This window comes from Ferdinandcohnia sp. GQ5, assembly GCF_059759275.1.
The window spans coordinates 1-57,671 of the sequence record NZ_JCAXEW010000014.1; the positions used below are offsets into that span (position 1 = coordinate 1).

The window sequence follows — 57,671 nt, forward strand, 5'->3', positions numbered from 1 at the left end:
CCAAACCTGGTGTTTAGACGCCCCGTAGCCCCCTGAGGTTGAATAGTATCGTGCATCTACTAAACTGCCATCTTCACCTAACATAATGATTCCCGCTGTTTCATCTACAGCCTGTGTTGTAGCAGCATTTTCTGGAGTATTGTTATAAACCTGACTCATGACACTATCTAATACAAAGAATCCATCCTTTGCAAAACGGTCGCTTAAGTAGTCGCCTAACGCATAGGTTCTAGCGGCAACTGCTTGTGCCTTTAGTGCATTTACTCCAAAGTAGGCTGGCATTTCACTCGGAACAACTTGATATAAGTATTGCTCGAAATCAACTTCATTGATTAAATTCAATTGATCTCCTGCTTGTGATGTTGTTATTTCAAAGAACCCACGGTAGGATGGGTCTCCACTTGCCCGTGTAATATTTTCAACCTTTATTTTACTTCCCTCTTCAGTAAAAGCATAAAGTCGATTCTGTGTTGTGTATAAAACCTCTCCAGTAGCATTCGTTAATGTGATTTCACTTTCAGAAGATGTAAAGGTTACTTTCTCATTTGCTGGAATTGTGAATGTTTCCTCTGCCACTTTATCCACAATTTCAAGTCCCGCTTGAGAACTTAACACAATTGTATCGTGGTCAATAGATGCGAAGTTTGTTGTCATGATTCCAACCCTCATTGTTTCAATCGGAGTCGGCCCATCGATAAAAATTTTCGTAATCTCGTTTTTGTGATTCACGCGAACAGTTACATTTTCCGCACCAACTCTTACATCAGCAAGAGATTTTTGGTACACTCTGTTTTCCCCTTTTAGGGTCACATCATAAATTTTCGCAAGCTTAAAGGTGCCCTGAAGCTCTAGCTCTACGGTTCCAACATCTTTATCCTTCGCCATAATTTTTTCTGTGTATTCTTTCCACGATCTGTTTTCTTCAGCTGCCGAAGCTTGTCCAACCTGCGAAAAAAGACTTGTTACAAGAACAATCATGACCATAACTCCCAAAAACTTACGTGCCTTTCTAATCAGCATATACTTCCCCACTCCCCTTTTGTTTTTAAACCTGCCCCTTTGTGCATTGAAAAGAAATTTTTGGTATAGACTCTATTTCTTTACATTATTAAAATTTACCTTCATACTTTTGTATCATTTTATGAAATTATATTTTAGTGCTTTTGTTTTAGTTATTAAAATTCTAAATTATTTCCCTATTCATTTAATTGATGTAAAATAATGTAATAGAGTTGTTTATTGCACATCAAAAAAGGAGGAGACAACTTTGAACAAAAACATCCAAACCTATCTAAAAGAAAACAGAGATTCTCATTTAGAGGAACTTTCCAAATTCCTTTCAATCCCTAGTATCAGTGCACTGCCTGATCACAAAGAAGATGTAAACGCAACTGCAGAATGGGTTGCTCAAAGCCTACGAAATATTGGTATAGACAATGTCAGCATTCATCCTACTGAAGGACATCCAGTCGTATATGGGGACTGGCTTCACGCAGAAGGAAAGCCAACTGTTTTAATTTATGGACACTATGATGTTCAACCAGTGGACCCACTTCATTTATGGGACAGCCCTCCGTTCGAGCCAGAAATTCGCGACGATAAAATCTTTGCACGTGGGGCTAGTGATGACAAAGGCCAAACGTTTATGCATTTTAAGGCTTTGGAAACGATTTTAAAAACGGAAGGAAACCTGCCACTAAACTTCAAGTTTCTTATTGAAGGTGAAGAGGAAATCGGTAGTCCGAGTCTTCCAGCATTTGTTGAGGAAAACAAAGAACTTCTTGCAGCAGATGTTATCGTAGTTTCTGATACTAGTATGAATGAACGCGGAAAACCGACCATTAGCTATGGAGTACGAGGACTTGCAGGCCTTCAAATTGATATAAAAGGTGCAAAAAGTGACCTACATTCTGGCCTCTATGGTGGTGGCGTACATAATCCGATTAATGCACTTGTGCAATTACTAGATTCTTTCCATAATGAAGACGGAAAAGTGACTGTTGAAGGGTTCTATGATGATGTTCTTCCAATAACTGAGGAGGAAAGACAAGCATTTAAAGATTTAAATTTCGATGAGGAGAAGCAACGTCAAGAGCTTGGTGTCCCTGCTCTTTTTGGAGAGAAGGGCTATAGTTATCTTGAGCGCACTTGGGTCCGACCAACTCTCGATATTAACGGAATCTACGGAGGGTTCCAAGGTGAGGGTATTAAAACAGTAATTCCTTCTGAGGCACATGCAAAAATCACATGTCGACTTGTTCCGAATCAAGATCCTGATGTAATCGTCGAACAACTTAAACAACATATTGAGAAAAATAAACCGGTTGGAATTGAAGTGAGCTTGCAGCTTTTTGACAAAGGTGCACCATATGTAACTCCATTTGACCACCCTGCCATTCAAGCAGCAAGTCGTGCTTATGAGCAAGTATATAAGGTGCCTACCTCATTTACACGCGGTGGCGGTACATTGCCAATTATCTCAACCCTAGATCAAGTCCTACATGCGCCAATTGTGTTAATGGGATTCGGACTACCAACTGAAAATTTCCATGCACCAAACGAGCATTTCCACCTCGAGAATTTTGACAAAGGGTTGGAAACGCTATGCACATATTGGTTTGAATTAGAAAAGTCATTGTAAGAGAAAAGGTGGATTCCCTCGTTGGGATCCACCTTTTTTTGGTTTGAACACACTACTATATCACAATTAAATGGCGGACTCTCAATTGATCCACCTCATTTTTTAGCTAAAAATGCCTGAACTTGCTCAAGTGTCGGCAATGCAGACATGGCTCCTTTTTGTGATACTGCAAGTGCACCGGATACACTAGCAAACGTAGCAATCTCCTTGATTTCGTCAAGCGAATATTCTACTATCTCTTTATCTCTACGGCTGAACTGGTACAACAATCCAGACACAAACGCATCTCCTGCACCTGTTGTATCCACGCTTTTTACCTTTCTCGCTTCCACAAAAATGGACTCTCCCTTAAAGAAAGCATGCACTCCATCCTTACCAAGCGTGATGAAAAATAGTGGAATATTGTATTGTGCTAGTTTTGTAACACCACGTTCAATATCTTTCTCACCTGTAATAAACTCTAACTCAACCTCTGATAATTTCACGACATCTGCCTCACGAAGCATAGAAGTGATTTTCTGTTTCGCTATGTCTAAATCCTTCCATAGCATTGGCCTTAGGTTTGGATCATAGGAAACGACTAAACCTTTTTCCTTCGCCAGCTGGAGCGCCCTCTTCGTCGCTGACTCCGCCGGGTCATCAATGAGAGAGATTGAACCAAAGTGGAACACATTATGCTCATCAAAAAGAGACACTGGAATCTCTTCAGGAGTTAAATAGCGGTCCGCGGTTTTTTCGATATAAAACGAAAACTCTCGCTCACCATCTTCTCCCAATGTAACAAACGTAATAGCTGTACGAACTTCATTTGAAAGGTACATCGTTTCCGTTTGAACATTATAATTCTCCAAAGTCACTTTTAAAAAATTGCCAAGAACATCATCCCCAACTTTCCCGATGAATGACGACTTTGCACCAAGTCTTGCTGCACCTACCGCAACATTCGCCGGTGCACCTCCAGGACTCTTGAGAAACTGCATATTGTCTTGGTCAAGTGGAATGAAATCGATTAATGCTTCACCTAAACAAATAACACCCTGTTTCATCGCATCACTTTCTTTCGTTTAAACTTATTTTTAGGGGCTAAAAGTACATGCTTAGGATTTTAGGTGTCGAGCATGTACCGCGAAACACTTCTTGCGGGACACGCTTGAGCCTTTTGACGTTGAGCATGTACGCGAGGCCCTTCTTGTGGGACACGCTTGAGCCTTTAGGCGTTGAGCATGTACCGCGAGGCCCTTCTTGCGGGACACGCTTGTGCCTTTTGACGTTGAGCATGTACGCGAGGCCCTTCTTGCAGGTCACGCTCGAGCCTTTAGGCGTTGAGCATGTACCGCGAAACCATTCTAAAGAACAAGCTCAAGTCTTTTAACTCCGAGCGTGTACCTTAGCCCAAATCCCATTTCTTCAAATCAAACTGTACCCTTCCAAGGGCTGAGAATGTTATGGTTTGATCCGCAACATCTGTATAATACCTTGCTGTAAACACTTCTTCTCCATCATTCACGAAAATCTCAATCGAAGAAGTATCTATAAACACGTGTAGTTTTTTCACCGCATCAATCTTACAATGGCGTGATTCTATGCTTCCATCCTTAAAGTTTTTGCGCTGGAGCCTCATTTTTCCTAGTTTCGAAGAATATTCGAACCTTGCTCCACCTCTAAAATTGATTTCAAAGGAGTCCCCTTCGTAAATTATTTCATCAAAAAGGAGTTCAAGCGCCTCTCCTTTTATCCCTTCAAGAGTAACATTAGATGTTATGATTTGAACCTCATTATAGGACACTTCATTTTTACGTAACAGCTGCAACTCTTCCACTGGCTGCTGCACAATTTTTTCCCCTTTACGTGTAAGAACACGTGGCAGGGTCATCGCATGGATCCAACCTTTTTCAATAGTCGGTTGATATTTTTCATTATCATCCGTAATTCCCATCCATGCAAAAAGGAGTCTTCTTCCTTTTTCATCAACGGTTGTTTGCGGAGCATAGAAGTCAAACCCGCGATCTAATTCAGTAAAAGAGCCATGCTGATAAGAAGCTTTTTGATAATCTAACTCGCCAACAAAATAACCTGCTTGGAATAAATTATGATATACGTCTCCCTCTGGCTCAAGCCCTTGAGGTGAAACAAGCAGAACATCCTTCCCGTCTAACTCGAACAAATCCGGGCATTCCCACATGTAACCGAATGGCCCAAGTTGATTCATCGCCGAGCCCGTTAGTGGACCGAGCAAATTCCAATTCATAAGGTCTGTAGAGGAATAAAGAACAACCTTCCCCTGCTTGTCTTCGTCTTGTGCTCCTAGCACCATATACCACGTATCTTCTTTTTTCCAAACCTTTGGGTCACGAAAATGAGCGGTATAGCCTTCTGGAAGATAAATGACGGGTCCCTTTTTCTCAAACGTAATTCCATCCTGTGAAACTGCCATACATTGATACGTCTCACGGTCCCCATTTTCATCCTTCACATTTCCTGTATAAAATAACACCATTTTTCCTTCATGCTCGATGGCACTTCCTGAATAACAGCCATTTTTCTCATACCATTCGCTTGGAGCTAGAGCAATTGGTTGGTGCTCCCAGTTTATGAAATCCTTTGAGGTATAATGTCCCCAAAACTTCGCACCGTGTGTTGTTTCAAAAGGGTTCCACTGATAAAACAAGTGGTATACCCCCTTAAATTGAATGAAGCCATTTGGATCATTTAACAAACCAACTGGGGGCATTAGGTGAAATCGCAAACGATACGGATCACTTTCTACCATTTCCCTATTTCGCTCAACTTCTTGATTTGCCTTTTCTATTAATTCATGTTGATTCATGATGAACTCCTTACGTAAAGAAGGCAAGTCATTACTTGCCTTCTAGCATTTTATCTGAATAACCGAACATCCAAGTTAGTATGAATGCTACCGCTACTGCGATTACGTTCACGAGAATATAGAGCAAAATTTGTCCATTTAGATAAAGCAGTGTTCCAGGAATTACGGTGATTGCCATCCCTGTTGCTTTTAGTCCAAAGATTGAGGCAAAGAAACCACCAACACCACCACCGATAATACCCATAATAAACGGTTTTCCATAACGAAGGTTAACCCCGAAAATAGCTGGTTCTGTTATTCCTAAAAATGCCGATAATGATGATGGTAGTGCTAAAGCTTTTAATTTTTTTGATTTTGTTTTTAATCCTACAGCTAAAGCAGCTCCACCTTGTGCTGCAGTTGCACAAGTAACAATCGCGTTATATGGATTATTGCCGAAGTTTTCAAGTAGTTGTATTTCTAATAAGTTAAAGACGTGATGGACACCTGTAATAACGATGATTTGGTTTAAGGCTCCAATGACAATACCCGCTAATCCAAATGGCCACTCAAGTACCGCTACTGTTGCGTCTAAAATCAGGTTTTCAACTGTGTGGAATACCGGTCCAATTGCAAAGAGTGCTAAAGCAATCATGATTAGTAATGTTAAAAACGGCGTTACAATTAGATCCAATGCTTCTGGTACACGTTTACGAATCCATTTTTCAAGCTTGGCACCAACAATACCTGTGATAAATGCTGGGATCACGGAACCTTGATAACCAACCACTGGGATAAATCCAAAGAATTTCAGTGGTTCAACATCACCGCCTGCAACTCCCCATGCATTTGGCAATGATGGACTAACTAACATTAATCCTAGTATGAGTCCGATAGTTGGGTTTCCTCCAAACACGCGGAAAGTTGACCATGCTACTAGGGCCGGTAAGAAAATAAAGGCTGTATCCGTTAAAATTTGTGTGAATAAAATGAAGTTTTCAGGGATACTAGCAGGAGTTAAGCCAAACCATGCAAGGATTTGTTCCTGCATCACTAAGCCTCGTACACCCATGAAAAGACCTGTTGCAACTAAAGCTGGAATGATTGGAACGAACACGTCACCGAATGCTCTGATAGCACGTTGAAAGGCATTTCCACTTTTCGCTGCCTCTTTTGATTGGTCGGCCTTCGTTGATGTTTCAATTCCAAGTTTCTCGACTTCTTCATAAATACGATTTACTGTTCCTGTACCAAGGATGACTTGGAATTGACCGGAGTTAAAGAATGCCCCCTTAACCTTATCTACATTCTCAATCTTTTCTAGGTTGATTTTTTCTTTATCTTGTACCATAATTCGTAATCTTGTCGCACAGTGTGCGGCAGAAAGGATGTTTTCTTTACCACCAACCGCTGCAATAATTTCTTCAGCAATTCGACGATTTTCTGACATTACTATCACCTCTATTAAATAGTGTTTGTGTGTAATCGATTACACATTCGTTAAAAATCAAATACGCCTTGAGGTATTTGCGCCCAGATTTTTTAGGCCCACACGATGAGGGTCACAAAGACGTTGCCACAGGAAGTGGCGTACTTAGTCTTTGATCTTAAGCTCGAAAAGTTTCCATTGAAAATCTGTGGCATCCGCCGGAGGCCTTAACATAATTCAGCAGTGTTTCTGCTGAATTATGTTAATAGGTAATCGATTACACATCACTCAAAAAAATTAATGTCCTGTGTGTAATCGATTACACATTCATTACAAAACCGATTATATACTATCTCTAATTATTAGTCTATAGTCGATTTGTTTTTTTTCTAAGGAAATCCCTTCCTGCAACATCTGTAATAATGTCTTGGCTGCTTCCGCTCCAGTATGCTCACTTAATAGATCAACTGTAGTTAATTTAGGGGTGATATATTTTGATAAATCGGACGCGCCCATACCTGTTAGAGCAATATCCTTTGGAACATGTAAACCTTGTTCTTTCAGGTATTCCATGGTGCCTATTGCTAAACGATCTGTAACCGCGACAATTGCAGTTGGTTTTTCAGAAGAAGATTCAATGATCTCTTTTGCCATCATATAGCCTGACTCAATCGTGAACTCCCCTTTTTGGATCCACTGATCTATAACCGGTAATTGGCTTTCCTTCAGCGCCGCTAAGTATCCCGCTTTACGCTTGAATCCTACCTCATAATCTGACTCGTCTACACCGATAAAAGCAATTTTAGTATGGCCTTTATTGATTAGGAGATTGGTGATGTCTTTTGCAGCCCCGTAGTTATTGTTAATAACAGAAGGTATCCCCTCAAATTCCTGTCCAGTCGCCACAAAAGGGATGCGAAGTTTTTCGATTTCCTTAAGTAGTGTCTCACTTCGGTTTGTGGCAAGAAGAATGATACCATCAACCTGTTTGCTTTTTAAAAGTTTTACATACTCGATTTCTTTTTTCGGATCAAGATTTGTATTGGTTAATAGTATTTGATAGCCGTGTTTGGCTAGTTCTTCACTGATTCCACTTACAATTCTACTAGCTGTCTCAGTACTTAATTTTGGTAAAATGACACCAATGACATTGGATTGCTTTGTCCGTAATGCCTTCGCATGCTCACTTGGTATATAACCAGTTTCATCAATGATTTTTAAAATCCGTTTGCGAACGTCATCACTCACATATCCTGAATTGTTCAGCACACGCGAAACAGTTGCACTAGAGACATTAGCCAGCTTCGCAATTTCTTTCATCGTAATCATGTCACTTTCCTCCATTACATTCATCCTCTTTATTTTACACAAAAGTTCCAGAGACTAAAGGAAATTTTACTCGATTTGGAGAATAATTGTTGTAACAGGATTCAAGAAGACACCTGAATCGATAAAAGGTCGTGAAGAAAATGATTATGAAGCTCGATGCTGTTAAGTTTAAAATTGTGAAACCACTCCTCACTGGATTAGAAAACCATCCAGTTATGCATGGAGTGATTGATGGTAATAATCTCGGTGAGATTTACGTAGATAACGAGAGAAATCCTAAAACCGCCTTTATTTGGGCAAAAAATGAGATGTTCTATCTTTGCGGTAGGATTGATAATGAGAAGTTTAACTCAGAACTTGAGGAATATATCGCATCTGAAATCCGCCTTGAGGCACTCCCAGAGGAGGATACTTTAAATCTCGAAATTTACCCAAACCATGAATGGAATGGATCTGTTGAATCCATTTTTACGAGAGTTTCCCTTTTGAAGGGGGAGCGTGTGCCGTTTGTTTTTCATAAAGAATGGTTTAATTCTAGTGATTCTAAAGATGTGCCTGAAGGATATGAGGTACAACCCATAAGTCAGGAGCTAATTGAAAGAGATAGAGATGATATTGTTAAAAACGAAATCATAAAATTTTGGGGAGAATCCCTTGGTCCATTTTTCCAAAAGGGCTTCGGCTACGCTGTTGTTCAAGGATCAAACGTGATTGGAACTTGTCTCTCTGTCTTTGTATCTGAAAATGAATATGAAATTGGAATTAATACATATGACACAAACCACCGGGGCAAAGGACTTGCTACCGCAATGGCCAGGGCATTTATCGAAGATTGTATAAGACGGGATGTAACCCCTCACTGGACAACGGAGTCGTTTCGCAAAGACTCGATTGCAATTGCAAAGAAACTAGGCTTTGAACAGCTTGAACATTACCCCGTTTATTACTTGCCGTTTGAGGAATTTATGATCAAATAAGGAGTTCACCATTTGGTGAACCCCTTATATACTTTCTTCTATAGTAAACTCTTGAATCGAACAGTTTCTTTCATCAATTCGTTCCTCAAAGTTTCCCGTCGTACATTTTGAAATGATATTTCTCCAAAACACCCGGGCACGTTCATTCTTTTCCGACTGTCGTACATGCCACCTTCCAGGAAACATTGAAAAGATTTCCTCGGCAACACGGGAGCCAATACCTTTGCCTTCATAACCTCTCATGATAAAAAATTCTTCTATTGAATTGGGTTCTTTCTCTGATTGACTTTGAAGTAACACAAATCCTGCAAGTAAACCATCCACTTTTACAAAATATGCATGATGATTACGCTCAGACCAATAGACATCCAGATTAAATCTATCAAAACAGCCATTTTCTTTTATCGTTATACTACTCATATACTTCGTAAATTCATAGATATAAAATTGCATGAGATTATGTAAAACGTCTTCTTCCTCTTTTGAAACGGCTTGAATTTGTATCTCCATATTTGCATAAAGCCCCTTTATAATTTCGTCCGCATATTCCACAACTCTGGGAAAAAGCGATGGTTAATTACCTGCTTTAAGTATTCAACTCCCGCCGAGCCACCAGTCCCTCTCTTATATCCGATAATTCTTTCAACCGTAATCATGTGGTTATAGCGCCATTTCTGCTGGTGAGATTCAATATCAACTAACTTCTCCGCGAGTTCGTAAAAATCCCAATACTTTTCTACGTTTTGATAGACTTCTAGCCAGGCCTGTTCAACACTATCATTTGCCTGATAATCCTCCGTCCAATCCCTTTTAAGGTACGATTCATCAATGTGAAAGCCTCTTTTTGAAAGAGCTAAGATAGCAGCATCATAGATACTTCTTTCTTGAAGCGCATTTTCAACCTGTTTGTAAATTTCAGGTTGATGCTTATATACCCCTAGCACATTGGGCTTCTTATGGCCCAGTGCAAACTCGATTAACCGATTTTGATAGGATTGGAAGCCTGATGACTTTCCAAGTTGCCCCCTAAATTCTATATACTCAGAAGGTGTTAATGTTGAAAGGACATCCCAGGATTGAATTAATTGCTGCTGAATTTTTGATACCCTTGATAGCATCTTAAAAGCAGGTTCGAGGTCGTTTTTTAAGATAGACGCTTTTGCAGCTTTAATTTCATGTAAAATAAGCTTCATCCAAAGCTCACTTGTTTGGTGGATAATAATAAAAAGCATTTCATCATGATGCTCGGAAAGGCGATGCTGGCTCGAGAGTAATGTATCTAATTGAAGATAGTCACCATATGTCATGTCCTTCGATAAATCATTATAAATGCCATCGTTTTTGCTCATAGACGTCTCCCTTCGGTTTGAGGCTGGTGTTTGTGTGACCAAATATTATACACCCTTACTTTCTATGAATATGCCGAGATTCCTTTATATTTCATGAACTTTTTATTCGGACCAAAGGCTCTAGCCATACACCTATCCAAAATAAAAAGCCTCCAGGAATATGATATTCCGGAAGCTTCAACTAAACTCTCTTCTTTCTCCTAAAAATCAACTGGTTTAGTACCTCGGATAAGACAAGTCCGAAGGCAATCGCGCCAGAAATCATAAATGCCCTTGCTGCTAGTGGGAGTGCTGTTGAATAGTCATTTTCAACAAAATTCCTCATTGCGTCGTATGAGATTCCACCAGGTACTAAGGGGATGATTCCAACGATGCTGTAGATAATCACTGGGTTTTTATAGACCTTTGCAAAGATATGGCTGATGACTGCAACTAAAAAAGAGGCAGCAAGTGTCGCATATACAGCATCAATCCCTTGTAGAAATAAAAAGATATATAACATCCAGCCAATCATTCCGACAAACCCACATTTAATAAGCGACTTTTTCGGAACGTTGAAGATGATTCCAAATGTACTTGAAGCAATTAAGCTTGTAATCAGATGGGAAAGCATTTTAAACTCCTTTCAACTTAGAAAATAGCGAGAACTACCGCTACTCCCGTTCCAATGGCAAAAGCAGTTAGAAATGCTTCCGCCCCCTTTGAAATCCCCGAAACAAGGTGTCCTGCAATTAAATCACGAACGGCATTTGTAATCAATAAACCAGGTACAAGTGGCATGACAGAACCGATAATAATTTTATCGAGTTCAGCCCCAAGTCCAGTTACAATAAACAGATAGGCAATCATTCCAATTAAAAATGACGCCATAAATTCCGCAAAGAACTTTATTCGAACCAGCTGATGAAGGAAGAAAAAAAAGGCAAAGCCCACTCCTCCCGCGATACAAGCTGGTAAAAAGTCGGTCCAACTCCCAAGGAACATAATCGTAAAGCAACCGCTAGCTATGGCTGCTGAAAGAACCTGAATCCAAATCGGAAAAGAAAGGTTCTTTTTTGAAAGCTCCTCTAACTCCCGCTTTGCTTCTTGAAGCGTTAATTCCCCGCTGCTAATTTTTCGCGAAATGTTATTTACTAGGGTTACTTTTTCTAAATCAGTAGACCTCTCATTTATTCGTACTATATTTGTAGGTTCTGTACCACTTGTCGAGAACATAATTCCCGTTGGTGTTACATAGCTTTGAGACGTTACGTTCCCAAAAGCGGCAGCCATACGATTCATTGTGTCCTCTACTCGATAGGTTTCTGCCCCACTCTCGAGCATAATCTTTCCCGCTAACAGGCAGATCTCAATAATTTCAATCTTATTTTCCATAAAACCTCGCTCCAATAAATTCAAATGCGCCTTGGCGTATTTGCGCCCAGATTTAGGCCCACAGGAAGTGGGTCATAAAGACGTTGCCACAGGAAGTGGCGCTTTTAGTCTTTGATCTTACTGATTGAAAAACTTCCTTTAAAAATCGCATGTCTCCGCCGGAGGCTTTAACTTTATTCAGTGGGGTTTAACCCCCACTGAATAAAGTTGATAATTTCAGATAAAGTAAAGCTTATATGAAAGACAGCCTAATAATCAACTTAATCTTTGGTAAACATGAGAATAATGGTAATTATTCTGGTTTTATGATATATTCATCCATTATAGACGATGTTCAAAAAGAAGCAATGCAATTAATAGTACCAAGACTTTTTGAGCGTCCAGTACAGGATAACGAAAGAGGTTATGGCCGTGGAAAATAATAATGTTTCAAATTTTATTAGAAATATCATAATCGACGATTTAGAAACTGGAAAGCGTGACCACGTTGTCACCCGCTTCCCACCAGAACCAAATGGGTATTTACACATCGGACATGCTAAATCAATCATTCTAAATTTTGACCTTGCAGATGAATTTAAAGGTAAAACGAACCTACGATTTGACGATACAAACCCTTTAAAAGAGGACATTGAGTTTGTGAACTCGATTAAAGAAGATGTGAAATGGCTTGGTTATGATTGGGACGGTTTATTTTTTGCATCGAATTACTTTGAGGAAATGTACGACCGTGCTGTTTTACTCATTAAAAAGGGCCTTGCTTATGTCGACGATTTAAGCGCAGATGAAATCCGTGAATATCGTGGAACCCTAACAGAACCTGGAAAAGAAAGCCCATATCGTGATCGTTCAATTGAAGAAAACCTTGAGTTGTTCGAAAACATGCGTGCTGGTAAGTACGGAAATGGTGAAAAAGTTTTACGTGCAAAAATTGATATGAAATCACCGAACATCAATTTGCGTGACCCTGTCATTTACCGAATTTCACATACAACTCACCACAATACTGGTGATAAATGGTGCATTTATCCGTTGTATGCTTTTGCTCATCCTATTGAGGATGCAATTGAAGGTGTGACTCATTCTATATGTACGATTGAGTTCGAAGATCAACGTCCTTTTTATAATTGGGTTGTTGAGCAATGTGAAATGGAAAGTAAGCCACAACAAATTGAATTTGGCCGTATCAATTTAACAAATACGGTGATGAGTAAGCGTAAGCTAAAGCTGCTTGTAGACGAAGGCTTTGTGGATGGATGGGATGACCCACGCATGCCAACCATTTCAGGGCTTAGAAGAAAAGGGTATACACCTGAAGCCATCCGTACATTCTTGCGTGAGCTAGGGGTTGCGAAAAACAACGGAACCGTTGATACACAAATGCTTGAGCATTTCGTTCGTGAAGATTTAAAGCTTAAAGCACCACGTACAATGGGGGTTATTAATCCTCTTAAGGTGGTCATCACCAACTATCCAGAAGGACAAGTGGAAATGCTGGATGCAGAAATTAACCCTGAAAATCCAGAAATGGGTACAAGACAAATTCCATTTTCTCGTGAAATTTACATCGAGCAAGAGGATTTCATGGAAAATCCGCCGAAAAAGTATTTCCGTCTCTTCCCTGGCAATGAGGTTCGTCTAAAGCACGCGTATTTCATTAAATGTGAAGAAGTCATTAAGGATGAGGAAGGAAATGTGGTGGAGCTTCATTGTACGTATGATCCTGAAACAAAGAGTGGTACAGGCTTTACAGGTCGCAAGGTAAAAGGTACCATTCACTGGGTTGAGGCAACACAAGCGATTCCTGCTGAATTCCGTTTGTATGAGCCACTTATTTTAGATGCTGAAGAAAAAGAGGAAGAAGAGGATAAAACATTCCTCGATTACGTCAATCCAAACTCTCTTGAGATATTAAATGGATTCGTAGAGCCGAACATGAAAGATGTGAAGCCGCATGACAAATTCCAATTCTTTAGACATGGTTACTTTAACGTGGATCCAACACACTCTACAACTAACAAACCGGTCTTTAACCGAACTGTTTCATTGAAAAGTTCATTTAAATTATAAGAAAAAGACTCGTGCCCATGCACGAGTCTTCTTTATTAGTATCTATCCTCTATGTCGATTCCTTGGTAATAATGCTTGAGGATTTCCTCAAAGGTTGCCCCTTTTTCAGCCATTCCGACTGCACCCGTTTGCGACAAGCCAACACCATGACCCCAGCCGCCACCGTATACTTTAAATCCAGTTACTTCTTTATTACTATCCTTCACAGGCTCAATATGGAACAACGTGCTTAGGAGGGAAGCTTGGTTACCGCTTGCATTAATATATTTTAAAGTTGTTCGAATGCGATCCTTGGTTTCATAAAATGTACCATTCTCCGTAACAAACTCAATTTCGAGCACACGACCTGAACTTGAGCGCTCTAAAACATTAATTTCATAAACCTTACCAACCTCAGTGTTAAAGGATGTACTCAATACATCGCTCATTTCTTCGGCTGTCCATTCAAAATTCCAGCGATGGTATTTAGACCAATCTGCCTCAAAATCTCCCTCACTTGCTGCACGCAGGGATTTGGAGTTGCTATTGTTTTTGAAGACCTCAAGAGAGGGTACGTGCTCAAACGCCTTACCTCTTTGTGCATCTGGAACTCCTCTTAAGTATGGAACAGGGTCTGAATTCCACACATCTTCATTATTGGCCGAAAAACCGCCACTAGTAGAATTAAAGACAGCCGTAATTAATTTTCCTTCGTAAGTTGCAACAATCCCTCGTGTACCATCAACTGCATCGTTCGAAATGGGGTGTTCAGCCTCAAAACCACCATACACTTGGTCAGACGTTGTTGGAAGAAGATCATACCCGTCATTACCTCTTTTACCCATATTTGATAAGGCATATGTTCTTGCAGCAATGGCTTGTGACTTTTGCGCCTCTAATTCCCCGTATGGTACAGGAGGTAATTCGCGTGGGACAACACCATATAAATACTCCTCTATTGGCAGTTCGTTGATTCCCGCAAGTGCCCCCGAACTATTAAAACCAACCTCAGCGATTCCACGATACTGATTCCCGTTAATCGTCACTAAATCCTCTGAAACAATCTGAATCGGATTTGTTGTGGTGATGGCTGTTTCCCCTTTTGAGACTTTGATTGTTGATTCGCCTTCAACAGTTGTAATTAATCTCCAGTAGGCATCACTAGCACCTAATCCTCTTGCCACAATTTCATCTTTAAAAGCAGTTCTTACCGCAAAAGATGCATCTGACGGAAATTCTCCGATTAATAAACGCCAACCATTATTGTATTCTTCAAGATAAGTTGAATATCCAAACGTTTCAGCACGCTGTAACCAATCCTGAATATAAGCATTGCTTGTGGAATATGCAACCTGTAATCGATAATTTGTTTTTACAACAGATGAGCCTGCAAGCTCAACTTGAACCTCCTCATTATCACCTGTTAAAAGGACCTCACCTGTTTCTTTGTTAATCACATCAAACTTACTTACCGCACCGACTGCCAAAGACTCTACAGAAGGCACAACCCCAATCCGAATATTTGGCTCCTCTCCCTCACTTGCCTCTGCCGGGTTGCCCCAGATTCCCTGGAGTGAAAAAATACTGACAAAGGTAAACACAAATAATAGCTTACACACCTTTTTCACGCACGATTCCCCCTACAATTTTTCGTCATACTCTTTAGTTCGTTAAGGAGAATAAAACATCCTTTCGTACAAATTTACCATTTTTTGAAATAAAATTTCACAAATAAATTTTACTTGTTCCCTACCATCCGATTGAAACTGACAAGATTCATTGTTCTTCTACCCTTTTCCGTGCGTTTGGCCGCCATCTATCTGAAATTTTTATATGACCTTTGGCCCAATTTGGCACAAAAAAATAACCAGGGTTTCCTGGTTATTATGATTGATATTGGACCTGATGTAGATTTGCGAAGATCCCGCCTTTTTCTAGTAGTTCATCATGTCCACCTTGTTCCGCAATACCTTCTTCTGTCACCACGATGATGCGATCTGCATTTCGGATTGTAGCCAAACGGTGTGCGATAACAAGTGTTGTGCGATTTTTTGAAAGCTCTGTTAAGGCTTTTTGGATAATCTGCTCTGTTTCCGTATCTAAAGCAGAAGTGGCTTCATCCAATATTAAGATTGGTGGATTCTTTAAAAACATTCGAGCGATGGCAATCCGTTGTTTTTGACCACCTGAAAGCTTAAGACCACGTTCTCCAACCTGTGTTTCATAGCCATCTGGTAGTCCAGCAATAAACTCCTCCAGGTGAGCACGCCTTGCAGCCTCTTCAATTTGTTCATCCGATGCCCCAAGCAATCCGTATGCAATATTTTCACGCAGCGTTCCTGTAAAAAGGAAAACATCCTGCTGAACAATTCCAATCTGGGAACGCAACGATTCCTTTGTCATTATTCGAATATCCATTCCGTCAATCGAAATGGAACCTCCATCAACATCGTAGAAACGAGGAATTAAAGAACAAATAGTCGTTTTCCCGGCTCCAGAAGGGCCGACAAAGGCCACTGTCTCTCCAGCATGAACCTTAAGATTTATATCTTTTAAGACCGGTCCCTGCTTTTCATCATAGCCAAAGGTTACTTGATCAAACGCAATATCTCCACGAAGGGATGGTACTGCAATTGCATCTTTCGCATTTTTCACTTCAGGCTCCATATCGAGTAGCTCTGTAAAACGTTTGAAACCAGCCATCCCTTTTGGGTACAGTTCCAATAGGGCACTAATTTTATCAATCGGTTTAAACAGGACATTGGCATATAAGACGAATCCAACTAATTCTCCGTAAGTAAGCTCCCCGCTAAAGCTTAACCACGCACCGACTACTAACACGATAAGGACAAACAGACGTGTCATGAGGTAGATACCAGCAGATGCTGATCCCATTACTTTATAAGCACTAAGCTTTGAACGACGAAACTTACGGTTATCAACTCTAAATCTAGAAATTTCAAATTCTTCATTTGTGAAGGATTGGACAACACGTGCCCCCGCCACACTATCTTCGACCCTAGCATTTACATCCGCAATATTGCTATACATCGCCTTCCATGCACGATTCATACGGACATTTGAAAATGCAATCAACCATACTAAAAATGGCACAACAATAATCGCAATTAGAGCAAGCTTCACATTGATCGTTAACATAATCCAAAATGCCCCAACAAATGTCATAATGGCAATGAACAAATCCTCAGGACCATGATGAGCAAGCTCACCAATATCAAACAAATCATTCGTAATGCGGCTCATAATATGACCTGTTTTCGTATTATCAAAAAAGCGAAAAGACTGCCGCTGCACATGTTGGAATAACTGCTGCCTCATATCTGTTTCAATGTTAATCCCAAGCTTATGGCCCCAATAGCCTACAATAAAGTGAAGACCTGTGCTAACTGAATATAATACTAACAATCCAATGCTCACCCATATGATTGCAGACCAGTTATTAGTTGGCAAAAGTTTATCAATAAACCACTGCACGGCTAGCGGAAAGGCCAGCTCTAGAATCGCAACAATCACCGCACAACTAAAATCTATTAAAAACAAAGTGCGATGGGGCTTATAATATGTAAAAAAACGTCGAATCATTTTGCTCTCTCCTTGTGATTTTCCTACTGCTATAACGAATTATAAGCCGTTACACCTAAATTTGACAAACTATTTTGTTACTCGAAGTTTTTTTGTTTGGCTTTTCTCACTTATGCACTTTCTTCTCCACTTGTACAAGGAACTCAATCTTGCGGGACACGCTCACTCTCTTTTTACTCCAGCTTGTATCGCAAAACCACTCTTGCGGGACACGCTCGCTCTCTTTTTACCCCAGCTTGTACTGAGAAACCCCAGTACACCCTTACTCTCCCTTCTCACTCCAGCTTGCATCGCGAACTCTCAATCAAAACACCCAATCTCCCGTTCCAACACATTTCTGTTACATACCTGAAATGAACGGCCACTAGAACCCTGAATAGGATATAAAAAAATGGGATGGTGAACAAAATGGATATACCGACAATTTTATCGGGGCCAATCCTACGCCGAGTTGAGCCTTCTCACATTTATATTTGGATTGCGTTAAGAAAAAGATACAGACTTGGTGCAAAGCTGTATCAAATTGAAAAAATAGATGATACCAATTTTGCGTACCATGAAATAGATTGTGATACTGAAACAACCACTTTCCGTGCTGGAAAACAACTTTATATTAGCCTAATCAAACTAACACCACCGTATCAAGCACAGTTCCCTGTAAACACACTCCTAGCCTATAATCTCCTTTTCCAAAAGAATTCTGACATTTATGACCTTCAAGACTTCGGACTCCTAGGAAAAGAGCAACCAAACTCCATCACATATGGAGACCTCGATTTTCCTAGCTTTTTTATTCGAGATCTAACTCAACAAAAAACCAATCTCCTATATGGCTCATGTCGAAAACTTCATGGAAAAGGTGAGGATGCCCTTAGCCAAGGAGACGAAACAATCAAAATGAACTTTTTAGACCTCGAAAAGCGCCCAGACGCTTTATTTTTATTAGGTGACCAAATTTATGCAGATGATGTGCCAGATCCAGTATTTCACATCATGACGGAAGCAGGTAAAAAACTAATTGGTAGAGGAGAAAACCTTACTGAAATAGAGCCTCGCCTAGAAAATAAACCTTTCAAAAAATCAATAAACCAAACCCGAGGAAGACAATTTATCATGGAGCATTTTTGCAAATTCACCTCCGCAAATGCCCGGAACCATGCAATGACATTTGGTGAATATGCCGCTCTATATTTACTAGCATGGTCACCAGAACTTTGGGGTGCTTACACAGATGATGGTGATTTTCCTTCATTTAAAGACCAAACTAGGAAAAACCAACTTTATTATATTTACAAAAAAGGGAAGAGAAAGAAGGAAAAGAAAGTATATGAAAAAGAGTATAACGAACAAGTGGAAGATGTGAAGGAAACCTACCAAACACTTACAAAGGTAAGAAGATTACTTGCTAACATTCCGACCTATATGATCTTTGATGACCATGATATTACAGATGATTGGAACATCAGTCACAATTGGAAAAATAGCGTCTATTCATCAAAACTTGGAAGACATGTCGTTGCCAATGGACTTATGGCGTATTGGCTGTTTCAAGGATGGGGTAATGACCCAGACCGATTTGACCCTGTATTTCTCCGTAAGATGTGGGGATATAGTAAAACTTATGATACTCGTTCACATTCACATGAAGCATGGGAAGAAATACTTTGGAAATTCAAGCAGTGGAATTTTGTTGCACCGACAAGCCCAGCATCCATTTTCCTTGATACAAGAACACAACGAAAGTACGATCACACCCCTCTCCCAGTTTCCCTTGGTCGTACGATCGAAGAAAAGGACCGTCCTCCGCAGCTCATTGGTGAACGCGGTTGGCGGAACTTAACAGATTGTTTAGATGGTAGTGGATGGAAAAGCGGTGAACCACTCCTTGTAATCTCCCCAGCACCGGTCTATGGAATTGGCTTAATTGAGTCCTTTCTCAATCAATATATGTATCCATTAAAAACAATTGGAGTTCCCGCAACAACAGCATTTGACTTTGAATCCTGGAAGTATAACGGAGAGGGCTTTAGTGAACTCCTTCACCAAATCAAAGAATGGAACCCGAGTCACTGCTTTATTTTATCAGGAGATGTTCATTACGCTTCTGCTGTTTCAACCAATATCGAATTTCCCGATGGAGAAGGTTTATGCATCTACCAATTTACGAGTAGTCCAATGAACAATATGAGTTTTTCAGGGATACAAGGCGGATTGATGAAGGCAATCGTTACAATAAATGCAGCGAAAAGAAGGAATAAAGAAATCAACAGATACTGTGATGCGACCTACGATATCATTAAACAAAAAGGAAATACCCCTTGTCCCACAAACTTTACGTGGAAAGAAAAGATCCGTTACCTGTCAATGGATCAAGGACCCATCATTGAAACTGGAAATAATCTTGGCCACCTTGTACTCACCTCGACTCAAGCAAACAATGCGCTACTTCAAAACAATAACACCATCACTTATAAACCCATTACATTATCATTAAAAATACCCCGTGCCTAAGTAGCACGGGGTAATACCCTTATTTTATCGGTTTTTTCAAGAACCCAACTAATAGCGCCGTTATTATTGTACCGATGATTATCGCAAGTACGTATAACGCCCAACTACCATTTACAAAAGGAATAACAAATATTCCTCCATGTGGAGCAGGTAAGCCAATACCAAACAACATGGTTAGTGCACCCGTAACTGCTGAACCAATGACCGCGGAAGGAATAACACGCCCAGGATCGGCAGCAGCAAATGGAATTGCACCTTCTGTAATAAACGATGCACCCATGAAATAAGCCGTTTTTCCAGCTTCACGCTCTTGCTTTGTAAATTTATTTTTAAAGAGGGTTGTTGCTAAAGCTAGTCCAAGCGGCGGTGTCATTCCACCCGCCATAATAGCTGCATGTGGTGCGTAATTTCCAGCATCAATCATGGCAATTCCAAAGGTAAATGCGGCCTTATTAATTGGGCCACCCATATCAATTGACATCATTCCCCCTAGAATTAAACCAAGTACAATCAAGTTCCCTGTACCTAGTCCTTCTAACCAACCGGTCAATCCGTCCATTACAAATTTTAACGGACCAACAAGTACATACATAATCGCACCTGTAATCAAAATTCCAAAGAACGGATAAATCAGCACTGGTTTTAGACCTTCAAATGATGATGGTAAACCTGAGAAGAATTTTTTCAATAATAAGACCACATATCCTGCAAGGAAACCAGCTATTAATCCGCCTAAAAAACCAGCTCCTCCTGTTGTCGCCATTAGACCACCAATCATACCTGGTGCTAATCCGGGACGGTCAGCAATACTCATGGCGATAAATCCCGCTAAAACAGGAATCATTAATTGAAACGCATTAGCACTTCCGATTGTCATCAACGCGCCAGCAATCGGACTATAGGATGGATCATTCGGGTCTGAAGCATTGATTCCAAAAATAAATGAAATGGCAATTAAGAGTCCGCCACCTACAACAAACGGAAGCATGTTAGAAACACCATTCATTAAATGCTTATAAAAACCGCTTCTTTCTCCGCCTTCTGTTTTTTTCTTTTCGTTTTTTTCAGCTTGGTAAATTGGGGCATCCTGATTAACTGCTCTTGTTAATAATTCCTCAGGTATGCGAATACCTTGAGCAACCGGCACCTGAATTACTTTTTTACCATTAAAACGAGTCATTTCTACTTGCTTGTCTGCAGCCACAATGATTGCGACTGCCTCATCAATGTCTGCTTGAGTCAGTTCATTTTTCACACCTGTTGAACCATTTGTTTCAACCTTTAAATCAATGTTCATTTCTTTTGCTTTTGCCTTTAATGAGTCTGCAGCCATATACGTATGTGCAATTCCAGTTGGACATGCCGTTACCGCAAGAACTTTTTGCTGTCCTTCTTTTTTCTCTACCGGCGCTTCTACTTCCTCTGATTCATTTTCCTTTTCATTAATAACATCGATTAACTCGTCTGGTGTTTTAACTTGCATAAGCTGTTCACGAAAACCAACGTCCATTAATAATGAAGATAATCTTGATAGGGTTTCAAGATGTGCATTATTTGCCCCTTCACTTGCCGCGATCATGAAAAATAAATGGCTTGGTTGTCCATCCAATGATTCATAATCTACTCCCTTTATGGAGCGTCCAAACGCAATCGCTGGTGTCTTCACCGCAGCTGTCTTCGCGTGTGGTATCGCTATACCTTCACCAATCCCTGTTGTACTTTGGCTTTCTCTTGTTAAGATTGCCTGTTTGTATTGTTCTTTGTCCTGTAGACGGCCAGCTTTATCAAGTTTTGAGACCAATTCATCAATGACCTCAAGTTTTGATGAAGAAACAAGGTCAATAATGACTGTATCTTTTTTCAACAGATCCGTAATTCTCATCCTGCATGTTCCTTTCTATATTTTTTTCACTTGTACTTGTGAAATCAATTCATTTATTTTCTCTTCCGTTGCTAATCCTTCAGAATAGGCTGTGGCACTGCCGGCTGCTGCTCCAAAATGAAATGCTTCTGTCGCTACCCGTTTTTTTGAATAAGATGCAATAAAGCCTGCCACGACTGAGTCCCCAGCGCCTACAGAGTTAACAAGTGTCCCTTTAGGAATGTTCGCAAAATAGACTTCATCATTCACAAATAGCAAACTACCTTTGTCCGCCATCGAAACAATAACATGCTGCGCTCCCATTTCGATGAGCTTTTTCCCATAAGGAATTGCTTCTTCGGCATTTTTAATCTCAACACCGAAAATTTCACCTAACTCATGATGGTTTGGTTTAATTAAAAACGGCTGATATGGAAGTACTTCGACTAATAAGTCTTTTGTAGCATCAACAACAACTTTAACATCCTTGTCTTGTAATGTCTCAGTGACTTGTTGATACAGTGTCGACGGTAACGATGCCGGGATACTCCCTGCAAGTACCACCATATCTCCTTTTTGCATTTGATCAAACTTCTCTAAAAGCTGTTCGAGCTCCGAAGATGTAATTTTCGGACCCGCTCCATTTATTTCAGTCTCCACATCAGAATGAAGTTTCACATTAATTCTTGTATCTCCTTCTACAGTTACAAAGTCTGTTTTGATATTCTTAGCTGTTAAGCTATCAATAAGGTATTTACCAGTAAAACCGCCTACAAACCCTAAGGCAACACTCTCTATTCCAACATTTTGTAAAACTGTAGAAACATTAATCCCTTTTCCCCCCGGGCTTTTTCGATCACTTTTAATACGATTCAGTTCACCAACCAAAAATTCATCCAAGTCGATAAAATAATCAATGGAGGGATTTAATGTAACTGTGTAAATCATGTTGTCACAACCTTTATGTTGATATGTTCTTGATAGGATGAAAGCTCACTCTTTGTTAATCCATTATCTGTTATTAAAGTGACATCCTTTAATGAGGAAATCTTTGAAAAAGAAACCTCATTAAACTTCGTGTGATCAGCCAATATATAAGTTTCCTTTGCTAAGCTCATTGCCGTTTGTTTGATCAGTGCTTCTTCAGGATCAGGAGTCGTAAAACCATACTTCAAATCAATTCCATTCACTCCTAAAAAGCACTTATCAAATCGGTAAAGGTTCAAACTTGATAATGCCCGACTTCCGATTAAGGCTTTTGTACTCGGTTTCAAAACACCACCTATTAGATATGTAGTAATCCCTTTTTCAAGTATGGGCTCAATCAAGTTTACTCCATTGGTCACCACTGTCAGTCCCTTGTGGTCAAGATATGGGATCAATTCCTGTGTTGTTGTCCCTGCATCCAAATAAATGGAGTCACCATCTTGAATAAGCTCAGATGCATATTTAGCAATTGCTTGTTTTTCTTTTATATTCTTAGCTGTTTTTTCTATATAACTCGGTTCCAATTGATTTCCGTGAACGAATGCCGCTCCACCATGGACCCTTCTTAATTTGTTTTCATTTTCAAGTTGTACTAAATCACGACGAATCGTTGATTCCGATGAATTTGTTCTTTCAATCAGCTCTTGAAGTTTCACAACCCCGTGTTCTTTTAGTAGCGATAAAATAAGCTGATGTCTTTCTGGAGTTAACATCATGTCACATCCTTCATGGATTGTACTCTCATTATAGTGAAATCATTTTTAGAAATCAATCAAAAACATCCACATTCATTCAAAAACACCCACAAGTAACTTTTCCCTCTTTCTTCAAAAAGGTTTCTATTGTATAATGAAAAAAGTTAAATAAAAAGGTTTTCTAGGGTTCCGTAGCCTTTGCTAGTCTGGTCCGAGAGAAAACTCATAGCAATAATGGATGTTCAAAAAGTCCGGTGAAAATGACACATCGAATTTCTGCGTACATCGCTCCGAGAGCACTGTGAATAACTTGGTTATGCGCTTGCGTCTACTAGTTTATTCATGAAGTCAATTCCTCAGCGCAAGGCTGCAAGGGAGTTAACTCAAGCCGTTGCCTCGCTCCGGTACTCAAAGCTAAACGGCCTCGAACTTTCGACGCACAGGATGTGCTAGTGTCGACAATACATGAGGACGTGGCGTTCTTGTCGACGTAGTCCTTTTCATCATTCTTTTTAAATATTTTCTAATTTTGCTATGCCACGGAGGGACAAAAGCCTGGGAGATTATACATTTGTTATAATCTCTCAGGCTTTTTCTTTTTAATCGAAACGATAAGGGGGAATTATAGATGAATTTAGAATGGATAAAAGTCTTTTTTGCGGCTTTTTTTGAAGTATTTTGGGTGATTGGATTAAAGCATGCAGATAGTTTTTGGACATGGACTGGAACTGTCATTGCAATCTATATCAGCTTTCATGCACTTATTGCAGCAGGAAAAAAATTACCGGTTGGTACGGCTTATGCTGTCTTTGTTGGACTAGGTACTGCCGGAACCGTTATATCAGAAATCCTGTTTTTTAATGAACCAGTTAAACTGGCAAAGCTTCTATTAATAGGAGTGCTTTTAGTTGGTGTAATTGGTCTGAAACTTGTTACAAAAGAGAAGGACACAGAAGGAGCTGAAGGTTAATGGCATGGTTCTCACTCATTATTGCAGGTGTTTTTGAAATGTTAGGGGTCGTGCTCATTAATCGACTTCATCAAAAGAAAAATTGGCAATCACTAGTCTTACTGCTTGCCTCTTTTGGCGGAAGCTTCCTATTTCTAAGCATAGCGATGGAAACTCTACCTATGGGCACTGCATATGCTGTTTGGACAGGAATTGGAGCATCTGGGGGAGCCATTCTTGGTATGATCCTATATGGAGAGCCAAAAGACTGGAAACGATTCTTGTTTATTGGGATCATCATTAGTGCTGCTGTAGGCTTGAAATTAGTAGGGTAATTGAAAGGGGAGCCTTCAAAAAACTCCCCTTTAATCGACAAAATCTGTCTATTTCCACGGAAATAGAACAAATCTTAATATTGAAATTTGTCTAAAAATGAAAAATAGTCCTTTAAAAAGTCATAAAAAAGCTGTTCAGTAGGAAGTAGTTTTCGCTCTTTTGGAATAATAACACCTACCGAACGGGTTACCTCAGGTTGGAGAACCGAAACTTTCACGGTAGAACGTGGAATATTTTCAATTAAAGTCACCTCAGGAATGATTGTTATTCCTAGTCCAGCTGAAACAAGACCTTTAATAGCGTCAATATCTTCTCCTTCAAAGGAAACCGTCGGCTGAAAGCCCAACTGATTACATGCCTTTACAATGATATCTCGTAAGATAAATCCATTCGGGAATAATACAAACTGTTCGTCTTTTAACTGACTAAGACTTAATGACTTATTCTCTGCCAATGGATGCGCGCGTGGTAAAAGAGCTACCATCTTATCCGTAAATAGAGTCGTGCCTGTAATCTTCTTTTCCTGATTTGGTACGGGTCCTAACAGCGCCATGTCGATTTCGCCTGTTTTTACTCGTTCAATTAGAGAATAATAATTGCCCTGTGACAATGAAAACTTAACTTGTGGATGACGTTCTCGAAATGCAGATATCATTGTTGGTAGGGTATAAGCAGCCAAACTGCTTGGAAATCCAATTCGAATCGTTCCTCGTTCCGGATCTAAATATTCTTCAATCTCACGTTTTGCATTATCTAATACATTTAATGCCTGCTCGACATGATCTAAAAAAACTCTTCCGATTGGCGTTAATTTCACATTTCGTCCATCTCGAATAAACAAGTCTACACCTAATTCGGATTCAAGGTTGAACAATTGCCTGCTAACTGCCGATTGAGCAATATGCATTGAATTCGCCGCTTCCGTTACATGTTCTCGTTTTGCAACCTCAATAAAATAAGTTAACTGTCTAAGTTCCACAAGGTGTCCTCCTTAATCCATCTCATTACGGCATTGCTTATATCTTTTATTAATATTGTTTAGATTAATTATTCATTATAAAATAGTAAATATCAAGAATTTACAGATAAAACGTCGGTTTTATTTTTTTTGACTAAAAAGGGAGTTCAAAAAAGATGATTAAAGGACCACGTCGACAAAAACACCAAGCCTCATGTCTTGTCGACACTAGCACATCCTGTGCGTCGAAATTTCAAGGCGGCGCAGCTTTGAGTACCGGATCGTATGCAGTTAATACGTGAGGAACGGAGAAGCAAGACAACGCAGAAATTCGATGCGTCATTTTCATCTAACTTTTTGAACATCCCCTAAAATATATAGCAAAGAAAGGGTGAATGTACACGATGGCTATGATCGAAAAGTCTATTCCTGTACCAGAGTTAAAACAAGCAACCGATTATATGAACAAAGTATATGAGGAGGTTAAGAAGAGAAATCCTCATGAACCAGAGTTCCACCAAGCAGTGAAAGAAATTTTCCTTTCTCTTGTACCTGTGTTTGCTAAAAATCCAAAATACATGAAACACGCGATTTTGGAAAGACTCGTTGAACCGGAAAGAATGATTACATTCCGAGTACCTTGGGTTGATGACCAAGGTCAAATCCATGTAAATCGTGGCTATCGTGTTCAGTTTAACAGTGCACTCGGCCCTTATAAAGGTGGTTTGCGTTTCCACCCTTCCGTTAACTCAAGTATTATTAAGTTCCTAGGTTTTGAACAAATCCTTAAAAACTCTTTAACCGGTCTTCCAATCGGTGGGGGTAAGGGTGGATCTGATTTTGATCCGAAAGGAAAATCAGACAACGAGGTTATGCGATTCACCCAAAGCTTTATGACAGAATTAGCTAGACATATTGGCCCTGATATCGATGTACCAGCTGGAGATATCGGCGTTGGAGCAAGAGAAGTCGGCTATATGTTTGGCCAATACAAAAGACTCCAAGGTAGCTTTGAAGCAGGCGTTCTTACTGGCAAAGGCCTTGGCTATGGCGGGAGCTTGGTTCGTACGGAAGCTACAGGCTATGGTACTGTCTACTTTGTTGAGGAAATGCTGAAGGAACAAGGTCTTTCTTTTGAAGGAAGCACAGTTGTCGTTTCAGGTTCCGGGAATGTTTCTATTTATGCGATTGAAAAAGCTCAACAGCTAGGTGCAAAAGTAGTTGCATGTAGTGATTCAAACGGCTATATCTATGATGAAAATGGGTTAGACCTTGAAACTATCAAACGTATCAAAGAAGTTGAACGTAAACGTATTAAAGAATATGTATTAGAACACCCAGAAGCAGAATATATTGAAGGCTGCTCAGGTATCTGGTCAATTCCTTGTGATATTGCATTACCTTGTGCAACCCAAAATGAAATTGACTGTGAATCAGCTCAAACACTTATTTCAAATGGTGTAAAGGCAATTGGTGAGGGTGCAAACATGCCTTCTACTTTAGAAGCAATTGATTTATTTATTGAAAGCAATGTCCTATTCGGGCCAGCGAAAGCAGTTAATGCGGGTGGTGTTGCCGTTTCTGCACTTGAAATGTCACAAAACAGCATGAGACTTTCATGGTCATTTGAAGAAGTCGACAGCAAGCTTCAGGACATCATGGCTTCAATTTATCGCAACAGCATGGATGCTGCTGAAGAATATGGCCATCCTGGAAACCTTGTATATGGAGCTAACATCGCCGGCTTCCTAAAAGTAGCTGACGCAATGATTGCTCACGGTGTCATTTAATAAGTCATTCAAAAGCTGTTTCCTCTTTAGGAAGCAGCTTTTTTTCAACACATAAACAACAAACATAAAAGGCACATGCTCCATTGTGAGAGCATGTGCCTTCTGATTCTATGTCTAGCTCCTGCGCCTAGCCTCTCTCAAAGTCTAGCCAATCCGTCAAGAAGGATAAAAGGCATCCTTCTCGCCGGATTCTCTTATGCTTGTCTGGGCTGGCAAGTCGCTTGCGCTTTTCTTACAATCAACCTTCTAATAATAGGTCTTCTGGATCTTCTAATAGTTCTTTTACTTTTACTAGGAATCCTACAGCGTCTCTACCATCGATGATTCTGTGGTCATAAGATAATGCCACATACATCATTGGGCGTACTTCCACCGTATCATTTTTATCAACTACAACAGGACGTCTTTGGATTTTGTGCATTCCTAAAATACCAACCTGTGGTGCGTTAATAATAGGTGTTGAGTTTAGAGAACCGAATGTTCCACCGTTAGTAATTGTGAAAGTTCCGCCTTGAAGGTCGCCTAAACCTAATTGGTTGTTTCTTGCTTTTTCAGCTAAGCGGCCGATTTCAGACTCAATTCCTGCAAAGCTTAGTGTATCTGCATTACGTACAACTGGTACAACTAAGCCTTCATCTGTAGATACGGCAACACCGATGTCATAGAAATTCTTAAGAAGGATTTCATTTCCTTGGATTTCAGCATTCACATATGGATATGCCTTTAATGCTCCAATAACCGCCTTTGTAAAAAATGACATGAAACCAAGTTTTACACCATGCTTTTTGAAGAACGCGTCTTTACGGCGATTTCTTACGTCCATAACAGCAGTCATATCAACTTCATTAAATGTTGTTAGCATTGCTGCTGTGTGCTGTGCTTCAACAAGACGTTTTGCAATTGTTTGACGACGTCTTGACATTTTAATGCGTTCTACGCGTGGGTCGTCATTTACCACTGGTGCTGCTGCAGGTTGTTTTGCAGCTGGTGCTGGAGTTGCAGCTGGTACTGTTTGAGCTTGCTTATAAGCCTCTACACCTTCAACACGAACACGTCCAAGTGGATCTTTAAATGGTACTTCATTTAAGTCAATCCCAAGTTCTCTTGCTCTTTTTCTCGCTGCAGGTGAAGCAATGGCTGGCTTGCCTTTTTCTTCAGTAGATGCTTCTGCAACTGGTTCTGTTTTAGCTTCTTCAGCTTGTGGTGCTGCTTCAGCTTTAGGTTCTTCAGCAGGTGCTGGTGCGCTTGACTCTGAACCATTTTCATCAAGCTTTGCAATCACTTGACCAACTTCTACATTATCACCTGGTTGGAATAAGAATTCCTTAATAACACCTGTATGTTCACTGTTGATTTCAACATTTACTTTATCTGTTTCAAGTTCAGCGATTGACTCACCTTTATTCACGAGTTCGCCTTCTTTTTTTAACCATTCAACAATTGTTCCTTCTGTAATGGACTCAGCTAATTCTGGTACTTTAATTTCGATCATTGCTGATTCCCTCCTTTGTCTGTAAGCAATGCATCTTGCATAATCCACGCTTGTTCTTGTTTGTGAATATCTGGGTCACCCGTAGCAGGACTTGAACGCTTCGGTCTACCAATATAATCTAGTTTAATTTCATCAGATAATATATCCATTAATACCGATTGTAGAGCTGGCCATGCGCCCATGTTTTTCGGTTCTTCTTGAACCCAAACAACCTCTTGTAGGTTCGGATACTGGCTAACTAGTTCTTCTAGCTCTTTCTTAGGGAATGGATACATTTGCTCCACCCTTGCAATATGCAGAGTATCTGCCGTTTCTGCCGGTAAATTCGCAGCTTCTGTTGCTAAATCAATCGCTACTTTACCTGTACATAAGATTAGGCGAGTTACTTTCTCTTTGTTCGTTCCCATTCCTGGTTGCTCCAGCAGTGGCTTAAAGCTTCCATTCGTTAGATCATCTAGTGATGACGCTGTTTGTGGGTGACGAAGAAGACTCTTAGGAGTCATCACAATCAATGGTCTTGCTTCATCAGTTGAAGTAAGCAATGATTGTCTTCTTAATAAATGGAAGTATTGAGAAGCGCTTGTTACGTTCGCAACAATCCAGTTATATTCCCCAGCTGCATTTAGGAAACGTTCCACTCTTCCACTTGAGTGCTCCGGACCTTGTCCTTCATAACCATGTGGTAATAGCATGACTAGACCTGATTTTTGACCCCATTTTGCATGACCTGAAGAAATGAATTGGTCAATAATTGGCTGTGCCACGTTCACAAAGTCCCCAAATTGCGCTTCCCAAAGGACAAGTGCATTTTCATCTTGAACACTATAACCATATTCAAATCCTAAAACAGCCGTTTCAGACAATGGACTGTTATAGATGGAGAAGGATGCCTTCGCCTCTTGAATATTGTGCAATGGGATATATTTTTCATTTGTTTCATAGTCATTTAAAGCAACATGACGATGAGCGAATGTTCCTCTTTCACTATCCTGACCTGTTAAACGAACTGTTTTTCCTTCTGCAAGAACTGATCCGAATGCAAGTGTTTCAGCTAATGCCCAATCCACTTTGTTTTCCTCATCTAAAGCTGTTTCACGTCGCTTTAAAATACGTTCAAGCTTCGGATAAACTGTAAGTGATTGAGGCCACTGTAATAGTCCTCTGTTGATACTCTTTAATAGGTCAGCAGGTACTGTTGTATCAAATTCTGGAATAGCAGACAAAGCTTTTGGCTTCTTCGGTTTCACGCGCTCTTCATTTTCCACAAAGTCATCAAAAATAGATTGTAAACTTTGCATGAATTCCTCACGTTTATTAGTTAGTTCTTCTGTTGTTATTACATTTTCAGCAACAAGCTGATTTCCGTACTTATCTGCAATAACAGGGTGATTCGCAACCTTCTTGTACAATAATGGTTGTGTTACGCTTGGATCATCCATTTCGTTGTGACCAAATCGTCTGTAACCAACTAAATCAATTAAGATATCTTTTTCAAAACGCTTACGATACTCATACGAAAAGTGAATTGCTGCAAGACAAGCTTCAGGGTCATCAGCATTTACACGTAAGATTGGAATCTCATACCCCTTCGCAAGGTCACTCGCAAAACGAGTTGAACGAGAGTCTGTATTATTTGTTGTAAAACCAACCATATTGTTTGCAATAATATGAACGGTTCCCCCAGTTTCGTAGCCTTTCAATCTACTTAAGTTTAGAGTTTCAGCTACTACTCCTTCACCAGGGAATGCCGCGTCACCATGAATTAGTACACTTATTGCACTTTGCTTATCCTGAACAGGATAACCAGCTTTACTAGTATTGTCCTGAGCCGCTCTAGTAATCCCTAACACTACAGGGTTTACAAACTCCAAGTGACTTGGGTTGTTCGCAAGATTAATACGAGTTACGTGCTCTTTAGGACCTTTAACGGCACGGTCAGCTCCTAAGTGATATTTCACATCACCGGACCAACCATAGTTAATCCCTCTTGAACCTTCCGAAGGAATTAAATCCTTGTTTGGTGCATGGTGGAATTCAGAGAAAATGAGTTCGTATGGCTTATGCAAAACATGTGCAAGCACATTCAAACGGCCACGGTGAGCCATACCGATCATAATATTGTCGGTACCGTCACTATTGCCTTCTTGAATTAAACGCTCAAGCATTGGAACGAGCATGTCTAATCCTTCGATTGAGAAACGCTTTTGCCCAACGAATGTTTTGTGTAAGAATTTTTCAAATCCATCGACATTCATTAGACGCTCTGCTAATTGTTTCTTTTCATCTGCAGTTAGCTTTAATTTAATTCCATTGATTTCAACTTGTTGTCGTAACCATTGTCTTTCATCTTCGGAATCAACATGTCCAAATTCATAAGCAATTGATTGTGTATAAACAGATTTTAAATGCTTATACGCATCCCAACCAGTTTGAACGGAAGGAGGTGCTTCCTCCCAAATATATGTCGCTGGAATATCCATTAAATCTTCTTTTGTAAGATTATAGTAACCAGGCTCTAAAAAGCTGGTATCTGGCATTGGTCTAGTGCGAATTGGGTAAATATCTGCCGCTATATGGCCGTACGCACGAATGCTCTTAATTAATTTACCTCCAGATGTGATCGTCTTGATTGTCTTCGGTGAGATACCCCCACTTACTAGCTCTGCTGTTGCTGCTTGCTCATCTGCCGGTGGTGGCCCAAGTTCTTCGAAAAGCGCTTTCACGGAAGGGTCTACTGAACTTGGATCATTCTTGTAATTTTCATACATGTCAAAGACATAACCCATGTTCGGGCCATAGAATGACTCCCACACATTTTTCCTTTGTTGATTATCCATTTGTGTTTAGCCTCCATATTACATTCACAGTAAATACTTGTAATAGATGTTTAAAAAGTGCGGTGAATATGACACTTCGAATTTCTGCGGTCTTTGCCCCGGAAAAAATCATGAACAACGAGGTTATGCGCTTGCGTCTTCTAGTTTATTCTAGGATGTTAATTCCTCAGCGCAAGGCTGCAAGGAAGTAAACTCAAGCAGTTGCCTCGTTCCGGTACTCAAAGCTGCACCGCCTTGAACTTCTTGGTCCTCTTCATCCTCCTTTTTAAACTTGCACTTGTAATACTTAATAGACAAAATTTGTATTTTATAGAAATATGACGTCTACACTTACTATACCCCATTTTCCACAGATTTCTAGTAAAATGCTTACATTGGAAAACTCCTGAAAAAAGCTGAAAAAACAGGCAAAATAGTGTCATTATATCGTCATAATTCATAATAAATATGTTATTCTTATCTTATAGTCGAAAACAGAAAGTTTCCTTGATATAAATCAAGTTTTACAAGTAATTTTTTAAAATAATAAGTTTTGGAATAACATAAAGTGAAACTCTATTGTAGTACATCAATCCTCTTGAAGTAAAGGGACCGAAAAAAGTAAGTTATACTCTTACACTTTCGAAACGATAAATCGTTTAGACTTCGGCAAGATAGGTAAACTATAGTACAACAAGAGTCCGCATTTTATGGGCATTTGAAAGGAGAAAAAGTGTTCTGTATGATTAGCAGTCCACATGATCCAAGCTCTATTCGACAGGTACCTATTTTTCATGGTTTAAATGAGCAAGAAATGAACCTTTTACAAAAGGTCACGCAAATTCGCGATTATCGAAAAGGGGAAGTGATTTTTAGAGAAGGTGACCCTTCCGATACCCTCTATATTATCGGTGAGGGGATCATTAAAATTACAAAAGTGGCTGAGGACGGAAAAGAACAAATCGTTCGTCTCTTATTCCCTGATGATTTTTTCGGCCAATCCGTGATGCTTCAATCAGAAAATCATTATGCCAACGCAGTAGCAATCAACGATACGGTTATTTATACGATTCAAAAACAGGATTTTGTTAATACGTTAGAACGAAATCACAAAATGGCTCTCCGCTTCATGCGGGCATTAAATGAGCGGATTTATCAAGCCGACGAGTGGATGAGTTTACTGAGCCTAATGGAGGTTGAACAACGATTAGCAAGTGTTCTCCTCTTGTTCAATGACAGGGTTCGCTCTAAGGATGGCCGCTTTAAGCTCCCTATTACTAAAAAGATTCTAGCGTCTCTCATTGGTACAACACCTGAAACCATTAGCCGGAAGTTTGTAAAATTTATTTCTGAAAACCTAATTGAGGTAAATGGACAAAGGGATATCCATATCCTCGATTTTGAAGGCTTAAAAAAGAAGGCAAAAACTTTATAAGCTGTTAAACCCACATGTGATGTGGGTTTTTGTTTTGTCGGAAAAAGGTGATGTCTTTTTTTCCAATAAAGTAAAAAAGCCCGACCATACTCGGTCGGGCGCGTTAATCCTTAAAAGGAAACATATTGACGTGGGTTCACTGCGTTTGAGTGTCCGCCACTGTATTGTGTTGGACTATATGGTCCGTTATAAATTTCAAAATGAAGGTGCGGACCAGTCGAGTCACCTGTAGTCCCCATATAGCCGATCAAATCGCCTTGTTCCACTCGGTCATATTGACCAACGAAACGTTCCTGTAAGTGTGCATATACGGTGGTCATTTGACGTCCATTGATATAGTGGGTGATCATGATGACATTACCGTAGCTACTTTCAAGACGTGAGCGCGTAACCGTACCGCCTGCAGCCGCGTAAATTGGAATATTTCCTGGTCGTCCACCTTTTCCAATATCAATCCCAAAGTGCATACTTCCCCAGCGCATTCCAAATTCGGATGTGACTCGGCCTGTTGTTGGTTTAATAAACCCACTATTGTTCACAACAGGTGGAGGTGCTGGTGGTAGTGGTGGCGGTGTAGTACCAGCCTCTTCGGCCTTTTTCCGTTCCTCTTCAGCTTTTTTCCGTTCTTCTTCAGCTTTTCTTTGTTGCTCTTCAAGTTCCTTTTGCCTTTGGTTCCATGCATTAATTTCCATTTGAATTGCCTTTTCCTGCGCAGCTAATAATTCTCCAACATCCTCTAGCGCATGGAGCTCTTTATGCATTTTCTGTTCTTGGGCCTCTAATTGCTTCATAACTTTATTTTGTTCTTGAATTTGTGATTGGAGCTGAACCTCTAACCGATCAAGTTCTTTTAATTGGTCTTCCTGCTGTGCAAGTAAGGTCTTTACCTCTGCTTTATTTTCCTCAAGTAATTTAATATCCGCTTCATGTTCTTTCATAATTTCGCGATCAGCATGTACAAATGTAGATACCGCACTTACCCGGTTGATAAAATCATTAAAGCTTTTTGCACCGAGTAACACATCTACATAACTAACAACTCCACCACTTTGTTGAAGACTACGCATCCGCTCCTTGATAAGCTCGTCCCGTTTTTGAATACGTTCCTCGAGCACTTTCATTTCCGCCTCAAGACGCGCAATTTCTTCTTTCGTTTCCTGAATCTTTGCTTTTATGCTCTCAATTTTACCTCTCGTTTCACTTACAGCAAAATCAAGCCTTTTAATCTCCTGCTCGACACTAACCTGTTGTTGTTTGACTTCATTTAGAGCTCCCTTCTTTTGGGAGATTTCAGACTCTACTTCTGTCTTTTTATCCAGAACTTCCTTCTTTTCATTTTCTAGCTCTTCATTCTTTTGAATCGCTAATACAGTATTAGGCATAGATGTCAATAAACTTCCAAGTCCTATTGATATACCCATTCCAATCATAAGAAGTTTTCTTTTCAACCGGCACATCTCCTTCTACCAAACTAGCAACCTATAAAAGGATGAAAAATATTTATTTTTCACCATAAGTATCATATTTTGCTATATATTCTCACGTTTTGTATTATAACATAAAAAATTGTAATAAAACGCCAAAGTAATATTACAATTATATTTCATAAACACTTGAAAATACTGGGTTTCCCAAAGATTATTCGACAAACTATAGGAACGACGAATCCCAAAAAATTCGACAAGCATCTTGAATTATACTATAAAAAAACTCACCCTTTTTAGGTGAGTTTAATTTCCAGTTTGATCTAACCGGTTCATTATCATTTTTTGGTGTAACAATCTTATTTCAATCGCTTGCCTGAACGTAAGATTGATCTTTCAACAAGTACATTCATCGCATCAATGCTGCTTTTAACAGCCTCATCACTTAATTTAATACAGGACAATTCTGTACAAGCCAATATCACAATTTTACAATGCTCTTTTTCAACAAGATGCCTGATTAGCTGCTCAAGTTCACTAGAATCAACATCGAGATCACTTTTTACATTGTTATATATAATATCCATGACCTTTTCTTGTAAGCTATCATTTGGGGCTAAGAGCTCAAGATTATATTTCTTACAAACATCTGCATAGATTCCGCTGCGAATCGTACCGTTTGTTGCAAGAATTCCGACCTTCGTTCCTTCACCATGCCGATGATGAATTTCTTTAATTGTTTCTTCGACCATGTTGATGATAGGGATATTCGTTAGCTTCTGAAGCTCATCGTAAAAATAATGAGATGTGTTACAAGGTATTGCAATATTAGCAACGCCCGCAGCTTCTAGCAACTTGAAATCATCTTTTACAGCATCTAAGAATGTCTCGCCTGTGTTTGTAAGGATTGCATTTGTTCGGTCTGGAAGGGTAGCATGATTTAGAATAATCATATTTAGATGGTCCTGGTCCTTATGTGCCTCTGTTTTATTAACAATTTTGTCAAAAAAAACAGAAGTAGCCTTCGGACCCATGCCACCGATAACACCTAATTTTTTTTGTTCCATGTTTAAACACCTAGTTTCATTTAAGAGGTTGTTTAAAAAGTGCGGTGAATATGACGCAGGACGTGGCATTTTTGTCGGCCCGTCATTTTCATCCTCCTTTTTGAAACATATATTTTATTTAACCGTCATTGCATGACTCCCTAAGTCAACATAGCTCGCAAAAAACGCATCTGCATCGTATGTGACTTGCCCTTGCAATGGATTCATGACATGCACCTTATCACCTATATAACCATTTAAAACCACGGCATGTAGGTTAGTAGGAGCATTAAACTTTGTTTTTGAGTCACGAATATTCCAAGAATAGTTGACCTTTTTCTTACTTAAGTCAAGAGTTACCCAAACTACCACAGGGTTCCCCTCTTCAAGCTCCATTATGATTTCCTCACGAGTGCTTCCAGTCAGGTCAACAGGTTCTAATTGAGCACCTTCTTTTCCTAAATATGCATTCGCTGCTTGTATAATTGGAGGCGCATAAGAGAAGAATCCGCTCCATTCCCTTGGGTTTCCTGCGTATGCCTTATTTGGATCTGGTCCGTATAAAACATTGTTGATTGTTGTAAAAGGCTCCTTCGGTAAATAATGATCAGCCATATCCACTTTTGAAACATTATAGCCATAAAAATTCAACACGGAAGTAAGTGATGTAATTTCACAGCCGTTTGGAAGCTCCGGTAATTGTAGAACCTTTTCGACTGGTATGAATACTTCTACTTTACCGTTTGATACTTCCCGATATGGGTTATTTTCCTGAGCGTACACAATTGTGAGCCCAGATGTAATCCCGTCTGCCCCTGAAATCAGATTTCTAGCAATGCCTTTAACCGTTTCAACATTCAGCAATAAATAAATGACACAAACGAAATTCAAAAATAATAGTCCTCTTACTATTTTTTTCACTTCTATCTGCCCCTTTACTCTGTAAGACAATCTTTAGACAATTACTAGAAACCATATATATGTGAAGAAAACAAACTTTATAACTCAATAAAGAATTTCTTGTACCAAACAAGGAATACATAGACCGTATAGATGTATCTTGCGTAGTTATGTCTTCCGTGGAAATGGTCATCAAGATATTTAACGAGTTCTTCTGTATGGAAGAATTCTTTCGCGATATCGGATTCAAACATTTCTTTTACAATGTTGTAGTATTTCTCTTCACGAAGCCAGTGTCTCATTGGAACTGGGAATCCAACTTTTTCTCGATTCGACCATTCTTCTGGTAACACCTTTTTCGATGCAGCACGAAGAGCATATTTTGTATCGATTTGATTCACACGCAAATTACTTGGGATATGTGACGCCATTGACATCACTTCTTTATCTAAGAACGGAACCCGTAATTCAATCGAGTGGGCCATACTCATTTTGTCTGCTTTTAAAAGAATATCCCCTGGTAACCAAAGTTTGAGGTCAAGATACTGCATTTTCGTAACATCGTCTTTTCCCTTTACATCATCATACACTTTTTTCGTAATACTTTGAATAGACGGGCCAGTTTGGTATTCCTCTTTCAAGACTTTACGAGCATCTTCTTCCTCGAATACTTTTGCTTGGCCGATGAACTTTTCCTCAACAGGTTGTCCACCTTTCACAAGGAAGTTTGTGATTGTATTTTTCGGAAATGCACCACTAATTGCAGATATCGCGCGACGAATCCCAAATGGAATCTTTTCGTATTTTTCTAGCTTCGCAGACTTCTGGTACCAGACATAGCCTCCGAAAATCTCATCTGCGCCTTCACCAGAAAGGACAACTGTAACATGCTCACTGGCTAATTTTGATAAAAAGTATAACGGAACAGAGGATAAATTTGATTGAGGTTCATCCATGTGATACTGGATTGTCGGTAGCATTTCAAATGCCTGATCTGCCGTCATCAATTCTTTATAGTTTTCTATTTCAAGTATGTCAGATAAATCCTTAGCCAAATTGGTTTCATTGAAGATTCCTTCATAATCCTGGAATCCAACAGAAAATGTTTTGTTTGGCATTAATAACGCCGTAATATAACTAGAGTCAACCCCGCCGGATAAGAAAGAACCTACTTTTACATCACTGATTTTGTGGTAGTTAACCGATTCTTTTAATGTATTATTAATTTCTTCTATATAGTGTTCAAGACCTTTATTATCTGCATCAAAATTAACGTCCCAATATGGCTTAATTTCAAGATTTCCTTTTTTATAAATCATGTAGTGACCAGGCTTTAATTTATAGACACCTTTGAAGAAAGTCTCATCAAGCACTGAATATTGGAAAGTTAAATATGGTTTTAACGCGTCTTTATTTAACTCTTTCTTAAATGCCGGCTGCTTTAAAAATGCTTTGATTTCAGAGCCGAAAATAAGTGAGTTGTCTGCTGTATTTTGTGTATAGTATAAAGGCTTAATTCCAAAGAAGTCACGCGCTAAAAACATGGATTCATTGTTTTTATCCCAAATGGCAAATGCAAACATCCCGCGTACTTTTTGTAAAAGGTCTACTCCATATTCCTCATAAGCATGGATAACGACTTCGCTATCTGCGTCACATTTGAAAATATGGCCTTTTTGGATTAGGTCCTCACGAAGTTCTTGATAGTTGTAGATTTCGCCATTGAAGACTAAAACGCAGCTTCCGTCTTCATTGAACATTGGCTGACTTCCTTCTTCAGATAAGTCAATGATACTTAGGCGACGAAAGCCTAATGTTGCATGTTCGTCCGAATAGTGATTACCACTATCTGGACCTCTATGAATTATTGTATCCATCATTTCATTTATTACTTGTACTTTATCTATTTCAAGCTTTGAATCAGCAAAACCAACGAAGCCACACATAGTTTAATCACCTTTACATCTTAGATTTTTACAGTTCGCTTTCCTCTGTTGTTTTACCCGTCACTACGTCCTAACATTTGGCGTTGTTCCTTTGTTAGTCCGGCCACACGGTTGCGTAATGGGAAAAATAATTTCTCACGCGATACATTAGGTCTCGTTTTTGCGATTTGCTGTAGGGCAACACCTGCACCGTAGTCCATGCCTTGTGCACCTGCAAGGATTACAACATCCCCCGGCTCGGCATGAGTTAAGGCTTGCGCAATGGCGTCATCCAGCTCATCATAAAGAGAAACCTGAACTCCCGCTTCTGCCATGACTTCCTTGAACACAGCTGTTTCTTCATCTGTTACATAGTCCTTTGAAGTGACATGGGAGACACTCTTTGTCGCAATAATTTCATTGAACCCTAGCGTTTTTGCCCACTTGACGATCGCCTCTGCATTTTCACGGTTAACCGTCGGACCACGCTCTCCTCGAATCGCATAGACTAAATGCAAATCCTTATATTCCATATATTTCAATGTCTGAAGAGTCACATCAATATTCCCAGCATTCGCAAAGTGGTCATCGATGATTTTAATGTCATCTTCAAAAATAAACTCAAAGCGACGTTCCACTCCACCAAAGTTTTTTAATCCCTTTTGAATGGAGGATACCGGCACTCCGCAAAGAAGACCAATTGTAATTGCCACCATCGCATTATACACAGAGTGCAAACCAGGAACTGATAGTTCAATCTCAAATTCACCTGGCTCAATCTTGTTTTCATAGCGAGAGAAAGGCTTTAAAATCTCAATTGTAAACTTCGCTCTACCCGTGGTCAAATCCAAATTTTTGCAAGCAATATGCCCCTCTTTGCTGTCTAAGCCAAATGTGATGACCTGTGCCTTCGTTTGTTCAATTAAGGAAGTCGAATACTCATCATCCAGATTTAAAATGGCAAAGCTTTTTTCACTTGCATGGCGGATTAAACCTGATTTCACTTCAAAATATCTTTCAAACGAGCCATGGGAATCAATATGCTCACGACTGATATTATTTAAAGTGACAATATCATAGTCTACTGCTTCAACACGATGTGTTTCTAATGCGTTTGATGAAACCTCCATTGTCACATGGGATACATCTTTATCTACCATTTGCCCCAAGTAAAACTGTAAATCAAGGGATTCAGGAGTTGTAAGCTCAGAAGGAATCGCAAAATCGTCAATCTTAATGGATACTGTACCAATAAGACCTGTTCTGTACCCTTCTTCCTCTAGAATTGCATTCGTCATAAACGATGTTGTGGTTTTCCCATTCGTAGCTGTAATCCCAATCATATTCATTTTTTCAGATGGCTTCCCATAAAATTCTGCTGCAAGTCGCGCTAGTGCAATACGGCTGTTTTTTACCACGATTTGAGGAATCTCTAATCCTTCTTGCACATCCTCAACAACACAAGCCACTGCACCATTTGAAATTGCCTGCGATAAGTATTTATGGCCATCCGTTTTATAGCCTTTTATACATACAAAAAGATGTCCGTCCTTCACCTTTCCAGAATGATATGATAGCCCACTAATTTCAATATCCTTATCATCAATGGTTTTTTGAACCTCAATTGCTGTTAGAAGCTCATGTAATTTAACCATTTTGTTCCCTCTTTTCTTAACGTTTCTTTTAGATTTGATGTTTTGGAAGTGCGATAAACAACATTAATTACGTTTCTTCCCCGAAATCATTTTTACAAATGAGAAAAACGGCTTTGGATCATTCCAGTCCCAAATTGCGTAGGCCTTTGGTTTAAAATAAGAACGAATGACCTCGCCAAGTGAAAGCTGACCTGTTTTTAAATATCCCTTCACGGCATAAAAATCCTCATAGGCATACCAAAATACTTGATTCGTATCATGCTTAAGGCCCTTTGGAGGAAGTGGGTTACCCGTAAGCTCTCGATATGTAATGTATGGGAAGTTAAAACCAACCTTATTTAATAACACATTAAAATTGGTAATCCTCACATTTAATTCAATTAAATAATATTGTCCAGTTTCGGCATCCTTTTTAAACTCAATTTCTACAAACCCTTTATAGCCAATCGCTTCTAAAAAGCGTGAGCCTATTTCAAAGAGCTCAGGAACATAGCGTTGCCCCGTATACACAGAAGCCCCAAAATTGATCGGATATTGGCGAAACTTTTGAGCAGTCACCCAATGAGTAACCTTCGCGTCCTGATTTAAATATGCATCAAAGGTATACATATGATCATCAAATCCTGGAATGATTCGCTGAACAATTACCTCTTGTTTTGCTTCTTTTGCCTTTTTGAGCGCTTCGTCTAACTCCTCGCGATTGTTGACGATAAATAATTTTTTACGAAAGATCGAAACAAAGGTTGGTGAATCGGTTGGCTTCACCACACAAGGATATTTTAACGTCTCCTCAATTTTTTCATAGAAATTTTCTTCATTTACACGAACTGTCTCAGGAACAAGCATTCCATGTTCAGTTGCTAACTGATGAAGGAGTTGTTTATCCATTGTTTTCGTATAAAGACCCTGCTCCGTTTGCGGGATTAGATAATACTCTTTTAATTCATTTAAATATTGGTCAATGACTTCCACATAGTTGTCATGACAAGGAATAAGAACAGGCTTTGCTGTTTGCTTTCTTGCATATTCTTTTAAAAAGGAAATAAAGCCTTCTGTGTCTTTTCGGTAATGTGGTGCAATAATATGCTCCGTACAATATTTTGAATCTGCACCATACGTATTTTCATATGAATAATCGACTGCAACCGTATGTATACCTTGCCTGCCTAAACACCTTATTGTGCTTAACCCTATATAGTAATTGCAACCTAAAATGACTGCTTTATTAGTATTCATTTAATATCGATCTCCCTAGTATCTATATCACATTACATTTTATTAGCAAAAATTGTTTGAAAAAGTTTTTTCGACAATTATCCCATTCTCCATATTGACACAGAATAATGGGTCTTTCAAGATGAAAAACACCTTTATCCCGCTTGTTATCGAGCTGTAACATAAATGAAAAAAAGAAACAAAAAATAGAGTACAATATATATGATTTCGTACTCTTTACCCATTTTTCGACTTTTTTCCCCATTCTTTATTTTTAATAGATTTATCATCTTTGTTCTATTATATACGATTGGCTAAATGAACTTTGTTATGACTTAATCGGAAAGCGAAATTCTCGGTCGCTCTGTCCCGAACTATCGTGAACCCGCTCAACATATTGAATTTCTGTATCCGACATTAATAATACGGTTGAACTTCTTGTCCCATACCCATTTGTTTGAATAAATAATGAAGAAAGAATCCGTTCCCACTCAAGGGACACCCCAGTTTTGGGTAGAAGGTTGTCGTTAAGCCGGTCTGTGTTCTGAAGGAGCTGGAATAGATTTTCCACTAAATCTTCTCCCATAATAATCTTTGAAAGTTCCTCTTTCCCTTTTTGTACTTTTGGCCAATTTGTATCAAGCAAATGGTTGCTAAGCCCGTGGATACCTGGTTGTACCTTTTCCAATCTTTTTCCGGCATTTGAGTAATAATATAAATGCTGTGGGTCACCTGCTAAAAGATTATAACCAGGATACTGAGAGTTCGTCTCTTCCAACTGCTTCATATACTCGGCAATATCGCCTTTATGGAGGAGAGCCTCTTTTACGATTGCTCCTCTAGACCTTTTACCTACTGAAACTTCACTTGGATCTCGATAATTCGTGATGGCTGCGAAACGCCCGGTTTTGGTGACCCCCATCCAGGTTCCCATTTTTTCAAGATCTCTTCCAGCCAACAGAGCAGGCTCATCCTCCCAAAAATGAATCGGAGCCGTTGGCCGTTGAAGAAACTCATCTCGGTTGGCCGCAACAATTAATTTATAAATCGGATGCGCCTGATAGGCAAACAAAATTAAACACAATTTACCCACCGCCCTTTTTCACAAATTATAACATTTATGTGGTCACCTTGTGCGATATCAGACTTTTATTCACAAAAAATGTTTCTACCTTTGTTTGACTGTTATCGTATAGGAAAGCGTAAGACTGAAGGGTAAATTGACATTTTCTTTACACTCAATTCTTTGGATAAAACGCAATTTGAACTTATAGCTCAAATAAAAGTATCGGTGTGTTCGAATGATGGAGTGTTTCGGGCTCGGATGACTGTCACAACCTCTTGCGAATCGCTATCAACTGGGATTTCGGACTCGGATGACTGGAACCGGTCGCCCTTGTGTCCGAATGTATGGGGGATTCGGACTCTCACGACAGAAACCTTTAACCTCGTGTCCGAATATATAGCTGATTCAGACTCAACCAACTGAAACCGGTGGACCTGTGTCAGAATGTACGCGAGATTCGGACTCTCACAACCGAAACCTTCAACCTTTGTGTCCAAATGTATACCTGATTCTGAACTATATCTTTCCTTGTATAAAGAAAACAGCGTGAGTACAATCTCACGCTGTTTTCTCTAATATACCTCTATAACTATAACGTCTTACCTTACTACTTCCTTTTCAACTTCTCGTGCTTTTAGCTCTCTTCTTAAAATTTTTCCGCTAATCTTTGTTTTCGGCAGTTCATCCAATACTTCAATTTCCCTTGGAGCGGAATGTGCTGCAAGATGTTGTTTAACAAACACGCGAATATCCTCTAGTAAGTCTTTCGTTGGGCTGTAACCGTTTTTTAGAACGATAAAGGCCTTTACGATTTCCCCTCTTATTGGGTCTGGCTTTCCGATGACACCTGCCTCAGCAACCGCTTGATGTTCAATTAGCTTACTTTCGACTTCAAAAGGTCCGATTCGCTCTCCAGAAGAATTAATCATATCATCGCTTCGCCCTTGGAAAAACACATAGCCATCCTCATCTAAAATAGCCAAGTCACCTGATACATACCAACCATTTACAAAATATGAATGATACTTTTCTTCATTTTTCCAAACTTCTCTCATGATTGATGGCCAAGATGCCTTAATGCCAAGATGACCTACCTGACCATTTGGGAGCGGATTTCCGTCATCATCGATTATGGCAACTTTGATACCTGGAAAAGGTCTCCCCATTGAGCCCGGTTTTATAACCTCTGATGGAAGATTGACGATCAATTGTCCGCCCGTTTCTGTCATCCACCAAGTATCATGGATTCTTTTTCCCAAAGCTTCAATCCCCCAGGTAATAACCTCAGGATTTAACGGCTCTCCCACACTTAAAATATGCCGTAAAGAGCGTAAATCGTATTCGTTTAATACTTCATTTCCTTCTGCCTTTAACATCCTGAATGCTGTAGGTGCACTATACCAAACCGTTACTCCTGTTTTTTCAATTGTTGAATACCAGGAATCTGCATTAAATCTCCCACCGTTAACGACAATTGTGGCACGATTTAGCCAAGGAGCAAAGATTCCGTACACCGTTCCTGTTACCCAGCCGGGGTGTGCGGTACACCAATAAATATCGTCCTCTTTCAAATCAAGGACCCATTTTCCCGTTTGGTACTGTTGAATCATCGCGCGATGTGCATGCACAATTCCCTTTGGTTTCCCGGTTGACCCACTTGTATAGTGAATATTGAGGCGATCTTCAAGCTCCAACCATTCAATCACTCTATTCTCACTTTTCGTTTCAGCTAATGCCTCTACAAGTGAGATTTCATCTTCCTTACACTTTTCTGATCCCTCCGTAATAAACACGGTTTCGAGTGAAGGCAATTCTTGTTTTGGGACCCTTTTTACCAACTCCGAGTCAGTGATTAAAAAACGACCCTCACAGTCTGAAATGCGATCCCTTACCGCATCCTCCATAAATGCTTCAAAAAGCGGTCCTGCAACAGCTCCGATTTTAACTGCTGCAATCATCGCAATATACATTTCCGGGTTTTTCGGCAAAAAGATAAAGACAATATCGCCCTTTTTAACCCCGTATTTTCTTAACACCGACGCTAAGTGGTCCGATTTTTCTTTGATATCTTTAAATGTAAAAATTTGTTCTTCTGCTTCATTAATGTAGTGAAGGGCAACTTTGTCTCCATACCCATCGTCGACATGCCGGTCAATACATTCATACGCCATATTGACTTGCCCTGTTTGATACCAACTAAACTCCTTTTCAACTTCCTCCCATGAAAAGTCTTGGTATACCTGATCATAGTTTTGTAGATTATAGGTACCTTCAAAAGGTCTTATCGCACCTAATTGTGTGGTTGTCAATTCCACTCTCTCCTTTCTTTAACTTAGTAGAGACAATATTTCCGCCTTCAATTGTGCCAACTTTATATCACCACGAGATCTTGGCTTTGGATCATCAATTTGAATCGTTTGATAGATTTCACCCGGCTGCCCTTTTAAAATAACAATTCGGTCACATAAATAAAGTGCTTCATCGATATCGTGAGTAACGACGAGCATCGTTGATTTGTATTTCTCCCATATTGTCAGCAGCAAATCTTGCAACTGCATTTTCGTAAATGCATCAAGCGCACTAAATGGCTCATCTAATAGCAAAACTCGAGGTGCTGTGATAAGTGCACGAGCAATCGATACTCTTTGTGCCATCCCACCGGAGATATCCTTTGGATAATGATTTTCAAATCCTTGCAATCCTACTAACTTTACATATTCCTGGGCTTTTTCACTTTTCTTACTATCATTCTTTAAACCAAACGAGATATTTTCTAATACTGTCAACCATGGCATTAAACGTGATTCTTGAAAAATAACGCCCACCTTTTCATGAACGGACTTAATGATGTCCCCGCTTATTTTCACCGTACCTGTATAATCCGAATCTAATCCAGATAAGACACGTAATAAGGTGCTCTTTCCACACCCACTCGTACCTAGTACTCCCACAATTTCACCTTGTTTTGTTTCAAGATTTATATTTTTAAACCCTGTCGTACCATTCGAAAAGGTTCTAGAGACATTTTGAACTGCCAGCATCTAATTCATCCTTTCAGGTCTACTTCACAAAGCTATCCTGCCAGTGAAGAGTTTTTTCCTCTGTTTTCTTCAAAATGGAGTCTGTTATTTTACCTAAAATCGCAAATAGTACGATGCTTGCGATGACCGTCTCAGGAGAATAGGAGTTTTGGCCAACAACAAGCAAATATCCAATCCCCTGACTAGCACCCATTAATTCAGCTGCAACGACAAACATCCAACCTAGCCCAAGCCCACTTCGGATTCCAACTAGAAAAGAAGGAAGGGATGCAGGCAATATTACCTTTCTAATTAACTCAAACGATGAAAAATTATAGATTTTCCCTACCTCAATCAACTTTCGGTCAACACCCTGTATGCCTGACACGATGTTTAAATAAACCGGAAAAAATACCCCAACCGCAATTAGTGTAATTTTTGATGGTTCTGCAATCCCCATCCACAAGATAAAAAGAGGTACCCAAGCAAGGGACGGAATCGAACGGAAAGCCTGAATCATCGGGTCTAGTAACTGTTCAGCAATTCTAAAATAGCCGACCAATGAACCAAATATAACAGCAGCAACTACCCCAATGAGAAACCCAAAAAAGATGCGATATAACGTAATCCCAATATGGCCCCACAGACTTCCATCTCCAGCAAATTCAATTATTTTCGCAAGGATAACCGTTGGTGCCGGCATAAGATGACCTTCAAGTACACCAATGTGGCTTAAATATTGCCAAACCACGATTAAAATAGCCGGGATGATACTCCCAAGTAGAACTACTTTTAGACTTCCTGATAATACAAACTCACGCTTCGATTTCACCTTAATTTGTCTAGTCAACGCTCCGCCTTTTGTGCTCATTTTACCGTCTCCTATCACGAGGAAGTGCCGTTTTGAAAGAGGCACAATCCCTATTGTTTAATTACGTTTTCGGCAAACGTAGGATTAATCAATTCCTGAACCAGTTGATCCAATTTAACATCTTTTCCGATGATTTCCTGTGCTTGAAGCACCTTACCTGCTTCGGTTAATGCCTCAATTTGTATTTCACCAGGAACAGGATTAGAAAAATCATTTCGTTCATTTAATTGTTTATTAGCAACTTCAATATCAATATTTGCGGACTTTGCCAAAATTTCCGCTGTTTCCTCTGGATTTTCTAAAACCCATTTACGAGCCTTTTCGTAGACCTCAATGACTTCTTCTACGTAATTGGGATATTTTTCCGCAAACTCAGAACGCACATTTAAGGTTCCATACGTATTAAAATCTGCATTGCGGTAAAAAAGGTTCGCATCCGTTTCTAATTCAACTCTTGCCATATGAGGATCTAACCCCGACCATGCATCCACCTGACCAGAAGATAACGCGGCCGCTCCATCTCCATGCTGGAGGTTAACGATTTCAACATCTGATGGACTTAACCCTTCCTCATTAAGGGCGCGTAATAGGAAAATATATGGGTCTGTTCCGATAGTTGCAGCAACCTTTTTTCCTTTTAAATCACTTATACTTTGAATCTTTGAATCTTTATTTGCGACCAACGCTGTCCACTCTGGCTTTGAGTAAATATACACCGATTCAATTGGAGCACCCTTTGCTTTTGCCATTAGAGCCGCTGCGCCTGCAGATGAACTGAAATCTGCACTTCCACTATTTAAAAATTCCAATGCTTTATTACTTCCTTGACTTAGAACAAATTCAACCTTAATTCCCTCTTCTTTGAATGCTTCTTCAGCCCACCCAAACTCTTTTAACACAAGACTCGTAGGTGAATAAAAAGCATAATCTAATGTGATTTTTTTAGGTTTTTCACTTCCTTGGCTCGCTTTACTTGTGCTATTCGAACAACCTGCAATTCCAATCAACAGTAATACAGCAATAAAAATAACGCTTATTTTCTTCATGTCTGTACCTCCAGTATTTTTATAGGAAAACTAGGAATAGTACTAATACAACTTCTAACTTGCATATCCTAACGATGAAAAAAGCCCCCTTCTAGTAAGAAGAGGGCTTTTTTCCTCCTCTTATCTTTCAGGTAATTTTACCTGATGGAATTAGCACCTTTTCAAGAATAATCTTGAAGGTTGCCGGGTTTCGTAGGGCCATGTCCCTCCACCGCTCTGGATAAGAGTCCTTTATTAAATTAATACGTTCTAGTTTTACTTTATAAATGGATTATAGAGTGTAAAATACCCAAAGTCAAACACTTTTTGAAAAATTTTCCCTTATTAAAATTTTCGGTGATTATAATCATTCCCTATACAAAACGTTAAATTTGAGACTATAAATACAATCAAAAAACATTTGTGTCATATTTGTGAAGCCCATTGCTTTAATTGAAAATCCATAGTATATTAAGGGTGTAGAAAGTTAGTGAAAGACTTCACAAACTAACTACCCAAGCTGGCAGCTAAAACGATCATATTTTTTTATAACAACTTGTGAATAACTTCACAATATAAAATAAAAGGGGAGATTAAGATGAGAACATTCTTAAAAGGACCTAAAATGGCAGTTATTTGGACAGTATTACGTGTATGGTTAGGTATTCAATGGCTAGAAGCTGGTTTTCATAAATTGACTGGAGGATTTGACGCAGGCGGATTCCTCCAAGGAGCACTTGCAAAGGCTGGTGGCGAACACCCAGCAGTAGCAGGTTGGTATGCAACATTCCTAGAAGGCTTTGCCGTTCCAAACGTTGATATAATTAACGTACTCATTCCATGGGGAGAAGTTCTAGTTGGACTTGGATTAATCTTAGGTGCTGCAACAATCCCAGCATTAATTGCAGGGGCATTCATGAACCTAAACTTCTTACTTGCTGGAACAGTTAGCACAAACCCAGTACTTTACACATTAGCAGTTATTCTCTTATTTGCAGGCGCTGCAACATACTACTACGGTGTAGATAGATTTGCAGTACCATTCTTAACAAAACGAATTCATACGAAAAAAGATACTAAAACAGCAACAACCACTGCATAACTAAAAAAAGGAGTTCTACCCGATTTTGGGAGAACTCCTTTTATATTCTACTCATCATCAATCTCGCCGTCACCGATTTCATCTTCCTCTTCAATCTCTTCAATTTCCTCGCCTTCCTCAGGTCTTTCGTCATCCCCACAACCCATTAAGAAAAACATCGGAAATGCTAATAATAACAGCATGAATAAGCGTTTTATTTGGTTCATTACTTAACCTCCTTTTATCTATACTTTCCAATCAATAGCGAAATATGTAAACTAGAAATGGGTAACAGTAATAATATTCCTATATTAAAACTTGGAGGTTTAACACAATGCGAAAAATAAAACTCGGCACTAGTTCACTAGAGGTTCCTGTTATAGCAGTAGGGTGTATGAGAATCAACTCATTAGAAAAGCCTGAGGCGGAAGCGTTTATACAAACGGCATTAGAAAACGGAGCAAACTTTTTTGACCATGCCGATATTTACGGAAGTGGCACTTGTGAAGAAATCTTTGCAGATGCGATACATATGAACGATGACGTGAGGGAGAAAATCATTCTTCAATCCAAATGTGGCATTCGAAAAGGAATGTTTGACTTTTCAAAAGAACATATACTTAATTCCGTAGATGGAATCTTAAAACGTCTTAAAACGGACTATCTTGATGTTTTACTTTTACATCGTCCAGATGCCCTTGTTGAGCCTGAAGAGGTTGCAGAGGCATTTGATGTGTTGGAATCATCAGGGAAGGTTCGTCATTTTGGAGTCTCTAACCAAAAGCCGATGCAAATACAGTTATTAAAAAAATATGTAAAGCAGCCAATTGTTGCAAATCAGCTACAATTAAGTATCCCCAATGCCCATATGATTGCAAGTGGTGTTACAACTAATATGCAAATTGATCAATCCATTAACCGTGATGGAGATGTCCTTGATTTTTGCCGATTGAATGACATTACCATTCAACCATGGTCACCTTTTCAATATGGTTATTTTGAAGGACCTTTTCTCGGTAATGAAAAATGTCCAGAATTAAATCAAAAAATTGATGAAATTGCTGAAAAATACGGCGTATCCAATACAACTATTGCAATTGCGTGGCTATTACGTCATCCAGCCAACATGCAGCCGGTAATTGGAACCATGAATATCGAGCGATTAAAGGATTCCGTGAAAGCAAGTGAAGTCCAGTTATCCCGCGAAGATTGGTACAGCATTTTTCAAGCGGCTGGTTATCTACTTCCGTAAATAACAAAGCTTCGCTCACGCCCGTATATTGGCGATAAGCATAAGATTAGCGCTGACAGAAGGCGTCCTTTGCTTTCAAAGGTGATTGGCTTGTGACCTAGAGCCGATGGTGCCTGAGAGCTAGACAAAGCAGGCAAGGGTAAAATTTTTTCGGTTGTGTCTGAGGTTTAGGTAGCTTTGGACTTGCAATAGCAAATTTTGAGGGGGTGTGTCCGAAAGTATGTGTGTCTTCAGACTAGCTAAGGTAAAATCTACTCGGTTGTGTCCGAAGTTCAGGTGACTTCGGACAGGCATAGGTAAAATCTGCGCGGTTGTGTCTGAAGTTTAGGTAGCTTCGGACTGGCTAAAGTAAAATTTACTCGGTTGTGTCTGAAGTTCAGGTTTCTTCAGACATACAAAGGCAAAATCTACTCTGTTGTGTCCGAAGTTCAGGTATCTTCAGACTTATAATGGCAAAACCTACTCGGTTGAGAACGAAGTTGAGGTATCTTCGGACAGGCAATAGCAAAACTTGCCCGGTTGTTGTCCGAAGTCCAGGTATCTTCGGACAGGTAATGGCAAAACTTGCCCGGTCGTGTCCGAAGTTCAGGTATCTTCGGACATACAAAAGCAAATTCTGCGCGGTTGTGTCCGAAGTTGAAGTAGCTTCGGACTTGCGATGGCAAAACCTACTCAGTTGTGTCCGAAGTCGAAGTAGCTTCGGACTTGCAATAGCAAAATCTACTCGGTTGTATCCGAAGTTCACGTAGCTTCGGACATACAATGGCAAAATCTACTCGATTGTGTCCGAAGTCCAGGTATCTTCGGACATACAATGGCAAAACCTACTCGGTTGTGTCCGAAGTCGAGGTAGCTTCAGACTTACAATGCCAAAACCTGCTCAGTTGTGTCCGAAGTCGAGGTAGCTTCGGACTTGCAATAGCAAAATCTACTCGGTTGTGTCCGAAGTCCAGCTAGCTTCGGACATACAATGGCAAAATCTACTCGATTGTGCCGAAGTCCAGGTATCTTCGGACATACAATGGCAAAACCTACTCAGTTGTGTCCGAAGTCGAGGTAGCTTCGGACTTGCAATAGCAAAATCTACTCGGTTGTTTCCGAAGTCCAGCTATCTTCGGACATACAATGGCAAAACCTACTCGGTTGTGTCCGAAGTTCACGTAGCTTCGGACTTACAATGGCAAAATCTACTCGGTTGTGTCCGAAGTCGAGGTAGCTTCAGACATACAAAAACAATATCTGCACGATTGTTAATTTTAAACAATCAACCAAAATGAAAGCGTGAATTCATATGTGAATTCACGCTAAAAATTTATTATTATTTACTACTTTTCACCTGAAAACCAGTTACGCTAAAAGGATGCCTCTTCTTTTTAATTTTCAGTAAATCCTGTTGCAATGACCGTCACAATAATTTCATCTTTCAAGTTGTCATTAATGACTGATCCAAAGATCATGTTTAGATCTTCGTGTGTTGCTGATGAAATCACGTCGGCCGCTTCTTGTATTTCGAATAGACTTAAATTTCGTCCGCCTGTAATATTTAAAATGACACCACGTGCACCACTTATGGATGTTTCAAGAAGTGGACTATTGATTGCTTTATTAGCCGCTTCAACTGCACGCCCGTCCCCTTTCGCCATACCGATTCCCATCAAAGCTGTTCCTCTGTGTGACATGACTGTTTTTACATCCGCGAAATCCAGATTAATTAATCCTGGGACCGCAATTAAATCGGAAATCCCTTGTACCCCTCGGAGTAGAACATTGTCTGCTTCGCGGAAGGCTTCAATCATCGGTGTACGCTTATCGACAATCTCCAATAGTTTCTCATTAGGAATGATAATTAAGGTGTCAACCGCTTCCTTCATTGCATCGATTCCTGCATCTGCATTAACAGCACGCTTACGACCTTCAAATCGGAATGGTCTTGTTACAACACCTATTGTTAATGAGCCCAGCTTCTTAGCAATTCTTGCAATTTCCGGTGCTGCTCCAGTACCAGTGCCACCGCCCATTCCAGCGGTGACAAAGACCATGTCCGCTCCTCTTAAAGCGTCCTCAATCTCTTTCTTGCTTTCTTCAACGGCTCTCATCCCTATTTCGGGATTGGCACCCGCACCAAGCCCTCGCGTTAAAGATGCACCAATTTGAATGGTGATTTCTGCTTTTGATTGATTAAGTGCTTGTCCATCTGTGTTTACTGCTATGAATTCAACACCTTCTACCCCTGCTTCAATCATTCGATTCACGGCATTATTTCCACCACCGCCAACACCTATTACTTTTATTCTTGCAAATTGATCTATGTATGGTTCAAACTCTAGCATGACTTTTTCCTCCTTGCCGCCCATTGCCTTCTTCCTAAGTGAAGACGGTTTTATACTATATACTTCGTAGTACTACTTCGCTTTCTGTCATGAATTTCCTCTAAAAATTAAAAAGAACCTACAAATACCTAAGAAGCATAATATTAGATTTCTTTTACAAACTAATACTAACATGTTATGAAAGGAACGAGCCATGAAAAACAGGATAGCATTTGTATTTGGAGCCTTTTTCTTTATTTTTATCGCATTCCTTCCTACAGATGTAGGAGCAAATAGTACTGAAAACACGTATGTTGTCCAAGCAGGTGATACATTACCTGGGATTGCGAAAAAATTTGAAACCTCTGTAGAAGAATTAAAAATCACCAATGGGATTCAATCAGATTTATTAGTTGTCGGACAGAAGCTATGGGTACCTACATCCTATGAAGTTGTAGCCGGAGATACATTGCAGAATATTTCTTCCAAGTTCCATACATCCCCTGAGCAGATTAAAACGACAAACAAACTTTCAGCTGAAAAAGTCATTCCAGGACAGATTCTCAAAATTGCCCCAAGAAGGATGAATATGCAAGGGGAACACATTTTAATGACAAAAGAAGAATTTAAAGATTGGCTTTTCAACCAGAAGATCAAACGAAAAATAAGCCTTATCCAGCAGCACCACACTTGGGTCCCAGACTATGGTCGGTTTAATGGCTCAAACCATTTTGGGCTATTAACAGGTATGGAAAATTTTCATAAAAATAATATGGGTTGGAAACATATCGCCCAAAATATTACGACTTTTCCTGATGGGAAAGTCGCTGTCTCAAGGCCATTACATATTGTCCCAGAAGGCACAATTGGTAGTAAAGCAAACTCTGTCGGTATTGCAATTGAACACCTTGGAAATTTTGATCTAGGTCATGATGTGATGACGAAGGAACAAAGCGACACAATTATCTATGTCAATGCCGCTCTCAGCCTTAAATTTGGATTAACCCCCTCCATTGACAGTATTACCTACCATCATTGGTGGGATTTGCGAAACGGTGAAAGAGTGCTGGATAAAGGGCCCGACTATAATGTGAAAACCTGTCCGGGAACCGGTTTTTTTGGTGGCAACTCAACAACAAGTGCCAAAAAATATTTTTATCCCTTGATTATCAGTAAAATGGAAGAGCTTCGAAAAGAAATGGAATAAAACAAACCCACTCAACCATATGGACGAGTGGGTTTGTGCAAATTCTATTAAAATAATTAGGAAATAGCCTTAAATCATTATACTTTCTTTCTTAAAATATTCAGGTTGTTCCTTCATAAATTCATACAAATGAGAAATCCCTTTTGTAATATGCTTATTTACAACATCCTCTGCTACAGCAACATCCTTACATTTAAGAGCATTAAAAATAGCTCTGTGTTCATCCAAAACAGTCTCCCAATCCTCAGCCTTTGTATTGATAAGTCGGAGCATCCGAACCCGTTTATATTGTCCGTTCATTTGGTCGATTCCCTTCCAGATACGGTCCATCCCTAATCCTTTATAAATGAGTTCATGAAATTCATCATCATAGGCTAAAAAGTCTTTTTCGTTTTCTTCCCGTAAGGCAATTTCCTGCATTGTTAAGCATTTTTCTAATTTATATAATGAGTCAGGAGTTAGTTTTTCCGTCGCTTCTCGAATTACAGCAAGCTCCACAGCTTTCCTCATAAATCGTGACTCTTCAATATGTTTCGGATCAATTAAAGACACAAAAGTCCCAATCTGTGGCTTTATTTCTATTAATCCTTCCTTTGCAAGCTGCATCAGAGCTTCCCTAATCGGTGTTCTACTAACACTCAACTGAGCACCAATTTCAGATTCAGAAATTGGGGATCCCGGACATAAAGAAAAATCCATAATTTTTTCACTCAAATAGGAGTAGACATATTCTCTTCTTGTACCGCCATCACGTCGTCTAACTTGATTGTATTCCATAACCCAACTCCCCTAAACAAGCTTCATCCGTAAGTATTTACTTACCTAGATAATATAAACTATTATTCTATTATAATCATTTTATACTAAAACGCTTACATAGGGTAGCCCCGAATTACAAAAAAAGGAACCTGGTGCTTTTTCCAGGCCCTCCTCTATATTTTTTAAGCATGTAAAAACTTCACGCAAACTGGATATGGTACCGTTATATCTGAGTCAATTTGTGTTAATTTTCCTGTTTGTTCATCCCTCGCATATAACACAAGGTTACTTGATTCCTGGTTGGAACCCACAATGAACTTTTCTGTTGGATCAAATACAAAGTCACGTGGCCAATCTCCTTTTGACGAAACCCTTTCGACTAATGTTAACTTCCCTGTTGCCTCATTCACTTCGAAGACAGCAATACTGTTATGTCCACGGTTAGCCGCATATACGAACTTCCCATCCTTTGAAATATGTATAGCACTACCTTGACTGTTTTCAGTGAAATCTTCAGGAATGGTTGAAATATATTGAAGTTCCGTAAAGTTTCCATTGCTACTGTCATATGCTAAAGCAACCACTTCATTGCTTATCTCTGTCATTAGATATGCATGTTTCCCATTAGGATGAAAGGCAATATGTCTTGGCCCGCTTCCTGGTCTTACCGATAAAGTACTTACTTCATGTAATGACCCATTCTCTACTGCATAAGTGATAAGCTTATCAATGCCTAAATCAACTGCCACCACATACTTTTCATCTGGAGTAAATCCTGAAAAATGGGTATGTGGTTTTTCTTGTCTTTCATGTGGTCCGTTACCTTCATGTGCAACAACCGATTGGGAAGTTTCAATTCCTCCTGTTTGACTGTTAACTGAATACAGTTCGATTGTCCCTTTATGATAATTCGCGGAAACAACTTGGTTATTCTCCTTGTTTACACTGATATGACAAGGTGATGCCCCTTCTGAAACATGGTTATTTACTGGCATTAAATCCCCTGTTTGACTATCGATAGAGTATGCCGCGACTCCACCCGTTTCTCCATCTTTTATTACCGAGTATAGAAAACGATTATCCTGACTCACTGTTACATATGTTGGATTTCCCAATGTTGCCGCAAGCTTTACATCCTCTATTTTTTGTACGTCCGTATCTAAAGTAAACGTATAGACTCCCTTGCTGTCCCCTTTTGTATAAGTACCAACATATCCGATAAACTTGCCCATTGTTGAACCCCTCTCATCATTTATTTATTTGCGTTCATGTGTATCAATTCTTTTACAATCTACATGATCACAGGTTTTTATGTCGATTTGTGACTCGATGAATATGTACGGTTAAATAAACTTCTTCTTCTTTAGAAATCTTCCAACCAAACTCTGTCTTTAAAAACTTCGAAACTTTCTTCGTACATTTATAAGCATCTGAATACTTAAGTTTGATCTGCTTATGGAAAAAATCTTCAACGGAATCAGATAATTTTTCCTTGCGCATATACCTCATTCCAAAAAAGCGAAGATGGGTTACAAATCGTTCATAGTTCACAGAAGTCTCATCAAGCTCCATTTCAAAATGGTCTTTTACTATGTTTAGTATATCATTTACCATCTGTGCAATCTGAATCGCTGCCCCCATATTATCTCCTGAAAGTTGCCCATTGACCAAATGTAGAGCAATTGAAGCCGCTTCGTCTTCATCAAGTCTAATACCGGTCTCTTTTTCAATAATATCCAAAGCTTTTAATGCAATTTGGAATTCTGGTCTATAATATTTTCGAATTTCCCATAGTAGGGCATTCTTCAATTGTATTCCTTGGTTATGCCGACTAATGGCAAAACTAAGATGATCTGTTAAAGCCACATATAGGTAATCATCTAGTTTATTAGGTAATTGAGTTTTTGCATATTCTAAAATTTTGAAGGAAATGCTTAAATACAACTCTGATGTATCTTCGAGTAACTTGGCAAGTTTTTCTGTAATCCCATGCTTTTGTAAAATAAAAGTTTTCTCAATTTGCGAAGCATCAATTATATCTCCAGACTTACGTTGAAAAGCTAAGCCTTTGCCCATGACCACTATTTCTTGATCGAGTTCGTTTCTACACATCACAACATTGTTATTTAAAACCTTTTCGATTTTCATGCATCCACCCCGTTCCTAAATCGATACCCTACATATGCGTGTAAATTTCAACTATAATACTCTTTTAGCATTTCTTCTATTGCGAAAGCTACCCCATCTTCTTCATTTGTTTTTGTATGAAAGTTACAGATGTCTACTATTTCTTTATCAGCATTTCCCATGGCAACACCACGACCTGCCATTTCGAGCATACTTTTGTCATTTAGGTTATCTCCCATCGACATGACATCCTTCATTTCAATCCCCATACTTTTAGCTAATTCTGCAAGAGCTAAGCCCTTGATCGCTTCTGGATGGTTAAACTCCAGATTTAAGTAACCTGAAGAAGTGATGACTACCCCAGTCTTATCTTTTAGCTCATTATACACCTGCTGATGTCTTTCCTCATCGTCCGCAAAGCTTAAAAGTTTATAAATTTTTAGATCATCCATGGCCTCTAATTGTTCATAATCCTCGATAAATTGAACACTTTCATTCTGGAAACGAAGCTCAATTTTCTGATTAATTTCCTCATCTGTAAAATTTGGATTGACAGTTTTCCACCAACTAGTCATTCGTTCGATAAATCTATTTCTTCCAAAAGAAAACAGTCCCTTGTTGGTAAAAAACTCCGTATACATTTCGCCGTTATGACAAGCTGTGTATACCTTCTTACAAACCGATTTATCCATTGGAATATCACGTAATACGTTACCATCTATATCAAATGAACTAGCACCGTTCAAGGTAATAATGGGACATTTAATTCCTACTTCCTTAAGAGGCATATTCGCAGCATCATAGGACCTTCCTGTTACAACAACAAATTTTACCCCTTTATCCATTGCCTTTTGTATAGCATGTGCATTAGCCGCACTAACCTTACTATTTTCATTTAATAGAGTTCCATCTAAATCTGAAGCAATCAGTTTCATCCCAAATCCCTCTTTCGTATAAAATGAAAAAACCTAAATAAACTGTCTCCTAAAACAGAAACACCTTACTTAGGTTTTGCCTGCTTTACCAGTTACAATCCTACAGTCTATTATAACAAGATATATATTTAACACAAAGCTAACGCTACTCACATAAAAAAAGGCTACTTACAACTTTATGCTATAAGTAGCCTTCCTTCTTATTCTTTAATTGGCTCTGGGTTAAGAGCACCATGTTTAATGATACTAATTAAATAGCCAATTACACCACCGACTATTGCTGGTACAATCCAGCCTAATCCAACTGAATATAATGGAAGAACTGATGCTAAGAAGTCATTTAAAGCAGCAATTTTAACACCTGCTGCATTTAATCCATCATTAATGCTTAGGATCAATGTAACTAAAATACTAACTTGATATACTTCCTTACGTCCCTTGAATAGAGGGTGTAAGAATGTTAATGC

Annotated in this window: 45 protein-coding genes, 1 pseudogene and 1 riboswitch (1 of these 47 running past the window's edge); of the genes and pseudogenes, 11 read left to right on the forward strand and 35 right to left on the reverse strand. The window is 39.4% G+C overall.

From position 1 onward, the window contains the following. The coding region (locus AC6CHV_RS16820) for a SpoIID/LytB domain-containing protein (protein ID WP_498079279.1) at positions 1-1,020 on the reverse strand (1,020 nt) is incomplete at its 3' end. Between the two features lie 247 nt (positions 1,021-1,267). Between AC6CHV_RS16820 and AC6CHV_RS16825 the strand changes: the two genes are divergently transcribed. Further along, entirely contained in the window at positions 1,268-2,641 is a 1,374-nt protein-coding gene (locus AC6CHV_RS16825; protein ID WP_498079280.1) for a dipeptidase, read from the forward strand. Positions 2,642-2,736: 95 nt separating this feature from the next. Here AC6CHV_RS16825 and AC6CHV_RS16830 read toward each other — a convergent pair whose 3' ends face one another. The 4 genes from AC6CHV_RS16830 to AC6CHV_RS16845 all read right to left on the reverse strand — a co-directional run bounded on the left by AC6CHV_RS16830 (position 2,737) and on the right by AC6CHV_RS16845 (position 8,205). Beyond that, on the reverse strand, positions 2,737-3,687 hold the full coding sequence (locus tag AC6CHV_RS16830; RefSeq protein ID WP_498079281.1) for a PfkB family carbohydrate kinase: 951 nt from the start codon (positions 3,685-3,687) through the stop codon (positions 2,737-2,739). Positions 3,688-4,028: 341 nt separating this feature from the next. Further along, positions 4,029-5,468 (reverse strand): sucrose-6-phosphate hydrolase, encoded by a 1,440-nt coding sequence (locus AC6CHV_RS16835; protein ID WP_498079282.1) that lies wholly within the window; start codon positions 5,466-5,468, stop codon positions 4,029-4,031. 31 nt (positions 5,469-5,499) lie between these two features. Beyond that, entirely contained in the window at positions 5,500-6,897 is a 1,398-nt protein-coding gene (locus tag AC6CHV_RS16840) for a sucrose-specific PTS transporter subunit IIBC (protein WP_498079283.1), read from the reverse strand. Positions 6,898-7,218: 321 nt separating this feature from the next. Beyond that, entirely contained in the window at positions 7,219-8,205 is a 987-nt protein-coding gene (locus tag AC6CHV_RS16845; protein WP_341333330.1) for a LacI family DNA-binding transcriptional regulator, read from the reverse strand. Between the two features lie 140 nt (positions 8,206-8,345). On the opposite strand from AC6CHV_RS16845, the gene AC6CHV_RS16850 reads away from it, so the two are divergent. Further along, the gene (locus AC6CHV_RS16850) at positions 8,346-9,182 is read left to right on the forward strand and encodes a GNAT family N-acetyltransferase (protein ID WP_498079284.1); all 837 of its coding nucleotides are present in this window, start codon (positions 8,346-8,348) and stop codon (positions 9,180-9,182) included. A 24-nt stretch (positions 9,183-9,206) separates the two neighbouring features. Here the strand turns inward: AC6CHV_RS16850 and AC6CHV_RS16855 are convergent, their stop codons facing one another. From AC6CHV_RS16855 to AC6CHV_RS16870, 4 genes are all read right to left on the reverse strand, one after another. After that, a complete protein-coding gene (locus tag AC6CHV_RS16855; protein ID WP_498079285.1) occupies positions 9,207-9,692 on the reverse strand; it encodes a GNAT family N-acetyltransferase in 486 nt (161 codons plus the stop codon). Between the two features lie 17 nt (positions 9,693-9,709). After that, complete coding sequence (gene kynA, locus AC6CHV_RS16860) at positions 9,710-10,531, reverse strand: tryptophan 2,3-dioxygenase (RefSeq protein ID WP_498079286.1); 822 nt, start codon at positions 10,529-10,531, stop codon at positions 9,710-9,712. 181 nt (positions 10,532-10,712) lie between these two features. Beyond that, on the reverse strand, positions 10,713-11,144 hold the full coding sequence (locus AC6CHV_RS16865) for a threonine/serine exporter family protein (RefSeq protein ID WP_341333334.1): 432 nt from the start codon (positions 11,142-11,144) through the stop codon (positions 10,713-10,715). A gap of 17 nt (positions 11,145-11,161) precedes the next feature. Then, a complete protein-coding gene (locus tag AC6CHV_RS16870; protein WP_341333335.1) occupies positions 11,162-11,905 on the reverse strand; it encodes a threonine/serine exporter family protein in 744 nt (247 codons plus the stop codon). A 405-nt stretch (positions 11,906-12,310) separates the two neighbouring features. On the opposite strand from AC6CHV_RS16870, the gene AC6CHV_RS16875 reads away from it, so the two are divergent. Continuing rightward, positions 12,311-13,975 carry a glutamine--tRNA ligase/YqeY domain fusion protein gene (locus AC6CHV_RS16875; RefSeq protein WP_440273411.1) on the forward strand — a complete coding sequence of 555 codons (1,665 nt, stop codon included), beginning with the start codon at positions 12,311-12,313 and terminating at the stop codon, positions 13,973-13,975. Positions 13,976-14,010: 35 nt separating this feature from the next. On the opposite strand, the gene AC6CHV_RS16880 is transcribed toward AC6CHV_RS16875, so the two are convergent. Further along, positions 14,011-15,582: a SpoIID/LytB domain-containing protein gene (locus AC6CHV_RS16880; RefSeq protein ID WP_498079287.1), complete on the reverse strand. Its 1,572-nt coding sequence runs from the start codon at positions 15,580-15,582 to the stop codon at positions 14,011-14,013. Between the two features lie 256 nt (positions 15,583-15,838). Continuing rightward, on the reverse strand, positions 15,839-17,557 hold the full coding sequence (locus AC6CHV_RS16885) for an ABC transporter ATP-binding protein (RefSeq protein ID WP_440273413.1): 1,719 nt from the start codon (positions 17,555-17,557) through the stop codon (positions 15,839-15,841). Positions 17,558-17,965: 408 nt separating this feature from the next. Between AC6CHV_RS16885 and AC6CHV_RS16890 the strand changes: the two genes are divergently transcribed. Beyond that, positions 17,966-20,068, forward strand: a complete 2,103-nt coding sequence (locus tag AC6CHV_RS16890; protein WP_498079288.1) for a metallophosphoesterase family protein — start codon at positions 17,966-17,968, stop codon at positions 20,066-20,068. A gap of 19 nt (positions 20,069-20,087) precedes the next feature. Here AC6CHV_RS16890 and AC6CHV_RS16895 read toward each other — a convergent pair whose 3' ends face one another. The 3 genes from AC6CHV_RS16895 to AC6CHV_RS16905 are packed head-to-tail and all read right to left on the reverse strand — an operon-like array spanning position 20,088 to position 23,629. Next, positions 20,088-21,950: a PTS fructose transporter subunit IIABC gene (locus tag AC6CHV_RS16895; protein ID WP_341333341.1), complete on the reverse strand. Its 1,863-nt coding sequence runs from the start codon at positions 21,948-21,950 to the stop codon at positions 20,088-20,090. Positions 21,951-21,965: 15 nt separating this feature from the next. Beyond that, on the reverse strand, positions 21,966-22,877 hold the full coding sequence (gene pfkB, locus AC6CHV_RS16900) for a 1-phosphofructokinase (RefSeq protein ID WP_341333342.1): 912 nt from the start codon (positions 22,875-22,877) through the stop codon (positions 21,966-21,968). Next, the gene (locus tag AC6CHV_RS16905) at positions 22,874-23,629 is read right to left on the reverse strand and encodes a DeoR/GlpR family DNA-binding transcription regulator (protein WP_341333343.1); all 756 of its coding nucleotides are present in this window, start codon (positions 23,627-23,629) and stop codon (positions 22,874-22,876) included. Before AC6CHV_RS16905 ends, pfkB begins: the two co-directional genes overlap by 4 nt. A 610-nt stretch (positions 23,630-24,239) precedes the next feature. On the opposite strand from AC6CHV_RS16905, the gene AC6CHV_RS16910 reads away from it, so the two are divergent. Beyond that, positions 24,240-24,581: a DMT family transporter gene (locus AC6CHV_RS16910; protein WP_309100791.1), complete on the forward strand. Its 342-nt coding sequence runs from the start codon at positions 24,240-24,242 to the stop codon at positions 24,579-24,581. Beyond that, the gene (locus AC6CHV_RS16915) at positions 24,581-24,895 is read left to right on the forward strand and encodes a DMT family transporter (protein WP_341333345.1); all 315 of its coding nucleotides are present in this window, start codon (positions 24,581-24,583) and stop codon (positions 24,893-24,895) included. The genes AC6CHV_RS16910 and AC6CHV_RS16915 overlap by 1 nt, the downstream gene beginning before the upstream one ends. Positions 24,896-24,969: 74 nt before the next feature. Here AC6CHV_RS16915 and gltC read toward each other — a convergent pair whose 3' ends face one another. Then, on the reverse strand, positions 24,970-25,875 hold the full coding sequence (gltC, locus tag AC6CHV_RS16920) for a glutamate biosynthesis transcriptional regulator GltC (RefSeq protein WP_341333346.1): 906 nt from the start codon (positions 25,873-25,875) through the stop codon (positions 24,970-24,972). 389 nt (positions 25,876-26,264) lie between these two features. Between gltC and gdhA the strand changes: the two genes are divergently transcribed. Next, positions 26,265-27,644 carry an NADP-specific glutamate dehydrogenase gene (gene gdhA, locus AC6CHV_RS16925; RefSeq protein WP_121449276.1) on the forward strand — a complete coding sequence of 460 codons (1,380 nt, stop codon included), beginning with the start codon at positions 26,265-26,267 and terminating at the stop codon, positions 27,642-27,644. 238 nt (positions 27,645-27,882) lie between these two features. Here gdhA and odhB read toward each other — a convergent pair whose 3' ends face one another. Both odhB and AC6CHV_RS16935 read right to left on the reverse strand, forming a co-directional pair. After that, on the reverse strand, positions 27,883-29,136 hold the full coding sequence (gene odhB / locus AC6CHV_RS16930; protein ID WP_498079289.1) for a 2-oxoglutarate dehydrogenase complex dihydrolipoyllysine-residue succinyltransferase: 1,254 nt from the start codon (positions 29,134-29,136) through the stop codon (positions 27,883-27,885). Beyond that, complete coding sequence (locus tag AC6CHV_RS16935; protein ID WP_341333349.1) at positions 29,133-31,973, reverse strand: 2-oxoglutarate dehydrogenase E1 component; 2,841 nt, start codon at positions 31,971-31,973, stop codon at positions 29,133-29,135. Before AC6CHV_RS16935 ends, odhB begins: the two co-directional genes overlap by 4 nt. Before the next feature lie 721 nt (positions 31,974-32,694). Between AC6CHV_RS16935 and AC6CHV_RS16940 the strand changes: the two genes are divergently transcribed. Next, positions 32,695-33,387, forward strand: a complete 693-nt coding sequence (locus AC6CHV_RS16940; protein WP_121449264.1) for a cyclic nucleotide-binding domain-containing protein — start codon at positions 32,695-32,697, stop codon at positions 33,385-33,387. A gap of 110 nt (positions 33,388-33,497) precedes the next feature. Here AC6CHV_RS16940 and AC6CHV_RS16945 read toward each other — a convergent pair whose 3' ends face one another. The 11 genes from AC6CHV_RS16945 to AC6CHV_RS16995 form a co-directional block, all read right to left on the reverse strand. Continuing rightward, positions 33,498-34,835, reverse strand: a complete 1,338-nt coding sequence (locus AC6CHV_RS16945; RefSeq protein WP_341333350.1) for a murein hydrolase activator EnvC family protein — start codon at positions 34,833-34,835, stop codon at positions 33,498-33,500. Positions 34,836-35,170: 335 nt separating this feature from the next. Next, on the reverse strand, positions 35,171-35,878 hold the full coding sequence (cuyB, locus tag AC6CHV_RS16950) for a cysteate racemase (protein ID WP_341333351.1): 708 nt from the start codon (positions 35,876-35,878) through the stop codon (positions 35,171-35,173). Positions 35,879-35,992: 114 nt separating this feature from the next. Then, positions 35,993-36,778, reverse strand: coding sequence for a C39 family peptidase (locus AC6CHV_RS16955; RefSeq protein WP_341333352.1), 786 nt, complete (start codon positions 36,776-36,778; stop codon positions 35,993-35,995). 77 nt (positions 36,779-36,855) lie between these two features. Further along, positions 36,856-38,703, reverse strand: a complete 1,848-nt coding sequence (gene asnB / locus AC6CHV_RS16960) for an asparagine synthase (glutamine-hydrolyzing) (RefSeq protein WP_341333353.1) — start codon at positions 38,701-38,703, stop codon at positions 36,856-36,858. A 53-nt stretch (positions 38,704-38,756) separates the two neighbouring features. Next, positions 38,757-40,337, reverse strand: coding sequence for a Mur ligase family protein (locus tag AC6CHV_RS16965; protein WP_341333354.1), 1,581 nt, complete (start codon positions 40,335-40,337; stop codon positions 38,757-38,759). 63 nt (positions 40,338-40,400) lie between these two features. Continuing rightward, entirely contained in the window at positions 40,401-41,573 is a 1,173-nt protein-coding gene (locus AC6CHV_RS16970) for a carboxylate--amine ligase (RefSeq protein WP_341333355.1), read from the reverse strand. Positions 41,574-41,880: 307 nt separating this feature from the next. Beyond that, a complete protein-coding gene (locus AC6CHV_RS16975) occupies positions 41,881-42,636 on the reverse strand; it encodes an NRDE family protein (protein ID WP_498079290.1) in 756 nt (251 codons plus the stop codon). Positions 42,637-43,217: 581 nt separating this feature from the next. After that, positions 43,218-44,927 carry an acetate--CoA ligase gene (acsA, locus tag AC6CHV_RS16980; protein ID WP_498079291.1) on the reverse strand — a complete coding sequence of 570 codons (1,710 nt, stop codon included), beginning with the start codon at positions 44,925-44,927 and terminating at the stop codon, positions 43,218-43,220. Positions 44,928-44,945: 18 nt separating this feature from the next. Then, positions 44,946-45,659, reverse strand: a complete 714-nt coding sequence (locus tag AC6CHV_RS16985; RefSeq protein WP_498079292.1) for an ATP-binding cassette domain-containing protein — start codon at positions 45,657-45,659, stop codon at positions 44,946-44,948. A gap of 19 nt (positions 45,660-45,678) precedes the next feature. Then, positions 45,679-46,509, reverse strand: coding sequence for an ABC transporter permease subunit (locus AC6CHV_RS16990; RefSeq protein WP_121449254.1), 831 nt, complete (start codon positions 46,507-46,509; stop codon positions 45,679-45,681). Positions 46,510-46,559: 50 nt separating this feature from the next. Continuing rightward, positions 46,560-47,555, reverse strand: coding sequence for an aliphatic sulfonate ABC transporter substrate-binding protein (locus AC6CHV_RS16995; protein ID WP_498079293.1), 996 nt, complete (start codon positions 47,553-47,555; stop codon positions 46,560-46,562). A 117-nt stretch (positions 47,556-47,672) separates the two neighbouring features. Beyond that, positions 47,673-47,782: riboswitch (SAM riboswitch) on the reverse strand. Between the two features lie 350 nt (positions 47,783-48,132). Between AC6CHV_RS16995 and AC6CHV_RS17000 the strand changes: the two genes are divergently transcribed. Further along, complete coding sequence (locus tag AC6CHV_RS17000) at positions 48,133-48,636, forward strand: Crp/Fnr family transcriptional regulator (protein WP_440274888.1); 504 nt, start codon at positions 48,133-48,135, stop codon at positions 48,634-48,636. Positions 48,637-48,683: 47 nt separating this feature from the next. Here AC6CHV_RS17000 and AC6CHV_RS17005 read toward each other — a convergent pair whose 3' ends face one another. Beyond that, a complete protein-coding gene (locus AC6CHV_RS17005) occupies positions 48,684-48,842 on the reverse strand; it encodes a hypothetical protein (RefSeq protein ID WP_498079294.1) in 159 nt (52 codons plus the stop codon). Positions 48,843-48,949: 107 nt separating this feature from the next. Here AC6CHV_RS17005 and AC6CHV_RS17010 point away from each other — a divergent pair, with 107 nt between their 5' ends. Further along, on the forward strand, positions 48,950-49,867 hold the full coding sequence (locus tag AC6CHV_RS17010) for an aldo/keto reductase (protein ID WP_498079295.1): 918 nt from the start codon (positions 48,950-48,952) through the stop codon (positions 49,865-49,867). A gap of 1,376 nt (positions 49,868-51,243) precedes the next feature. Here AC6CHV_RS17010 and ftsZ read toward each other — a convergent pair. After that, positions 51,244-52,197 (reverse strand): annotated as a pseudogene (gene ftsZ, locus AC6CHV_RS17015) (cell division protein FtsZ); the annotation flags it as partial. Between the two features lie 193 nt (positions 52,198-52,390). On the opposite strand from ftsZ, the gene AC6CHV_RS17020 reads away from it, so the two are divergent. Next, positions 52,391-53,383, forward strand: a complete 993-nt coding sequence (locus AC6CHV_RS17020; protein WP_341333363.1) for a LysM peptidoglycan-binding domain-containing protein — start codon at positions 52,391-52,393, stop codon at positions 53,381-53,383. A gap of 69 nt (positions 53,384-53,452) precedes the next feature. Here the strand turns inward: AC6CHV_RS17020 and AC6CHV_RS17025 are convergent, their stop codons facing one another. The 5 genes from AC6CHV_RS17025 to brnQ all read right to left on the reverse strand — a co-directional run. Beyond that, on the reverse strand, positions 53,453-54,160 hold the full coding sequence (locus AC6CHV_RS17025) for a GntR family transcriptional regulator (RefSeq protein ID WP_440274863.1): 708 nt from the start codon (positions 54,158-54,160) through the stop codon (positions 53,453-53,455). A 164-nt stretch (positions 54,161-54,324) separates the two neighbouring features. Next, complete coding sequence (locus AC6CHV_RS17030) at positions 54,325-55,374, reverse strand: lactonase family protein (RefSeq protein ID WP_440274862.1); 1,050 nt, start codon at positions 55,372-55,374, stop codon at positions 54,325-54,327. A 67-nt stretch (positions 55,375-55,441) separates the two neighbouring features. After that, a complete protein-coding gene (gene licT / locus AC6CHV_RS17035; RefSeq protein ID WP_121449247.1) occupies positions 55,442-56,290 on the reverse strand; it encodes a BglG family transcription antiterminator LicT in 849 nt (282 codons plus the stop codon). A 47-nt stretch (positions 56,291-56,337) separates the two neighbouring features. Beyond that, positions 56,338-57,204: a Cof-type HAD-IIB family hydrolase gene (locus AC6CHV_RS17040; RefSeq protein ID WP_341333367.1), complete on the reverse strand. Its 867-nt coding sequence runs from the start codon at positions 57,202-57,204 to the stop codon at positions 56,338-56,340. Positions 57,205-57,404: 200 nt separating this feature from the next. Beyond that, positions 57,405-57,671: the 3' portion of a branched-chain amino acid transport system II carrier protein gene (gene brnQ / locus AC6CHV_RS17045; protein ID WP_498079296.1), read on the reverse strand. It continues 1,077 nt past the right edge of the window; only the last 267 of its 1,344 coding nucleotides appear in the window; its start codon lies off the right edge, out of view; it ends in the stop codon at positions 57,405-57,407.

Coding starts and splice junctions, on each gene's coding strand:
- AC6CHV_RS16830 (WP_498079281.1), bottom strand. CDS start 3,687: ATGAAACAGGGTGTTATTTGTTTAGGTGAAGCATTAATCGATTTCATT.
- AC6CHV_RS16835 (WP_498079282.1), bottom strand. CDS start 5,468: ATGAATCAACATGAATTAATAGAAAAGGCAAATCAAGAAGTTGAGCGA.
- AC6CHV_RS16840 (WP_498079283.1), bottom strand. CDS start 6,897: ATGTCAGAAAATCGTCGAATTGCTGAAGAAATTATTGCAGCGGTTGGT.
- AC6CHV_RS16845 (WP_341333330.1), bottom strand. CDS start 8,205: ATGATTACGATGAAAGAAATTGCGAAGCTGGCTAATGTCTCTAGTGCA.
- AC6CHV_RS16850 (WP_498079284.1), top strand. CDS start 8,346: ATGATTATGAAGCTCGATGCTGTTAAGTTTAAAATTGTGAAACCACTC.
- AC6CHV_RS16855 (WP_498079285.1), bottom strand. CDS start 9,692: ATGGAGATACAAATTCAAGCCGTTTCAAAAGAGGAAGAAGACGTTTTA.
- kynA (WP_498079286.1), bottom strand. CDS start 10,531: ATGAGCAAAAACGATGGCATTTATAATGATTTATCGAAGGACATGACA.
- AC6CHV_RS16865 (WP_341333334.1), bottom strand. CDS start 11,144: ATGCTTTCCCATCTGATTACAAGCTTAATTGCTTCAAGTACATTTGGA.
- AC6CHV_RS16870 (WP_341333335.1), bottom strand. CDS start 11,905: ATGGAAAATAAGATTGAAATTATTGAGATCTGCCTGTTAGCGGGAAAG.
- AC6CHV_RS16875 (WP_440273411.1), top strand. CDS start 12,311: ATGGCCGTGGAAAATAATAATGTTTCAAATTTTATTAGAAATATCATA.
- AC6CHV_RS16885 (WP_440273413.1), bottom strand. CDS start 17,557: ATGATTCGACGTTTTTTTACATATTATAAGCCCCATCGCACTTTGTTT.
- AC6CHV_RS16890 (WP_498079288.1), top strand. CDS start 17,966: ATGGATATACCGACAATTTTATCGGGGCCAATCCTACGCCGAGTTGAG.
- AC6CHV_RS16895 (WP_341333341.1), bottom strand. CDS start 21,950: ATGAGAATTACGGATCTGTTGAAAAAAGATACAGTCATTATTGACCTT.
- pfkB (WP_341333342.1), bottom strand. CDS start 22,877: ATGATTTACACAGTTACATTAAATCCCTCCATTGATTATTTTATCGAC.
- AC6CHV_RS16905 (WP_341333343.1), bottom strand. CDS start 23,629: ATGTTAACTCCAGAAAGACATCAGCTTATTTTATCGCTACTAAAAGAA.
- AC6CHV_RS16910 (WP_309100791.1), top strand. CDS start 24,240: ATGAATTTAGAATGGATAAAAGTCTTTTTTGCGGCTTTTTTTGAAGTA.
- AC6CHV_RS16915 (WP_341333345.1), top strand. CDS start 24,581: ATGGCATGGTTCTCACTCATTATTGCAGGTGTTTTTGAAATGTTAGGG.
- gdhA (WP_121449276.1), top strand. CDS start 26,265: ATGATCGAAAAGTCTATTCCTGTACCAGAGTTAAAACAAGCAACCGAT.
- odhB (WP_498079289.1), bottom strand. CDS start 29,136: ATGATCGAAATTAAAGTACCAGAATTAGCTGAGTCCATTACAGAAGGA.
- AC6CHV_RS16935 (WP_341333349.1), bottom strand. CDS start 31,973: ATGGATAATCAACAAAGGAAAAATGTGTGGGAGTCATTCTATGGCCCG.
- AC6CHV_RS16940 (WP_121449264.1), top strand. CDS start 32,695: ATGATTAGCAGTCCACATGATCCAAGCTCTATTCGACAGGTACCTATT.
- cuyB (WP_341333351.1), bottom strand. CDS start 35,878: ATGGAACAAAAAAAATTAGGTGTTATCGGTGGCATGGGTCCGAAGGCT.
- asnB (WP_341333353.1), bottom strand. CDS start 38,703: ATGTGTGGCTTCGTTGGTTTTGCTGATTCAAAGCTTGAAATAGATAAA.
- AC6CHV_RS16965 (WP_341333354.1), bottom strand. CDS start 40,337: ATGGTTAAATTACATGAGCTTCTAACAGCAATTGAGGTTCAAAAAACC.
- AC6CHV_RS16970 (WP_341333355.1), bottom strand. CDS start 41,573: ATGAATACTAATAAAGCAGTCATTTTAGGTTGCAATTACTATATAGGG.
- AC6CHV_RS16985 (WP_498079292.1), bottom strand. CDS start 45,659: ATGCTGGCAGTTCAAAATGTCTCTAGAACCTTTTCGAATGGTACGACA.
- AC6CHV_RS16990 (WP_121449254.1), bottom strand. CDS start 46,509: ATGAGCACAAAAGGCGGAGCGTTGACTAGACAAATTAAGGTGAAATCG.
- AC6CHV_RS16995 (WP_498079293.1), bottom strand. CDS start 47,555: ATGAAGAAAATAAGCGTTATTTTTATTGCTGTATTACTGTTGATTGGA.
- AC6CHV_RS17000 (WP_440274888.1), top strand. CDS start 48,133: ATGAGAACATTCTTAAAAGGACCTAAAATGGCAGTTATTTGGACAGTA.
- AC6CHV_RS17005 (WP_498079294.1), bottom strand. CDS start 48,842: ATGAACCAAATAAAACGCTTATTCATGCTGTTATTATTAGCATTTCCG.
- AC6CHV_RS17010 (WP_498079295.1), top strand. CDS start 48,950: ATGCGAAAAATAAAACTCGGCACTAGTTCACTAGAGGTTCCTGTTATA.
- AC6CHV_RS17020 (WP_341333363.1), top strand. CDS start 52,391: ATGAAAAACAGGATAGCATTTGTATTTGGAGCCTTTTTCTTTATTTTT.
- AC6CHV_RS17025 (WP_440274863.1), bottom strand. CDS start 54,160: ATGGAATACAATCAAGTTAGACGACGTGATGGCGGTACAAGAAGAGAA.
- AC6CHV_RS17030 (WP_440274862.1), bottom strand. CDS start 55,374: ATGGGCAAGTTTATCGGATATGTTGGTACTTATACAAAAGGGGACAGC.
- licT (WP_121449247.1), bottom strand. CDS start 56,290: ATGAAAATCGAAAAGGTTTTAAATAACAATGTTGTGATGTGTAGAAAC.
- AC6CHV_RS17040 (WP_341333367.1), bottom strand. CDS start 57,204: ATGAAACTGATTGCTTCAGATTTAGATGGAACTCTATTAAATGAAAAT.